General features: G+C 67.8%; 49 protein-coding genes (1 of these 49 running past the window's edge). 24 read left to right on the top strand and 25 right to left on the bottom strand.

Annotated features, from left to right (window positions below):
• Nucleotides 1-275 carry the 5' portion of a LysR family transcriptional regulator gene (locus U5809_RS33020; protein WP_322089634.1) on the bottom strand. It extends 673 nt beyond the left edge of the window, so 275 of the gene's 948 nt are visible here — the first part of the coding sequence; the start codon lies at nt 273-275; its stop codon lies beyond the left edge, outside the window.
• A 103-nt stretch (nt 276-378) separates the two neighbouring features.
• Here U5809_RS33020 and U5809_RS33015 point away from each other — a divergent pair, with 103 nt between their 5' ends.
• The gene (locus tag U5809_RS33015) at nt 379-1,116 is read left to right on the top strand and encodes an SDR family oxidoreductase (RefSeq protein WP_322089633.1); all 738 of its coding nucleotides are present in this window, start codon (nt 379-381) and stop codon (nt 1,114-1,116) included.
• Nucleotides 1,117-1,124: 8 nt separating this feature from the next.
• Here U5809_RS33015 and U5809_RS33010 read toward each other — a convergent pair whose 3' ends face one another.
• Nucleotides 1,125-2,108 (bottom strand): LysR family transcriptional regulator, encoded by a 984-nt coding sequence (locus tag U5809_RS33010; protein ID WP_322089632.1) that lies wholly within the window; start codon nt 2,106-2,108, stop codon nt 1,125-1,127.
• A gap of 132 nt (nt 2,109-2,240) precedes the next feature.
• On the opposite strand from U5809_RS33010, the gene U5809_RS33005 reads away from it, so the two are divergent.
• The 8 genes from U5809_RS33005 (at nt 2,241) to U5809_RS32970 (ending at nt 11,555) form a co-directional block, all read left to right on the top strand.
• Nucleotides 2,241-2,957, top strand: coding sequence for an SDR family oxidoreductase (locus tag U5809_RS33005; protein ID WP_322089631.1), 717 nt, complete (start codon nt 2,241-2,243; stop codon nt 2,955-2,957).
• 240 nt (nt 2,958-3,197) lie between these two features.
• Nucleotides 3,198-4,661, top strand: a complete 1,464-nt coding sequence (locus tag U5809_RS33000; RefSeq protein WP_322089630.1) for an MFS transporter — start codon at nt 3,198-3,200, stop codon at nt 4,659-4,661.
• Complete coding sequence (locus U5809_RS32995; protein ID WP_322089629.1) at nt 4,658-6,199, top strand: FGGY family carbohydrate kinase; 1,542 nt, start codon at nt 4,658-4,660, stop codon at nt 6,197-6,199. Before U5809_RS33000 ends, U5809_RS32995 begins: the two co-directional genes overlap by 4 nt.
• Before the next feature lie 18 nt (nt 6,200-6,217).
• Nucleotides 6,218-7,897, top strand: a complete 1,680-nt coding sequence (locus tag U5809_RS32990; protein ID WP_322089628.1) for a glycerol-3-phosphate dehydrogenase/oxidase — start codon at nt 6,218-6,220, stop codon at nt 7,895-7,897.
• Nucleotides 7,894-9,456, top strand: coding sequence for an FAD-binding oxidoreductase (locus tag U5809_RS32985; protein ID WP_322089627.1), 1,563 nt, complete (start codon nt 7,894-7,896; stop codon nt 9,454-9,456). Before U5809_RS32990 ends, U5809_RS32985 begins: the two co-directional genes overlap by 4 nt.
• Nucleotides 9,457-9,461: 5 nt before the next feature.
• Entirely contained in the window at nt 9,462-10,037 is a 576-nt protein-coding gene (locus U5809_RS32980) for a glycerol-3-phosphate responsive antiterminator (protein ID WP_059237197.1), read from the top strand.
• A 28-nt stretch (nt 10,038-10,065) separates the two neighbouring features.
• On the top strand, nt 10,066-10,401 hold the full coding sequence (locus U5809_RS32975) for a putative quinol monooxygenase (protein WP_322089626.1): 336 nt from the start codon (nt 10,066-10,068) through the stop codon (nt 10,399-10,401).
• Nucleotides 10,398-11,555 carry an iron-containing alcohol dehydrogenase gene (locus U5809_RS32970; protein ID WP_322089625.1) on the top strand — a complete coding sequence of 386 codons (1,158 nt, stop codon included), beginning with the start codon at nt 10,398-10,400 and terminating at the stop codon, nt 11,553-11,555. The genes U5809_RS32975 and U5809_RS32970 overlap by 4 nt, the downstream gene beginning before the upstream one ends.
• Nucleotides 11,556-11,588: 33 nt before the next feature.
• Here U5809_RS32970 and U5809_RS32965 read toward each other — a convergent pair whose 3' ends face one another.
• Both U5809_RS32965 and U5809_RS32960 read right to left on the bottom strand, forming a co-directional pair.
• Nucleotides 11,589-12,752 carry an MFS transporter gene (locus U5809_RS32965; protein ID WP_322089624.1) on the bottom strand — a complete coding sequence of 388 codons (1,164 nt, stop codon included), beginning with the start codon at nt 12,750-12,752 and terminating at the stop codon, nt 11,589-11,591.
• Between the two features lie 217 nt (nt 12,753-12,969).
• The gene (locus U5809_RS32960; protein WP_322089623.1) at nt 12,970-15,147 is read right to left on the bottom strand and encodes an ornithine decarboxylase; all 2,178 of its coding nucleotides are present in this window, start codon (nt 15,145-15,147) and stop codon (nt 12,970-12,972) included.
• Nucleotides 15,148-15,655: 508 nt separating this feature from the next.
• Here U5809_RS32960 and U5809_RS32955 point away from each other — a divergent pair.
• Both U5809_RS32955 and potE read left to right on the top strand, forming a co-directional pair.
• On the top strand, nt 15,656-17,956 hold the full coding sequence (locus U5809_RS32955; RefSeq protein WP_322089622.1) for an Orn/Lys/Arg decarboxylase N-terminal domain-containing protein: 2,301 nt from the start codon (nt 15,656-15,658) through the stop codon (nt 17,954-17,956).
• Between the two features lie 61 nt (nt 17,957-18,017).
• Nucleotides 18,018-19,403, top strand: coding sequence for a putrescine-ornithine antiporter (gene potE, locus U5809_RS32950; RefSeq protein ID WP_322089621.1), 1,386 nt, complete (start codon nt 18,018-18,020; stop codon nt 19,401-19,403).
• A gap of 19 nt (nt 19,404-19,422) precedes the next feature.
• On the opposite strand, the gene U5809_RS32945 is transcribed toward potE, so the two are convergent.
• Nucleotides 19,423-20,331, bottom strand: a complete 909-nt coding sequence (locus tag U5809_RS32945; protein WP_322089620.1) for a LysR family transcriptional regulator — start codon at nt 20,329-20,331, stop codon at nt 19,423-19,425.
• Between the two features lie 510 nt (nt 20,332-20,841).
• Here U5809_RS32945 and U5809_RS32940 point away from each other — a divergent pair.
• From U5809_RS32940 to U5809_RS32930, 3 genes are all read left to right on the top strand, one after another.
• Nucleotides 20,842-25,938 carry a YadA-like family protein gene (locus U5809_RS32940; RefSeq protein ID WP_322089619.1) on the top strand — a complete coding sequence of 1,699 codons (5,097 nt, stop codon included), beginning with the start codon at nt 20,842-20,844 and terminating at the stop codon, nt 25,936-25,938.
• A 44-nt stretch (nt 25,939-25,982) separates the two neighbouring features.
• Nucleotides 25,983-26,408: an outer membrane protein assembly factor BamE gene (locus U5809_RS32935; RefSeq protein WP_322089618.1), complete on the top strand. Its 426-nt coding sequence runs from the start codon at nt 25,983-25,985 to the stop codon at nt 26,406-26,408.
• Nucleotides 26,409-26,508: 100 nt separating this feature from the next.
• Nucleotides 26,509-27,090 carry a putative glycolipid-binding domain-containing protein gene (locus U5809_RS32930; RefSeq protein ID WP_322089617.1) on the top strand — a complete coding sequence of 194 codons (582 nt, stop codon included), beginning with the start codon at nt 26,509-26,511 and terminating at the stop codon, nt 27,088-27,090.
• A 4-nt stretch (nt 27,091-27,094) separates the two neighbouring features.
• Here the strand turns inward: U5809_RS32930 and U5809_RS32925 are convergent, their stop codons facing one another.
• Together U5809_RS32925 and U5809_RS32920 are read right to left on the bottom strand one after the other, a co-directional pair.
• Entirely contained in the window at nt 27,095-28,087 is a 993-nt protein-coding gene (locus tag U5809_RS32925; protein ID WP_322089616.1) for a sulfonate ABC transporter substrate-binding protein, read from the bottom strand.
• A gap of 182 nt (nt 28,088-28,269) precedes the next feature.
• Nucleotides 28,270-28,677, bottom strand: a complete 408-nt coding sequence (locus U5809_RS32920; protein WP_282510741.1) for a DUF427 domain-containing protein — start codon at nt 28,675-28,677, stop codon at nt 28,270-28,272.
• A gap of 299 nt (nt 28,678-28,976) precedes the next feature.
• Between U5809_RS32920 and U5809_RS32915 the strand changes: the two genes are divergently transcribed.
• Nucleotides 28,977-30,638 (top strand): ABC transporter substrate-binding protein, encoded by a 1,662-nt coding sequence (locus tag U5809_RS32915; RefSeq protein ID WP_322089615.1) that lies wholly within the window; start codon nt 28,977-28,979, stop codon nt 30,636-30,638.
• Between the two features lie 63 nt (nt 30,639-30,701).
• Here the strand turns inward: U5809_RS32915 and U5809_RS32910 are convergent, their stop codons facing one another.
• The 6 genes from U5809_RS32910 to U5809_RS32885 all read right to left on the bottom strand — a co-directional run bounded on the left by U5809_RS32910 (nt 30,702) and on the right by U5809_RS32885 (nt 36,561).
• Complete coding sequence (locus tag U5809_RS32910) at nt 30,702-31,649, bottom strand: TauD/TfdA dioxygenase family protein (protein WP_322089614.1); 948 nt, start codon at nt 31,647-31,649, stop codon at nt 30,702-30,704.
• A gap of 150 nt (nt 31,650-31,799) precedes the next feature.
• The gene (locus U5809_RS32905) at nt 31,800-32,753 is read right to left on the bottom strand and encodes a TauD/TfdA family dioxygenase (protein WP_322089613.1); all 954 of its coding nucleotides are present in this window, start codon (nt 32,751-32,753) and stop codon (nt 31,800-31,802) included.
• Between the two features lie 143 nt (nt 32,754-32,896).
• On the bottom strand, nt 32,897-33,742 hold the full coding sequence (locus U5809_RS32900; protein WP_322089612.1) for an ABC transporter ATP-binding protein: 846 nt from the start codon (nt 33,740-33,742) through the stop codon (nt 32,897-32,899).
• Between the two features lie 40 nt (nt 33,743-33,782).
• The gene (locus tag U5809_RS32895; RefSeq protein WP_322089611.1) at nt 33,783-34,604 is read right to left on the bottom strand and encodes an ABC transporter permease; all 822 of its coding nucleotides are present in this window, start codon (nt 34,602-34,604) and stop codon (nt 33,783-33,785) included.
• Nucleotides 34,605-34,635: 31 nt separating this feature from the next.
• Nucleotides 34,636-35,478, bottom strand: coding sequence for an ABC transporter permease (locus U5809_RS32890; protein WP_322089610.1), 843 nt, complete (start codon nt 35,476-35,478; stop codon nt 34,636-34,638).
• Between the two features lie 15 nt (nt 35,479-35,493).
• Nucleotides 35,494-36,561, bottom strand: coding sequence for an ABC transporter substrate-binding protein (locus U5809_RS32885; protein WP_322089609.1), 1,068 nt, complete (start codon nt 36,559-36,561; stop codon nt 35,494-35,496).
• 217 nt (nt 36,562-36,778) lie between these two features.
• Between U5809_RS32885 and U5809_RS32880 the strand changes: the two genes are divergently transcribed.
• Complete coding sequence (locus U5809_RS32880; RefSeq protein WP_322089608.1) at nt 36,779-37,153, top strand: phage protein NinX family protein; 375 nt, start codon at nt 36,779-36,781, stop codon at nt 37,151-37,153.
• A 22-nt stretch (nt 37,154-37,175) separates the two neighbouring features.
• On the opposite strand, the gene U5809_RS32875 is transcribed toward U5809_RS32880, so the two are convergent.
• Together U5809_RS32875 and U5809_RS32870 are read right to left on the bottom strand one after the other, a co-directional pair.
• Nucleotides 37,176-38,162: an ABC transporter substrate-binding protein gene (locus U5809_RS32875; protein ID WP_322089607.1), complete on the bottom strand. Its 987-nt coding sequence runs from the start codon at nt 38,160-38,162 to the stop codon at nt 37,176-37,178.
• A gap of 153 nt (nt 38,163-38,315) precedes the next feature.
• The gene (locus U5809_RS32870) at nt 38,316-39,206 is read right to left on the bottom strand and encodes a LysR family transcriptional regulator (protein ID WP_322089606.1); all 891 of its coding nucleotides are present in this window, start codon (nt 39,204-39,206) and stop codon (nt 38,316-38,318) included.
• Nucleotides 39,207-39,305: 99 nt separating this feature from the next.
• On the opposite strand from U5809_RS32870, the gene U5809_RS32865 reads away from it, so the two are divergent.
• A complete protein-coding gene (locus tag U5809_RS32865) occupies nt 39,306-40,877 on the top strand; it encodes an MFS transporter (protein WP_322089605.1) in 1,572 nt (523 codons plus the stop codon).
• Between the two features lie 86 nt (nt 40,878-40,963).
• On the top strand, nt 40,964-41,905 hold the full coding sequence (locus U5809_RS32860; protein ID WP_322089604.1) for an AEC family transporter: 942 nt from the start codon (nt 40,964-40,966) through the stop codon (nt 41,903-41,905).
• Between the two features lie 198 nt (nt 41,906-42,103).
• Here U5809_RS32860 and U5809_RS32855 read toward each other — a convergent pair whose 3' ends face one another.
• The 3 genes from U5809_RS32855 to U5809_RS32845 form a co-directional block, all read right to left on the bottom strand.
• Entirely contained in the window at nt 42,104-43,285 is a 1,182-nt protein-coding gene (locus U5809_RS32855; RefSeq protein ID WP_322089603.1) for a LysR family transcriptional regulator, read from the bottom strand.
• Nucleotides 43,286-43,349: 64 nt separating this feature from the next.
• Entirely contained in the window at nt 43,350-44,078 is a 729-nt protein-coding gene (locus U5809_RS32850; protein WP_042978255.1) for an aspartate/glutamate racemase family protein, read from the bottom strand.
• A gap of 23 nt (nt 44,079-44,101) precedes the next feature.
• Nucleotides 44,102-45,652 carry an NCS1 family nucleobase:cation symporter-1 gene (locus U5809_RS32845; protein WP_322089602.1) on the bottom strand — a complete coding sequence of 517 codons (1,551 nt, stop codon included), beginning with the start codon at nt 45,650-45,652 and terminating at the stop codon, nt 44,102-44,104.
• Nucleotides 45,653-45,884: 232 nt separating this feature from the next.
• On the opposite strand from U5809_RS32845, the gene U5809_RS32840 reads away from it, so the two are divergent.
• Nucleotides 45,885-46,154 (top strand): hypothetical protein, encoded by a 270-nt coding sequence (locus tag U5809_RS32840; protein ID WP_322089601.1) that lies wholly within the window; start codon nt 45,885-45,887, stop codon nt 46,152-46,154.
• A gap of 200 nt (nt 46,155-46,354) precedes the next feature.
• Entirely contained in the window at nt 46,355-46,903 is a 549-nt protein-coding gene (locus U5809_RS32835; RefSeq protein ID WP_322089600.1) for a DUF3005 domain-containing protein, read from the top strand.
• 64 nt (nt 46,904-46,967) lie between these two features.
• Here the strand turns inward: U5809_RS32835 and U5809_RS32830 are convergent, their stop codons facing one another.
• The gene (locus U5809_RS32830; protein WP_322089599.1) at nt 46,968-47,732 is read right to left on the bottom strand and encodes a DUF4397 domain-containing protein; all 765 of its coding nucleotides are present in this window, start codon (nt 47,730-47,732) and stop codon (nt 46,968-46,970) included.
• A 502-nt stretch (nt 47,733-48,234) separates the two neighbouring features.
• On the opposite strand from U5809_RS32830, the gene U5809_RS32825 reads away from it, so the two are divergent.
• Nucleotides 48,235-48,567 carry a hypothetical protein gene (locus U5809_RS32825; RefSeq protein WP_322089598.1) on the top strand — a complete coding sequence of 111 codons (333 nt, stop codon included), beginning with the start codon at nt 48,235-48,237 and terminating at the stop codon, nt 48,565-48,567.
• A gap of 120 nt (nt 48,568-48,687) precedes the next feature.
• Here the strand turns inward: U5809_RS32825 and mmsB are convergent, their stop codons facing one another.
• The 3 genes from mmsB to U5809_RS32810 form a co-directional block, all read right to left on the bottom strand.
• The gene (mmsB, locus tag U5809_RS32820; protein WP_322089597.1) at nt 48,688-49,578 is read right to left on the bottom strand and encodes a 3-hydroxyisobutyrate dehydrogenase; all 891 of its coding nucleotides are present in this window, start codon (nt 49,576-49,578) and stop codon (nt 48,688-48,690) included.
• A gap of 211 nt (nt 49,579-49,789) precedes the next feature.
• Complete coding sequence (locus U5809_RS32815) at nt 49,790-51,316, bottom strand: CoA-acylating methylmalonate-semialdehyde dehydrogenase (RefSeq protein ID WP_322089596.1); 1,527 nt, start codon at nt 51,314-51,316, stop codon at nt 49,790-49,792.
• Between the two features lie 115 nt (nt 51,317-51,431).
• Nucleotides 51,432-52,751: an MFS transporter gene (locus tag U5809_RS32810; protein WP_176045820.1), complete on the bottom strand. Its 1,320-nt coding sequence runs from the start codon at nt 52,749-52,751 to the stop codon at nt 51,432-51,434.
• Between the two features lie 157 nt (nt 52,752-52,908).
• Between U5809_RS32810 and U5809_RS32805 the strand changes: the two genes are divergently transcribed.
• The 3 genes from U5809_RS32805 (at nt 52,909) to U5809_RS32795 (ending at nt 55,312) form a co-directional block, all read left to right on the top strand.
• Entirely contained in the window at nt 52,909-53,868 is a 960-nt protein-coding gene (locus U5809_RS32805) for a LysR family transcriptional regulator (RefSeq protein WP_322089595.1), read from the top strand.
• A 95-nt stretch (nt 53,869-53,963) separates the two neighbouring features.
• Entirely contained in the window at nt 53,964-54,755 is a 792-nt protein-coding gene (locus U5809_RS32800) for a uracil permease (RefSeq protein WP_322089594.1), read from the top strand.
• Nucleotides 54,756-54,814: 59 nt separating this feature from the next.
• Nucleotides 54,815-55,312: an SRPBCC family protein gene (locus U5809_RS32795; protein WP_322089593.1), complete on the top strand. Its 498-nt coding sequence runs from the start codon at nt 54,815-54,817 to the stop codon at nt 55,310-55,312.
• A 25-nt stretch (nt 55,313-55,337) separates the two neighbouring features.
• Here U5809_RS32795 and U5809_RS32790 read toward each other — a convergent pair whose 3' ends face one another.
• The 3 genes from U5809_RS32790 to U5809_RS32780 form a co-directional block, all read right to left on the bottom strand.
• On the bottom strand, nt 55,338-55,883 hold the full coding sequence (locus tag U5809_RS32790) for a KUP/HAK/KT family potassium transporter (RefSeq protein ID WP_322089592.1): 546 nt from the start codon (nt 55,881-55,883) through the stop codon (nt 55,338-55,340).
• Between the two features lie 274 nt (nt 55,884-56,157).
• A complete protein-coding gene (locus U5809_RS32785; RefSeq protein ID WP_322089591.1) occupies nt 56,158-56,616 on the bottom strand; it encodes a TraR/DksA family transcriptional regulator in 459 nt (152 codons plus the stop codon).
• Nucleotides 56,617-56,744: 128 nt separating this feature from the next.
• Nucleotides 56,745-57,467 carry a haloacid dehalogenase type II gene (locus U5809_RS32780; RefSeq protein WP_282510685.1) on the bottom strand — a complete coding sequence of 241 codons (723 nt, stop codon included), beginning with the start codon at nt 57,465-57,467 and terminating at the stop codon, nt 56,745-56,747.
• Nucleotides 57,468-57,671: the final 204 nt, after the last annotated feature.

The raw sequence follows: 57,671 nt of genomic DNA, 5'->3' as shown, positions 1-57,671 counted from the left end.
CCGGCCGGGCGCAACGTTTGCCCGCGCACCTCGGCCACCGCGCTTTCGTATTCATCGAGCACGCGCTTGCAGCGGTCGTAGAACCGGCGGCCTTCGTCGGTCGGCGCGAGGCTCGTCGTCGAGCGTTCGAGCAGGCGCACGCCCAGTTCCTGTTCGAACGCGGCGACGATCTTGCTGATCGTCGGCTGGCCGGTGCCTTCCTCGCGCGCGACCGCCGAGAAATTGCCCAGCTCGATTGCGCGGACGAACACGCGCATGGAGCGCAATGCATCCATCTCATTCCTTTATGGCATGAACCCTATGCAAGTCTCCCACGTTCCGGTGCAATCGAGAATGACCTAACGTTCGCGAACCTTCAATCCTTGATGAGGAGTCGACATGAACGAGGCAACGCAATTTTCGACACTGGGTGGCGCACACGTCGTGATTTTCGGCGGGAGCTCCGGAATCGGTCTCTCGGCGGCGAGCGCCGCGAAGGCGCGGGGCGCCAGCGTCACGCTGGTCGGGCGGACCCGTGCAAGGCTCGAGGCCGCTGCGCAAGCGATCGGCGGCGCAGGCATCGCCGTGGCCGACATCGCGGACCGGCACGCGGTGCAGGCCGTATTCGACGCGATGACGCGCGTGGATCACCTGGTCGTCACGGCCGGTCAGTTCATTGCCGGCAAGCTGAACGAGACCGATCCCGATCATCTGCTTGCCGCGCTGCACGAGCGCATCGCCGGGCCGGTGTATGCGATCCGGGCCGCGTTGCCGCTGCTGCCCGCGACCGGCTCGATCGTGCTGACCGGCGGACAACTGTCGGATCGGCCGGCCGCGCATGGCACGTCCGTCATTGCCGCCGCCGTGCGCGGCGTCGAGGCGCTGGCGCAGTCGCTCGCACTGGAGCTGAAGCCGATTCGCGTGAACGTCGTCGCGCCCGGTTTCGTCGAGACGCCGCTTTACGACGCGTTCGGTCCTGAAGCGCGCGACACGATCCTCGCGGGGGCCGCATCGGCGTTGCCGGGCGGGCGCGTCGGCCGCGCGGACGAGGTGGGCGAGGCGATCGCGTTCCTGCTGGGCAACGGCTTCATGAATGGCGAAATCCTGCACATCGACGGCGGCGGACGGCTGGTCTGAGCCGCGCGTCAGCCGGCCTTGCGTGTGCCGGTGCCGGTGCCGCGCGCCGTTGCGCGCGGCGGGCGGGAATCCGGATACGCACGCTGGCAGACCGCAATGACCGCGTCGCGCAGACGGCGATGCACCGGGTCGCCGTGCATGCGCGGATGCCACAGCGCGGACACGAGAATCGCCGGCAGGCGAACCGGGATGTCGAAGCTGCGCAGCCCGAGGGTTTCCGTGAGCCCGGGCGAGAAAGCGTTGCCGAGGCTCGAGCGCGGCACCAGCGCGATCAGGTCGGTGCTGGCCGCAACGCGCATCGCGTCGGGGTAGCCGGGGACCACGACGTGCACGGGCCGGCCCGAGCCAGGTCGATCGGTCGAATCGTCGGCCGGCCCGCTGAAATCGCCGAGCTGGGCCGAGATGACGTGACGGCAGGCAGCGTAGCGTGCCGGCGTGATCCTGGCCGACGCGAACAGCGGGTGCCCGGCGCGTGCCACCGCGACGTGCCAGTCGTGAAAGAGCATGCGCGTGTGCAGCTCGGGCGCGTCGTCGCCGCGTTTGCCGATTTCCAGGTCGACCGTGCCGTCGCGCAGTGCTTGCGGATCGCGGTCGAGCTTCGGTACGAAGCGGATACGCACGTGCGGCGCGACTTCGCCGAGTGCGGCGACCACGGGGCCGGACAGCATTTCCATGAACGACGCAGCCGCACGAATGGTGAACGTCGCTGCGAGCGTCGCCAGGTCGACGTCGGCCGTCGCCGGCCGCAGCACGGCGCGTGCGTCGCTTGCGATCGCATGCACGCGATCGCGCAACGCGGCCGCGTGCGGGGTCGGCACGAGCTTGCGCCCGGCGCGTACGAGCAGTTGATCGCCGGTGGCGCGCCGCAGCCGCGTGAGCGTGCGGCTCATCGCGGACGTGCTCAGGCCGAGCCGGCGCGCGGCGCCGGTCACGCTGCTTTCCGACAGCAGCGCATCGAGCGCCGTGACGAGGTTCAGGTCGATGTCTTCCATGAGGACAGAATACGCTTTTGCGCGACTAATATGGCGTTTGATGCAACTATGGGTTGCATCCGGTGCGTCTGGCGCCTGTTGTGATGGATGCCTATAGTGGGCCCATGACGCAACTCGGCAAAGGCTGACACCATGCAATCGACTGAATCGAATCGAAACGCACCCACGATCCTGCTCGTCGCGGCCTCGCGCGGCCTTGGGCTCGCGATGGCGGAGGCATTCCTGGAAAAGGGCTGGAATGTAATGGGTACCGTGCGCGAAGGATCGGGGCGCACGAAGCTGCACGACCTCGCGAGCCGGTACGACGGCCGGCTCGAGATCGAGACGCTCGACATCTGCGAGCCCGCGCAACTGGCCGCGTTGCGCGAGCGACTGTCGGGCAGGTGCTTCGACATGCTGTTCGTGAATGCGGGGACGACCAACGATCCGAATGAAACGATCGGCGAAGTGACGACCGACGAATTCGTGCGCGTGATGATCACGAATGCACTGGCACCGATGCGCGTGATCGAGACACTGCAGGATCTCGTGACCGCGGACGGCCTCATCGGCGCGATGTCGTCGGGGCAGGGCAGCGTCGCGAACAACGTCAGCGGGATGCGCGAGGTGTATCGCGGCAGCAAGGCTGCGCTGAACCAGTTCATGCGCAGCTTCGCGGCGCGTCAGGCCGATACGCGGCGTGCGCTGGCGCTGATGGCGCCCGGCTGGGTGCGCACCGAGCTCGGCGGGCCCGATGCGCGCCTGACCATCGACGAGAGCGTGCCGAGCCTCGTCGGCGTGCTGCTCGCGAAACGGGCTCGGCCAGGGCTCGAATACCTCGACTATCTGGGGCGGACCGTGCCGTGGTAAACGCGTGGTTCGCGGTGCGTCGCCCGCTTGTGAACGACGTTGCTGACACAACTATCTAGCGGTGCGACGATGCGCCGCTCGCTGCAACGCACAACCGACCGCGCTTGACACAGGCGCGCTGCCCGCCGTAAATTGCGCTGGCAGATCTAGATAAGAGACTATCTGTAAGATGGTCTCTCCATGCGTCGATCGCATCTGCAATGTCGAGCCTCTTACAGAAAAAATATACGGAGGCCGATTGTGCAAACGATCGCTGTCAAGCTTCATGGCATTGAAGACGTCATCTCCTTTCTCGACGCGCGCCCCGGTATTGCGGGCCGGGCGGGACTCGTCTGGTGGTTGTCGCTCGGCGGGCTGTTTCTCGACGCATTTTCCAACTCGGCATTGAGCGCCGGCCTCGGGCCGATGACGCACGAATTGCATCTGTCGGCCGCGCAGGTCGCATGGATGACGTCGTTCGCATCGTGGGTCGCGATCGCGTTCAACCCGATCGGCGGCTGGATGGCCGACCGGTGGGGCCGCGTGCGACCCTTGATCGCCGCGAAGCTGCTGTCGGTGATCGGCGCGCTGCTGGTGGTGTTCGCACCGGATTTCAACGCGATTCTCGCCGGCCGCTTCTTCGTCGGGATGGCGTATGGAATCGACTTTGCGATCGCGATGGCGATGCTCGCGGAGTTCACGCCGGGGCGCCTGAAGAGCCGGCTCAATACCTGGCAGGGCATGTGGTACACGGCCGTCTGCCTGAACCTGCTGCTCGCGCTGGTGTTCCATGCGTGGCAGGTCGGCGATTCGATCTGGCGTTACTCGGTGGCGGCCACCGCGGTATTCGGCGTCGCCATCCTCGCGCTGCAATGCGCATTCCTCGTCGAAAGCCCGATCTGGCTCGCGCGCAAGGAAAGGCTCGACGACGCGGCGCGCGCAATGACGCGCATCTACGGGCAGGCCTTCGTCGCCGCGCCCGCGCATGAACGCACGCCCGTCGTCAATCCGGCCACGCGCGGCCTCGCGAACGTGCTGCTGATCTTCCGCGGTGTCTATCTGCCGCGCACGATCCTCGCCGCGACCGTGCAGATCGGCCAGTCGATTGAATATTTCGCGATCGGCTGGTATCTGCCGCTGATCAGCGCGGCGCTGTTCGGCAAGGACTTCGTCTACGCGACGCTCGGCGCGCTCGTGTTCAACCTGTTCGGAATCGTCGGCGGTTTCTCGTCGTCGTCGGTCGGCCGCCGAGTCGGCCTGCGACGCGCGTCGGCGATCGGCTTCGCGGCGGTTTGCGCGATGCTGGTCGTGCTCGGGCTGTTCCATGCGCGCATGCCGCTGTGGCTGTCGGTGGTCGTGCCGTCGCTGTTCATCCTGTTCCACTCGGCCGGCCCCGGTGCGAACGGCAAGAGCCTGTCGTCGCTGTCGTTTCGCGGCGAACTGCGCGCGGGCGCGAACGGCATCGTCGGTGCGCTCGGCTCGATCGGCGCGGCGCTCGGCCTGCTGGTCTTTCCGCTGTTTCGCGCGCGCTACGGACTCGAACATACGTTCCTGATCCTGGCGATCGTGCCGTGCATCGCAAGCGCGATCTGCTTTGCGATCCGCTGGGACCCGACGCGTACGACGATCAATCCCGACAACGAACCCGACGCGCCGCACTTCGGCGACGACGCGCGCAGCGCGTCGGCCTTCCTGAAACCCGCCATCGAGAAAACGCAGCGATGACCGAAACCCGAAACGCCATTCTCGCGATCGACGAAGGCACGTCCGGCACGCGCGCCGCGCTCGTTGACGCGAGCGGGCACGTATCGTGCCTTGAATACCTGCCGCTGTCGGTCGAGAGCCCGCGGCCCGGTGTCGTCGAACAGGACGCGAACACGATTCTCGACAAGACGCAGGCAGTCTGCCGCGCGACGCTCGCCCATGCGCATGAGCAGGGTGTGCGCATCGTCGCGCTGGCGCTCGCGACGCAGCGTGCGACCGCCGTGCTGTGGGACACGCGGACCGGGCGCGCGCTCGTGCCGGCGATGGTCTGGCAGGACACGCGTCATGCGGCCGAGCTCGATTGCCTCGCGGCCGACTGGGACCGCGTGCTCGTGCCGCAGGTCGGCCGGCCGGCGGGCGTGCGCTCGCCGTATCTGTGGGCCGTGCATCAAATGCGTACGTCGCAGGCGGTGGCCGACGCACATCGCGCGGGCCGGCTCGCGTTCGGCACGATCGATACGTGGCTGATGTGGCATCTGTCGGATGCGCGCGAGTGCGTGACGACGCCGACCAATGCGACCTCCGCCAGTGCCTACCTGCTCGGCGAACATCGCTATTTCGACCCGTGGCTCGACACGCTGGGCTTTCCACGCGAATTGCTGCCCGCGCTGCGCGAAGACGCCGACACGTTCGGCCGCACGCGCGAGGACGTGCTCGGTATCGACGTCCCGATCCTGGCGTGCGCGGGCGACCAGTTCGCGGGCGCAGTCGGCCTCGGCTGCGTCGAGCGCGGCCAGGCGATGTGCGTGCATGGCACCGGCAGCTTCGTCGACCTGCTGACGGGGACGGTGCGCCCCGACGCAGGATCGCACGCGCAACCCGGTCATGCGCACGACGGCACGCTGGCGATGACCGCGCGGCGGCACGGCGGCGTGTCGCATTACTCGCTGGAGACCTTCGTCGCGACGACGGGATCGGCGTTGCGCTGGGTCTGCGAAAAGCTGCGCTGGTTCGACGATCCCGCGCAGATCAGCGCACTGGCGGGCACCGTGCAGTCGGCACGCGGCGTGACGTTCGTGCCGGCGCTCACCGGCCTGCGCGTGCCGAGGATGGAGCCGAACGCGCGCGCGTTGCTGTCGGGCATCTCGATCGCGACGACGCAGGCCGAGGTCGCGTATGCGGTGCTCGAAGGCATCGCGCATTCGGTCGCGTCGTGCATGGAGGCCAACCAGGCCGTCGCGCGGGCCGATGTGTCCGAGCTGATCGTCGGTGGCGGCCTCGCGGGCAGCGACACGCTGCTGCAGATCCAGGCCGACGTAAGCGGCGTGCCCGTGCGCAGGATGCGCGAAGGCGACCGGGCGAGCCTGCGCGGCGCGGCCTTCCTCGCGGGTGCATCGGGGCTGCTGTGGGATTCGCTCGACGCAGCCCGCGCGACGCTCGTCACCGACGCCGTATTCGAACCCTCGATCGATGCGGACAGCCGGCAGCGCCGGCGCGCGGCCTGGCATGCGCGGATCGCGTCCGAGCTCGCGCACGCGGCCGATTTTGCTCACGCGTAAGCACGGAGAACGACCAGCATGATGTTTTTGCCATCCAGAAAACCACCGACGGACCGCGCCGGCATGACGGGTACCGAGCCGCTGCGCGTGAACCGCGACGAGCATCTGGCGCGACTCGAAGCGGATACGTTCGATGTGCTGATCGTCGGCGGCGGCGTGACGGGCGCTTACGCGGCGTTCGATGCGAGCCTGCGCGGGCTGCGCGTCGCGCTCGTCGAGAAGAGCGACTTCGCGTCTGGCACGTCGTCGAAATCGTCGAAGATGGTGCACGGCGGGCTGCGCTATATCGAGCAGGGCAATCTCGGGCTCGTGCGCCATTCGCTGCTCGAGCGGCAGCGATTGCGGCGCAACGCGCGCCATCTCGTGCAGCGCTTACCGTTCCTGTTCCCGGTGATGGAGCGCGAAGGCGTGTTCGACAAGCGCCTCGCGAAAGCCTTCGAAAGCCTGCTGTGGACCTACGACATCGCCGGAGGCTGGCGCGAGGGGATCCTGCATCAGAAGCTGACGAAGGCCGAAGTGCTGTCGCATTGCCCGACCTTCAACGAAACCTACCTGACGGGCGGCTTCCTGTATTTCGATGCGCGCGTCGACGATGCCCGCCTGACGCTGAACCTCGTGCGCACGGCCGCGTTTCATGGCGCGACGGTCGCAAACCACGCGCGCGTGGTCGAGCTGACGCGCGACGGCCACGGCAAGGTCGACGGCGCGATCGTGCATGCCGACGGCCGCGAGCGGCGCGTGCGGGCGCGCGTGGTCGTGATGGCGACCGGTGTATGGCTGCGCGACTGGACCGGCGCGCGCAAGGGCGATACGGCCGCGTTGCAGGTACGGCCCGCGAAGGGCGTGCATGTCGCGATCCCTTGGCTGAAGATCCGCAACGACTGCACGGTGACGATCCCCGTGCCGGGCCGCAACCGCCGCGCGACGATTACGCGCTGGGGCAATGTGTCGTATCTCGGCACGACCGACGAGGACTACGACGGCAATCTCGACGACGTGCATTGCACGCGGCAGGAACTCGATTTCCTGCTGGAAGGCGCGCGGTCCGCGTTGAAGGTCGACCTGAGCGCGGCCGACGTGGTCGGCAGCATCGCCGGATGCCGGCCGCTGGTCGGCCCGCCCGGCGGAAAGACGATCGAGATGAAGCGCAATCACGAGATTCATGTCGCACCCGACGGGCTCGTGACGATCGTCGGCGGCAAGCTGACGACGTCGCGGCACATGGCCGAGCAGACCATCGATACAGTCGGCAAGCTGCTCGGCCGCCGCACGCGCTGCCGCACGAAATCGGCGTACCTGCTCGGCGCGGCCGGCTACGACCCGCAGGCGATCGTCGCATCGGGCGGGCTCGCCGCGCATCTCGGCGAACGCTACGGCACCGAGGCGCGCTTCGTCGGCGATCTCGCCGATGCGACACCGTCACTGCTCGCGCCGATCGTCGAAGGGCTGCCGTACAGCGAAGCGGAAGTGCTCTATGCGGTGCGCCACGAATTCGCGCGCAGCGTCGACGACGTATTGTCGCGCCGCACCCGCGCGCGGTTGATGGCGCGCGATGCGTCCGCACGCGCGGCGCCGCGCGTCGGCGCGATTCTTCAGGCGGAGCTCGGCTTGTCCGATGCAGCCGTCGCCAGCCAGGTGCGTGACTACGTCGCCGCCGTCGCACTCGAAAAAGCCATCCTCATGGGAGAAAACGGATGATCAGCAAGGAAGCCATCAAGCGCGGCTACAACCGCGGCAACTACGTCGTCGGCGCGCATACGCCGCCCCCATACTCGCTGAACTTGCCCGCGGCAGGCGGCGCACCGGTCGCGGCCGGCATGCAGCGCGCGCCGGTCGCGGTGTCGCCGCAGCAGGTCGAGGCGCTGCGCGCGGTGGCCGACGAGGTGCTCGCGCAGCCGGCAGACGTCGTCGCGTGGACGCGCGACTGGTGGGCCGCGTCGATGGTCGCGGAAACCGCCGGCCGGCCCGCGACGCCGGATGCGGTCGTCGTGCGCGTGTCGACGGTCGAGCAGGTGCAGGCCGTGATGCGCATCGCGCACGCGGCGACGATTCCGGTGACGGCGTCCGCCGGCCGCAGCAACGTGACGGGCGCGGCGCTGCCGGTGCGCGGTGGCATCGTCCTCGACGTATGCGGGCTGAATCGGTTGATCGGTGTCGATACCGAGAGCCAGATCGTCGACGTCGAAGCCGGGATGTTCGGCGACGTGTTCGAGGAAACGCTGCAGCGCGAGCACGGGCTGACGATGGGGCACTGGCCGTCGTCGTTCGGGATCAGCACGGTGGGTGGCTGGATCGCGTGCCGCGGCGCGGGGCAACTGTCGACGCGCTACGGCAAGATCGAGGACATGGTGTTCGGGATGGACGTGGTGCTTGCGGACGGCAGTCTCGTCACGCTGGGCGGCTATTCGCGCGCGGCAGTCGGCCCCGATCTGCAGCAATTGTTCATCGGCAGCGAAGGGACGCTCGGCATCATCGTGCGTGCGCGCCTGAAGCTGCATCGGCTGCCCGATTACGGCCGCGCGATCGCGTACGGTTTCGACACGTTCGCGGCCGGCCTCGACGCGTGCCGTGAAATCCTGCAGCGCGGCGCGAACCCGGCGGCGCTGCGGCTCTACGACGAACTCGAAAGCGGCGTGCAGTTCGGTCTGCCCGATACGAACGTGCTGCTGATCGCCGACGAAGGCGCACGCGAGATGGTCGACGCGGTGATGGCGATCAGTGCACGCGTCGGCGAGGAAGGCGGGCGCAAGCTCGACGGCGACGCGATCTTCGAGAAGTGGCTCGACACGCGCTACCTCACCGGCAAGAGCGCGGAAGGCTTCAAGCGCAGCCCGGGCTTCGTCGCCGACACGCTGGAGATGTGCGGCCGCTGGCGCGATCTCGCGGCGATCTATCGCGACGTGGTGGCCGCGCTGCGGGCCGTGCCGGGCACGCTGGCCGGATCCGCGCACCAGTCGCATGCGTATGCCGACGGCGCGTGCCTGTATTTCTCGCTGCGCGGCGACGTCGCGGTGGCCGAGCGGGCCGCATGGTACCGTGCCGCATGGGACGCGGCAAACGCGGTGCTGATCCAATACAATGCGGCGTTGAGTCATCACCACGGCGTCGGGCTGCTGCGTTCGCCGTACATGCGCGATTCGCTGGGCACGGCATTCCCGGTGCTGCAGACGGTGAAGCGCGCGCTCGATCCGAAGCACATCCTCAACCCCGGCAAGCTCGGTCTCGGCGACGAGACCGGCCCGCAGGTCGACCGGTAAACGTCATGGACAAGTCGCTGGGCGCGCGTCTCGCCCGTCATCCCGTCATCGCCACGCTGTATGGCGTCGAGCAGGCCGACAGCTTCATCGACAGCGAGGCCGAGGTCGGCATCGTCGCGAACGTCGACCTGCGCCGGTTGCAGGCGGTGGTCGCGGCGCTCGCCCGGGCCGGCAAGTTCGTGATCGTCAACATCGACAGTTGCGACGGGCTGTCCCAGGACAAGGGCGGCGTCGAGTATCTGGCCGATATCGGCGTCGCGAGCCTCGTGTCGACGCGCGTCGCGACGATCCAGCGCGCGAACCGCGCGGGGCTGATCACGATGCAGAAGGTGTTCGTGACCGATCGCTCGACGTGGCCGCGCAGCGTGAAGGCGATCGAGCAGAGCGATCCGAACCTCGTGCAGCTGATGCCGGCGCCGATGCTTGCGCACCTGAGCGAGGCGGACCGGCAGGCGCTGCCGCCGATCGTCGCGTCGGGCTTCGTCGGCAACGCGGACGACGTCCGCAGTGCGCGGCGGCACGGGGCGGTTGCGGTGTCGACGAGCGACAGCGCATGGTGGAATTTCGACCCGTCGGCGTGACGGGTTTGCGTCGAACATGGAGCGCATCATGAACGAACCTTACCTGCAGGTCATCGCGCATTACTTCGCAGCGCCCGGCAACGGCGACCGCGTGATCGAGCTGCTCGCGGAACTCGCGCCGGCGACGCGCGCCGAGCCGAAGAATCTCGACTATGCGTATTTCCGCTCGCCGGAGAACCCCGACCATATCGTGATTCTCGAGCGCTACCGCGACGCGGACGGCCTCGACGCGCATCGGGAAACGCCGCATTTCCAGCGGATCGGGATCGGCGCGATCATTCCGTTGCTCAATCGCCGCGACGTGTCGCGCTACATGGTGCAGCCGGACACCGGCACGGCGACGCCACCGGGAGGCACCCGATGAACCCGTTTCAATTCCGTACCGTTCCGACGCAGATCGTCGAATTCGGCGCCGCGCGTCGGCTCGGCGCGTTGTTGCGCGAGCGCTTTCCGGCGCTCGTGCGCTTGTGCGTCGTCACCGATGCGTTCCTGCATCGCAGCGGCGTGCTCGCGCCCGCGCTGGAGAGCCTAGCCGCGCACGGCTGGCAGGTGACCGTGATCGACGACGTGATCGCCGATCCGCCCGAGCACGTGGTGCTGGAGGCAACCGAGCGCGCCGTCGCGGCCGATGCCGAGATCGTGCTTGGCCTGGGCGGCGGGTCGTCGATGGACGTCGCGAAGCTGATCGCGGTGCTCGCGCCGCGACAGCAGGCGCTGGCCGACATGTACGGCGTCGACAAGGTCACGAGCGCGCGGCTGCCGCTCGTGCAGATGCCGACGACGGCCGGCACGGGTTCCGAGGTGACGGCCGTGTCGATCGTGACGGTCGGCGAGGCGCGCAAGATGGGCGTCGTGTCGCCGCACCTGTTCGCGGACGTCGCCATCCTCGACGCGGAACTCACGCTCGGCCTGCCGCGTGCGGCGACGGCCGCGACGGGCGTCGACGCGATGGTGCATGCGATCGAGGCGTATACGTCCGCGCGGCTGAAGAATCCGGTGTCCGACATGCTGGCGACACACGCGCTCACGCTGCTGTCTCGCAACCTGCTGGCAGCGTGTGACGACGGCCGGAACCGGCATGCGCGCGAGGCGATGCTCGTCGGCGCGATGTTCGCGGGGCAGGCGTTCGCGAATGCGCCGGTCGCGGCCGTGCATGCGCTGGCCTATCCGGTCGGCGGCATTTTCCACGTGCCGCACGGGCTGTCGAATGCGCTGGTGCTGCCGCACGTGCTGCGCTTCAACGCGCCGGCCGCCGCGCCGCTGTATGCGGAACTCGCGGCGATCGTCGCGCCGTCGGCGACGGGCAGCGACGAAGCGCGCACGCACGCGCTGATCGCCGAAATCGACCGGCTGATCGTCGCGACGGGTATTCCGCGCACACTGCGCGAAGTCGGCATTGGCGAAAGCGACCTGGCGCGGATGGCATCGGATGCAATGTTGCAGACGCGCCTGCTCGTGAACAATCCGCGCGAGGTGACGCAGGCCGATGCGCTGGAGATTTACCGGCAGGCGTGGTGATGCGGCGCGGCGCGTTGCGCCGCCTGTCATGATTCAAGCGGTCGGCACGGCCCGTCGAGCAGGCCACGCCGCGACGCATGCGCAGGCCAGCGCGACGGTCACGAGCATGTATCCGGCCCACGGCGTGACGAGCAATGCGTCGCGCCCGACGAGCACACCGCCGAGCGCCGACCCGAGTGCGACACCCGCATGCATGGCCGACACGTTGATGCCGACGCTTGCATCGGCCAGCGACGGCGCGGCCTGGATCAGGTAGTTCTGCACGATCGGCGAGATCGACCAGCTGATGCCGCCCCACAGCATCATCGCGGGCACGAACGCGAGCGGCGATGCTCCGGCCGCCGGCAGCACGGCCATCGCGACGAGAAACACGGCAGGGCATGCGCACAGCGCGCGTGACGCGCCGAGCCGGTCCGAGAACAGTCCGCCGAGCCACGCCCCGGTCACGCCGGCGATCCCGAACGCGACGTACAGCCCTTCGAGCGCAGCCGCGCCGGGCGTCAGCACGGCCTGCAGATACGGCGTGAGATACGCGAACAGCGTGAAATGCCCGCCGATCATCGCGATCGACACGAGTTGCGCGGCCAGCAGCCGCGGCCGTGACAGCACGGCACGATACGAAGGCACGGCCGGCATGCCGGCCGATGCCGGCGCCATGCGCGGCAGCCGGCGGGCGAGCCAGATCCCGAGCGGCAGGGCAGGCACGGCGATCGACACGAACACCGCACGCCAGCCGGCCCATTCGGCGATCCGCATCCCGATCGGCACGCCGAGCACGAGCGACGCGCTGATCCCCATGAACACGATACCGATCGCCCGGCCGCGTTGCGACGCGGGTGCGAGTTCGGCCGCGAACCGTGTCGCGACGAGGATCAGCGTCGCGCAGCTCGCGGCCATCAGCACGCGCGCGGCGAACAGGCTCGCATAACCAGGGCTCGCGGCGGCAATCAGGTTCGCGGCCGCGAACGCGCCGAGTGCCGCGAGCAGCGCGGTGCGCCGCTCGACGCGCGCGACGCAGGCGGCCGCAACGAGCGCGGCCAGTGCGAATACGGCGGAGAAGATCGTGGTGAGCTGGCCGGCGGCCGCAAGCGACACGTGAAGGCCGGCAGAGATCGCCGGCAGGATGCCGACGCAGATGTTTTCGGCGACGCCGGCCAGGAACACGGCGGCGGCCAGCAGGTACACGCGAACGTCCATCGCAAACCCCTCCTGTACGGCCGACACGACAGCGCCGGGCAGGGGCGGGGCCGCATCGGATCGAATCGACGGATGGGTTTCGAGGCGAGGCTTCGGTTATCCCGGAAAGCAGGACGGTACCGCACGGTCAGGCGGGGCGCAAGTGTCGATGCCTGGCGCCCGCGCCCGCGCCGTGCGGCAGTCGCGAAGAAGGGCGGCGCGCGGTCGCCCGGCAGGTTCAGCGCGATGCGTCGACGCCGGCCGCCACCACATACGCCGACGCCTGCTTCGTGCCGTCCGGTTTCGTTTCCAGGTACACGCCCTGGATCTCCGGTTCGAAGCCCGGCAGCGCGTTGATCCCGGCCTCCAGCGCACGGAAATAGTCGAGCGCTGGGCCGCCCCACGCTTCGCCGGGCACCACGCAGAAGATGCCGGGCGGATAGGGGAGCGCGCCTTCGGTCGCGATCCGGCCTTCGATGCGCTCGAGCGTGACGAGCTCGACGTTGTTGCGGATCAGCTCGGCATTCGCGGCCTGCGGCTGCATCACCTGCTTCGGGAACTGCGCGCGCCGGAACATCTGCTTTTGCAGGTGCTTCATGTCGTGGCTGCGGTAGAAGTCGTGCATGCGCTGGCACAGCTGCCGCAGGCGCATGGTGCCGTACAGCTCCGGATAGGCTTCGCACAGCGACGGAATCGCTTCGCGCAGGGGCGTGTCCTGATCGAGATGGCGCTCGAACTGCGCGAGATGCGCGACCAGATGCTGCAGCTTGCCGAAACTTTCCGACGGTGTGAGCAGGAACAGGATCGTGTACAGGTCGGCCTTCTCGGGCACGACGCCGTGTTCACGCAGGTAGCGCGCGAGGATCGGCGCCGGCGCGCCGAACGGCGCGTACTCGTGCGTGTCGCGATCGATGCCGGGCGTCGTCAGCAGCAGCTTGCACGGGTCGACGAAATACTGGTCGTTCGCATAGCCTTCGAAGCCGTGCCAGGTGTCGGCCGGGTGGAAGCGGAAGAAGCGCAGGTCGTCGACGATCTGCTCGGTCGGGTAGTCGGCCCACGGGCGGCCGTCGATCTGCTGCGGAACGAACGGGCGGATCTGGCGGCAGGTCTTCATCAGCAGCTTGCGCGCATCGACGCCATGCGCGACGCAGTCGCGCCACAGCCGCTTGCCGGCCGGGCCCGCGTGCATCTGCGCGTTGACGTCGAGCGCCGCGAACATCGGGTAGAAAGGGCTCGTCGACGCATGGATCATGTACGCGTTGTTGAAGCGCCGGTGATCGCAGAAGCGCTTCTGGCCTTCGATGTGGCTGTCCTTCTTGTGGATCTGCGATGTTTGCGAGAAGCCGGCCTGCTGCTTGTGCACCGACTGCGTGACGAAGATGCCGGGATCGTCGGGGCCGAGCGTCAGCATCAGCGGCGAGCAGTCCTGCATCATCGGGATGAACTGCTCGTAGCCGACCCACGCCGAATCGAACAGGATGTAGTCGCACAGATGCCCGATCCGGTCGACGATCTCGCGTGCGTTGTAGATCGTGCCGTCGTAGGTGCCGAGCTGGATCACCGCGAGCCGGAACGGGCGCGGCAGGTCGGCGCGCTCGGGTGCGACGTCGCGGATCGCGTCGCGAATGCGTGCTTCGTCGAGCGCCGCGCTGTCGACGCCGCCGATCAGGCCCCACGCGTTGCGTGCGGTTTCGAGGTAGACCGGCCGTGCGCCCGACAGCACCAGTGCGCCGAGGTGCACCGACTTGTGGTTGTTGCGGTCGAACAGCACGAGATCGTCGGGCGCGAGCAGCGCGCTCGTGACGACCTTGTTCGACGTCGATGTGCCGTTCAGCACGAAGTAGGTCTTGTCCGCGTTGTAGATCCGCGCGGCGTTGCGCTGCGCTTCCAGCGCGGGGCCTTCGTGGATCAGCAGGTCGCCGAGCCGGACGTCCGCGTTGCAGAGGTCGGCGCGAAAGATGGTTTCGCCGAAGAAGTCGAAGAACATCCGGCCGAGCGGGTGATTCGAGAAGAACTGGCCGCCCTGGTGGCCCGGGCAGTCGAACTCGACGTAGCCGCGCTGCACGTATTCGCGCATGACCTTGAAGAACGGCGGCAGCAGGTTCTCGCTGTAGATGTCGGCGGCGGCGGAAATCTGCCGGCCGTAGTAGTGGCGGCCGCCGTGGCGGAGCTGGATCACGCCGTTCGCACTCGGCAGGATCGACGGCGGCACTTCCTGGTCGGGTTCCACCGCGACGAAGAACGGAATCGCGAAACCGGTTCTTTCAACGGTTTTCAGCACCTTTTGTGCTGATTCGATTCCGACGACGATTGCCGCGATATTCGTGAAATCGGTCTGGAATACGTCGACCTGTTCGTGCGTGGTGAGGAAGGCGCCAATCAGCGCCGGCTCGACTGCGATTTTCAACAGGCTCACGCGAACTCTCCCGTAAATGTGCGCAAGCGGGAGCGCTATTCGCACCGGCGCGTCGTCCTGATCCGACATGCGCCGTAGCCGATTGAAACGCTCCCGCGAATACTGAATGCCGAATGCGCGCTGCTCGACTTGGCCTTGCTTGGCGCGGCACATCCGCGTTCGGACAGTGCCCGGCGCAGCCGATCGTAGCAACAAAAGCAAGCGAATTCAATCGACCGCAATCGACTATGTCATTACGAGATGAGCATGATCAAATAATCGGGAATTGGCATGCTGCAGTGCACATAAAAATGATCAAATTATGAAATCCGTTTTGAAAGGCGCCGATAGTTTCACCGAATCATCAGCTTTTCATCGAAAGGCATCTATGGCATAGTCGGCTCCGAATTGGATGGCGAATCAAACCGGAATTGCGAGCGTCTCACGCCGCGGACCGTAGCCTGCTGTCCGCGTGCTCGTGGGATGAACAACACAACAATCGAAGCATCGGAACCGCGAGGGCAACATCATGAATACTTCAGCCGGTGGCATTCGTCGTCTCGGCATGCGCGCACTGCTGGTCGATGACGAGATCACGCAGGAAACGGCGACCGGGCGTGCGGTCCGTACGCTGAGCGCGGAGCTCGTGCAACGCGACATCGACGTGCTCACGGCGACATCCGCCGACGATGCGATCATGCTGATCCGTTCCGATCCGTCGATCCAGTGCGTGCTGCTCGACTGGGATCTCGGCGTGGACGGCCACGGGCCGTCGGAGGCCGTGGTCGACGCGGTTCGGCAGCGCAACGCCAATGTGCCGATCTTCCTGCTGGCCGACCGCAGCGTCGCGTCGTCGGTGCCGTCCGCGGTGATGGGGCAGGTCGACGATTTCGTGTGGCTGCTCGAGGATACGGCCGACTTCATCGGCGGGCGCATCCACGCGGCGATCGAACGCTATCGCTCGACCGTGCTGCCGCCGATGTTCGGCGCGCTCGCGAAGTTCTCCCGCGTCTATGAATACTCGTGGCATACGCCCGGACATACCGGCGGCACGGGCTTCCTGAAATCGCCGGTCGGCCGCGCGTTCTTCGAATACTTCGGCGAATCGCTGTTCCGCTCGGACCTGTCGATCTCGGTCGGCGAACTCGGCTCGCTGCTCGATCACTCGGGCCCGATCGGCGAAAGCGAACGCTACGCGGCGCGCGTGTTCGGCGCGCATCGCACCTATCACGTGACGAACGGCTCGTCGACGTCGAACCGCATCATCCTGATGGCGAGCGTGAGCCGCGACCAGATCGCGCTGTGCGACCGCAACTGCCACAAGTCGGCCGAGCACGCGATGACGATGTCGGGCGCGATCCCGACCTACCTCGTGCCGACACGCAACCGCTACGGGATCATCGGGCCGATCGCCTCCGAGCGCCTCACGCAGACGGCGATTCGCGAAGCGATCTCGTCGAACCCGCTCGCGGCCGGGCTGGCCGATCGCCAGCCGAAGCACGCGATCATCACGAACTCGACGTACGACGGCCTCTGCTACAACGTCACGCGCGTGGAAGAGCTGCTCGGCGCGAGCGTCGACCGGCTGCACTTCGACGAAGCCTGGTACGGCTACGCGCGTTTCAATCCGATCTACCGCGACCGCCATGCGATGCACGGCGACCCGCGCGACCATCACAAGGATCGCCCCACGGTGTTCGCGACGCAGTCGACGCACAAGCTGCTGACCGCGCTGTCGCAGGCATCGTACATCCACGTGCGCGACGGCCGCAGCCCGATTCCGCATGGTCAGTTTAACGAAACGTTCATGATGCACGCATCGACGTCGCCGAACTACGCGATCATCGCGTCGAACGACGTTGCCGCGGCGATGATGGACGGCCCCGGTGGCGCCGCGCTGACGCACGAGTCGATCGAGGAGGCCGTCGCGTTCCGCCAGATGATCGCGCGGATGAACAGCGAATTCGGCGCGAAGGGCGACTGGTTCTTCGAATGCTGGCAACCCGACACCGTGCTCGAGGCGCGCACGGGCCGCACGTTGCCGTTCCACGATGCGCCGCCCGAGCTGCTCGCGAGCGACCCCGCATGCTGGGTGCTGCGCCCCGGCGCGCAATGGCACGGCTTCGGCAACATCGAGGACGGCTACTGCATGCTCGATCCGATCAAGGTGTCGATCGTCACGCCGGGCGTCGCACCGGCCGGCGGCCTGATGCCGGTCGGCATCCCGGCGAGCGTCGTGACCGCGTATCTCGATGCGCGCGGGATCGTCGTCGAGAAGACGACCGACTTCACGATCCTGTTCCTGTTCTCGATCGGCATCACGAAGGGCAAGTGGGGCTCGCTCGTCAGCGCGCTGTGCGACTTCAAGCGCGACTACGATGCGAACCTGCCGCTCGACCTGGCGATTCCGTCGCTCGCGAAGGAGCATGGTTCACGGTATGCGGGCATGGGGCTGAAGGACCTGGCCGACACGATGTTCGCGGCGATGGAGCAACTCGGCACGACGCGGCTGATGTCGGAGGCGTTCTCGATCCTGCCGACGCCGGAGATGAGCCCGGTGCGCGCGTACGAGCATCTCGTGCAGGGCCGCGTCGAGCAGGTCACGCTCGAAGAACTGGCCGGGCGCACGGTCGCCACCGGCGTCGTGCCGTATCCGCCGGGCATTCCGCTGTTGATGCCGGGCGAGAACGCGGGGCCGGCCGGCGGCCCGGTGCTCGGCTATCTGAAGGCGCTCGAAGCGTACGACCGGCGTTTCCCGGGCTTTGCGCACGACACGCACGGCGTGGAAGTCGAGGACGGCACGTATCGCGTGTACTGCCTGACGGCGTGAGCGCCTGAACGGACGAACGAGCGACCGGCCGCGCGCGGCCTCACATCGAAGGATCGACATCATGGAAAACGCAGCGCGCATGACCGACGCGGCCCCGGCGGCCGCGTCGAAGAACCGGATGAATGTCTGGCAGCTGACCATCCTCACGGCGGTCAACATGATGGGCTCCGGCATCATCCTGCTGCCGTCGAAGCTCGCGCAGGTCGGCACGATCTCGCTGCTGTCGTGGATCGTCACGGCCGGCGGCTCGCTCGCGCTGGCCTACGCGTTCGCGCGCTGCGGGATGCTGAGCCGCAAGCCGGGCGGGATGGGCGGCTACGCGGAATACGCGTTCGGCAAGGCCGGCAACTACATGGCGAACTATACGTACGGGCTGTCGCTCGTGATCGCCAACGTCGCAATTGGCGTCACGGCGGTCGGCTACGGCACCGTGCTGTTCGACGCGACGCTGTCGCCGCTGCAGACGGGGCTGTGGACGATCTTCCTGCTCGTGCTCACGACGGTCGCGAACTTCGGCGGCTCGCGCATCACTGGCCGGATCGGCGCGGTGACCGTGTGGGGCGTGATCGTCCCGGTCGTCGTCGTGTCGCTGATCGGCTGGTTCTGGTTCAGCGGCGCGACCTGGGGCGCGGCATGGAACCCGAACAACATGCCGTTCGGGCCGGCCGTCGGCAGCTCGATCGCGGTGACGTTGTGGGCGTTCCTTGGGCTCGAATCGGCATGCGCGAACTCGGATGCCGTCGAAAATCCCGAGCGCAACGTGCCGATCGCCGTGCTCGGCGGCACGATCGCATCGGCGATCTTCTACATCGTGTCGACCAACGTAATCGCGGGCATCGTGCCCAATGCGATCCTCGCGAAGTCGAACGCGCCGTTCGGCATCGCATTCGCGACGATGTTCACGCCGACCGTCGGCACGATCGTCACCGCGCTGATGGTGATCGCGTGCATCGGCTCGCTGCTGGGCTGGCAGTTCACGGTCGCGCAGGTGTTCAAGAGTTCGGCGGATGTCGGCTACTTCCTGCCGGTGTTCGCGAAAGCGACGCGCACCGGCACGCCGATCGTCGGCATGGTGATCCTGCTCGTCGCGCAGGTCGCGCTGGCGCTGATGACGATCAGCCCGGAACTGAGTAGCCAGTTCCAGAAGATCGTCGATCTGGCGGTCGTCACGAACCTCGTGCCCTACGTGATGTCGATGGCCGCGCTGATCACGATCCAGAAGGTCGCGAAGGTGCCGCCCGGCAAGGCACTGGTAACGAACGTGATCGCGATGGTCGCCACCGCGTACAGCTTCTATGCGCTATTCAGCTCGGGCGAGCAGGCGCTGATGCTCGGCGGCCTGTGCGTGTTCCTGGGCTGGACGCTGTTCGGCTTCGTCAGCGCTCGCTTCTACCAGATGGAAGTCGACGCGCACGTGAAGGAGCCGGGCAAGTCGCTGCAGGCGTGACGGTGGTGGCCGGTGACGGCTACCGGCGACGCTTCGTCAGCAGCAGCGGGACCTCCTTCTTCAGCAGGTCGACGACTGCGCGCACGCGTGGCGGCAGCGGCCGTTGCGCCTGCACGAGCGCATTGAGCGCGAAGTCGGGGATTGTGTAGCGCGGCAGGATCTCGACGAGCTTCCCCTGCTGGAATGCGGTGATGCAGGCCGGCAACTGGACCACGCCGATGCCGCCGCCGGCCACGATCGTGTCGTACATCGGGCGCCAGTGGCTCGTCGTCATCACCGTCTGGATCCGCGCGTATTCGACGGTCTTGTCTTCATCCTGCAGCGGCAGCTGCTCGTTCGCGAAGATGCCTTTCACGCGGATGAACGGATGGCTCGCGAGGTCGGTCTTCGTTTCGATCGGGCCGAACCGGTCGAGATACGACGGCGCGGCCACGAGCACACGGCCGACTTCGCCGATCGGATGCGCGACGAACCCGCCGTCGCCGAGCTGGCCGAGACGCATCGAAATGTCGACGCCTTCCGTGACCGGATCGACGATGTTGTCGTTCAGCACCAGGTCGATGTGCAGCCGTGGGTAGGCCGTGCGGATCTGCATCAGCGCATGCGGCATCACGACCTCGCCGAAGCATTGCGGCGCCGCGAGCCGGATCGTGCCGACGAGCGTGTTTTCCGTTTTCGATACCGCGGCAATCGTGTCTTCCGCCGCTTCGAGCAGCTCCTTGCTGCGCGCGTAGAAGATGCGGCCTTCCTCCGTGCAGTTGAGCGTGCGCGCGCTGCGCATCAGCAGCCGGGTGCCGAGAAATTTCTCGAGCTTGTCGATGCGCTCGCTGACGGCCGGCTGGCCCATGTCGAGATCCCGGGCCGCGCCGGACATCGTCCCGCGCTCTACGACCCTGACGTAGATCCGCATCGTCGCCAACAAATCCATGAAATCGCGCCTCTTGTCTGATTAGAATCGGCTTATAATCCACACCGAAATTCCATGATTCATTCCCGGATGGCGTGTAATGTGCGCCGCATGCGAAGAATATTCCGGTAAATACAACGTATTCACAACCAGCCGGAAAATATTTCGCATGTCGATCCGTTTTTCAATCGAAAGATGGTACTAAAGCGCCATTCCGCGAGGGATGTGCATCGAGCCGATATTGGATATCGGCTCGACAACCTACCGCCAAACCCTGACGCGCCGTAACCTTCGCCGCGATCTGTCCGTTTCGACAGGTCCTGGTTGATGCACGGCATGGCTCGTTGCATCCCCATCGATCTCACTTCTCCTGACCGGATCGTCCGGCGTTGTCACCTGTTCCGGTGATATCGCGTCGAACGCCCGGTCCGTCAGTCTGCTTCGGTTTCTCCCGGCTTCCTGCTTTTCGCGTCTGCAACAGCAGGTTGATCTGCACTACTGATCGGTTGTACTGAAAACTATAAAACCGCTATGAACAAGATATACAAAACGATCTGGAATGAATCGGTCCGCGCGTGGATCGCGGTTCACGAGAACGCCGCCGCGAGCGGCAAGCCGGCGCGCAGCGCGCGTAGGCACGTATCGCGCGGGTTGCTCGCGCTGGGCGTGGCCGCAACCGGTTTCGCGGCGATGACGCCGGGTGCGTTTGCGCAGACCGTCGTATCGGGCGGGGCCAACAACGCATCGTCGGGCAAGACGGCGTCGGTCGACTCGGGTTGCGGCCAGAATTTCGTCGACCGGAAAAATCCGGGCAACACGTCGTCGGGCGGCGCCACGTACATGCTGACCAACGGCTGTTCGACGGCGGTCGGCAACAATGCGTCCGCGCAGTCAGCCGGTGTGGCGCTCGGCGATCGCGCGAGTGCCGCGCAGGGCGGCGTGGCGCTGGGCGTCGGCGCGGCAGCGGTACAGGGCAACTCGGGCGTGGCGATCGGGCCGGTTGCGCTGTCGGGGGGCAACACGAGTATCGCGATCGGCCGGCAATCGGCGGCCACCGGCGATTATTCGATGGCGCTCGGCAACGTCGCGTATGCGAAGGGCGAGAGCGGTATCGCGATGGGGCACTCGGCGCTGGCGGACGGCTACCGGTCGATCGCGATCGGCGCATCGGATTCGCGTGCGGCCGGCAACGACGGCGTGTCGAATGGCGCGAACTACAACCCGGCCACTCAAACGCGAGCGAGCGGGACGAACTCGGTGTCGCTCGGTGCGGGGGCCGTGACGAGCGTCGATGACAGCGTGGCGCTCGGCTCGAACAGCGTCGGCGCGGCGAATGCGGCAGGCCCCGCGAAGTTCAGCGGCGATGCGATTGCGTCGACCGGCGCCGTGTCGATCGGCAGCGCGGGCAGCGAACGTCAGATCAAGAACGTCGCCGGTGGTACGGCCGCGACCGATGCGGTCAACGTGAACCAGTTGACCGCGGTGTCGGACCGTGCGGTCAAATACGACACGAACCCGGACGGGTCGGTCAACTACGGCAGCGTGACGCTGAACCCGGGCGGCGTGCCGTCGAAGCTCGGCAACGTGGCGGCGGGCGATGTGTCGTCGACCAGCACCGATGCGGTGAACGGTGCGCAACTGAACCAGACGAACCAGACCGTCAACAACCTGGGCGGCAGCACGGCATCGGCAATCGGTGGCGGTGCGTCGTACGACCCGGCGACGGGCAAGGTGACGAGCCCGACGTACAACATCGCGGGCGGCCAGCAGACGACGATCAGCGACGCGATCAACGCACTGAACGAAGGCTGGAACGTGACGACGAGCGGCAACGCGAGCGGCACGTCGGTGGCGGCAATCAAGCCGGGCACGACGATGACGGTCGACGGCGGCAAGAACATCGCGCTAACGCAGAACGGTTCGACGATTTCGATTGCGACGAGCGACACGCCGACGTTCACGAGCGTGGGGATCGACAACGGCGGCCCGGTGCTGTCGGGGTCGGGGCTGAACATGGCCGGCCAGAAGATCACGAACGTCGCGGCCGGTGACGTGTCGTCGACCAGCACCGATGCGGTGAACGGTGCGCAACTGAACCAGACGAACCAGACCGTCAACAACCTGGGCGGTAGCACGGCATCGGCAATCGGTGGAGGCGCATCGTACGACCCGGCGACGGGCAAGGTGACGGGGCCGACGTACAACATCGCGGGCGGCCAGCAGACGACGATCAGCGACGCGATCAACGCACTGAACGAAGGCTGGAACGTGACGACGAGCGGCAACGCGAGGGGCACGTCGGTGGCGGCAATCAAGCCGGGCGCGACGATGACGGTCGACGGCGGCAAGAACATCGCGCTGACGCAAAACGGTTCGACGATTTCGATCGCGACGAGTGACACGCCGACGTTCACGAGTGTGGGGATCGACAACGGCGGCCCGGTGCTGTCGGGATCGGGGCTGAACATGGCCGGCCAGAAGATCACGAACGTCGCGGCCGGGGACGTGTCGTCGACGAGCACCGATGCGGTCAACGGTGCGCAACTGAATCAGACGAACCAGACCGTCAACAACCTGGGCGGCAGCACGGCATCGGCAATCGGTGGCGGTGCGTCGTACGACCCGGCGACGGGCAAGGTGACGGGTCCGACGTACAACATCGCGGGCGGCCAGCAGACGACGATCAGCGATGCGATCAACGCACTGAACGAAGGCTGGAACGTGACGACGAGCGGCAACGCGAGCGGCACGTCGGTAGCGGCGATCAAGCCGGGCGCGACGATGACGGTCGACGGCGGCAAGAACATCGCGCTGACGCAGAACGGTTCGACGATTACGATCGCGACGAGCGACACGCCGACGTTCACGAGCGTGGGGATCGACAACGGCGGCCCGGTGTTGTCGGGGGCGGGGCTGAACATGGCCGGCCAGAAGATCACGAGCGTCGCACCCGGCGACGTGTCGTCGACCAGCACCGATGCGGTGAACGGCGCGCAGCTGAACGACGCGAATCAGAAGATTCGGCAGGCGAGCGACCAGGCGGTGAAGTACGACACGAACCGCGACGGTTCGATCAACTACAACAGCGTGACGATGAACCCGGGCGGCACGCCGACGAAGGTCACGAACGTGGCGGCGGGCGACGTGTCGGCGACGAGCACGGATGCGGTGAACGGTTCGCAGCTTAACGAAACGAACGGAAACGTGACGAAGCTGGGCGATACGCTGAACCATATCGCCGGCGATACGAGCCAGTCGTACACGGACCAGAACGGAACGGGCATCCGTTACGCGCGCACGAACGAAGCGGGCCTCGCGCAGACGGATGCATTCGCACAGGCGCCCGGCAGCACGGCCGTCGGTTACGCGGCGACCGCCAGTGCGGACGACGCGCTGGCGCTGGGTCGCCAGGCGACGGCCTCGCATGCCGGCAGTGTCGCACTGGGCGCACATTCGATCGCGAACGGCAGCACGCTCGGGAACGCGGCATACAACCCGGGCACCGGCCCGCTCGCGGGGACGAGCCCGGTTGGCGAAGTGAGCATCGGCAGCGGCGGCGCGGAACGCCGGATTACGAACGTCGCGGCCGGTTCGGCCGATACGGACGCCGTGAACGTGAGCCAGCTGAAGTCGGTGGAAACGAGCGTCGGCGATGTAAGCGACCGCGCGGTGAAGTACGACGGCAACCCGGGCGATCCGAAGACGCGGATCACGCTCGACGGCCCGGCTTCGACGGACGGCGGCAAGACCGGCGGCACGAAGATCACGAATGTCGCGCAGGGCGACGTGTCGGCGAACAGCACCGACGCCGTCAACGGCTCGCAGCTCAACGAAACGAACGGAAACGTGACGAAGCTGGGCGACACGCTGAACCACATCGCCGGCGATACGAGCCAGTCGTACACCGACCAGAACGGGACGGGGATCCGTTATGCACGCACGAACGAAGCGGGCCTCGCGCAGACTGACGCATTTGCACAGGCACCCGGCAGCACGGCCGTCGGTTACGCGGCAACCGCCAGCGCCGACGACGCACTGGCGCTGGGCCGTCAGGCGACGGCGAGCCATGCCGGCAGTGTCGCGCTGGGTGCCGATGCGATCGCGGACGGCACGACCCTCGGCAATGCGGCGTACAACCCGGGCACGGGCGCGCTGGCCGGCACGAGCCCGGCCGGCGAAGTGAGTATCGGCAGCAGCGGCGCGGAGCGCCGGATCACGAACGTCGCGGCCGGCTCCGGCGACACCGATGCCGTGAACGTCAGCCAGTTGAAGTCGTTGCAGGCGGGCGTCGTCGACCTGAGCGCCGGCGCGGTGAAGTACGACCGGAATCCGGACGGCACGATCGACTACACGCACGTGACGATGAACCCGGGCGGCGCGCCGACGACGATCACGAACGTCGCGGCCGGCGAACTGTCGGCGACCAGCACGGACGCGGTCAACGGTTCGCAACTGTACGAGACGAACCGGAACGTGACGCGGCTCGGCGACCAGGTCGACAACATCGCGAACGGTGGCGGCATCAAGTATTTCCACGCGAACGGCGGCACGGCGCCGCTGCCCGACTCGCAGGCGAACGGCGTGGGCAGCGCGGCGATGGGGCCGGCGGCGAACGCCAACGGCGTCAACTCGGTCGCGGTCGGCAACGGCGCGGTCGCGAACAAGGACGGCGATGTCGCACTGGGCGCGGGCTCGGTCGCCGATCGCGGCGCGGAGCAGTACACCGGGAAATACTCCGGTGCACAGAACAGCACGGCCGGCACGGTGTCGGTCGGCGCGCCGGGCGCCGAGCGCACGATCAGCAACGTGGCCGACGGCCGCGAAGCGACGGACGCCGTGAACGTGCGCCAGCTCGATGGCGCGGTCAAGGAGGCGAAGGACTACACCGATCAGCAGGTGCAGAAGGTGGCCGGCGATGTCGTGAACGTTGGCGACGACGTGCGCAAGCTCGGCGACCGGATGACGAATGTCGAAGGCGACGTGACCAGCGTGAAGAACGGCTCGGGCGGCATGTTCCAGGTCAGCCAGGACCGGACACCGGTCGCGCCTGCCGCGAGCGGCAGCAATGCCGTTGCCGGCGGCGCGGGTGCCGTCGCGTCGGGTGCGAACAGCACGGCGCTCGGCAACCAGGCGAGCGCGACGGGCAGCAATTCGACGGCGGTCGGTAACGGTGCGAAGGCGTCGGGCAGCAATTCGGTCGCGCTGGGTGCGGGGTCCGACGGCAGCCGCGACAACGCGGTGTCGATGGGCGCGGCCGGCCGCGAACGCCAGGTTGTCAACGTGGCGCCGGGCACGGCCGGCACCGATGCGGTCAACGTCAACCAGTTGCGCGCGATGGAACACGGCCTCGGGAGCCAGATCGCGGGCGTGCGCAGCGACATGCAGAGCCTGGATCACCGGCTGACCGCGGGCGTTGCCGCGGCGATGGCGATGGCCGGCTTGCCGCAGGCGTACCTGCCGGGCAAGAGCATGATCGCGCTCGGCGGCGGCGCGTGGCGCGGCGAGAGCGGTGTCGCGCTCGGCCTGTCGACCGTGTCCGACAACGGCAACTGGGTGCTGAAGGGCTCCGCGAGCAGCACGTCGCGCGGCGATCTCGGTGCGTCGGTTGGCGTCGGCTACCAGTGGTGAGCGCACGCCTCATGAACATCCATCACAGCGGAATCCAGCGATCCATGCAAAACCAGCGCATTCGCGTATCGATCCAGGCCGCGCGCGCGGCGGCGGCCGTCTGTCTCGCCGCCGTCGTCGCGGGCTGCGGCAATCTCAGCATCGTCACACCGGAAGGCACGACCGACCGGCCCGTGATTCCGGACGTGAGCCACGCCGGCGTGAACGACGGTGCATGGCCGAACCTCGACAACCTGCGCAGCGTGCGTGCCGGAATGAACAAGACGCAGCTCTATGCGCTGCTCGGCACGCCGCACTTCTCGGAAGGGTTGATGGGCGTGCGCGAATGGGACTACCTGTTCCATCTGCCGTCGAAGAGCGGGCCGGTTCAGTGCCAGTACAAGGTGCTGTTCGATCAGGACCGCGTGGCGCGTACGTTCCTGTGGAAACCCGAAAGCTGCGCGGAGGTGGCCGGCGCGCCAGCCGGCTGAGTCTCGTCGGCGTTCTTCCGGAACAGCGGTCGGCGAAGCCGCGTGTGTTCATCGGCACGATGAGCGACAATCGGCTTCCGCGCGACCGACAGGAGACGACATGACGCAGCAGGACGAGGCCGTGCGCACGCACTGTGTCGCATGGAAGATCGTGCAGACGTGGCAGGCGTGCGAATGGTGCCGGCTCGTCGAATCGCACTCGGGCATCGACCTGTCGGGCTCGGTGTCGGGTGCGATCGACGGCGCGCCGTTTCGCGTCGACTACGCAATTGAATGCGGCGCCGACTGGCTCACGCGCTCGGCACGCGTGACACGTTGGATCGGCACGACGCAGCAGCCGTGGGACATCGCCTGCGATGCAGGCCAATGGACGATCGACGGCGTCGATGCGCCGGCGCTCGCGGGCGCGACCGATATCGACCTCGGTTTCAGCCCGTCGACCAATACGCTGCCGATCCGGCGGCTCGCGCTCGCCGTCGGCGAATCGGCCGCGATCCGCACCGCGTGGCTGCGTTTTCCGGATTTCGACTTCGTGCGCGGCGAACAGCGCTATACACGCACGGCGCCGCATCGCTATCGCTACGAGAGCGGCACGTATGCGGCCGATATCGAGATCGACGGCGCGGGCCTCGTCACCGACTACGACGAATGGCGGCGCATCGGCGCCGCGCCCGCACGGTAACGCGTCAGCGCGCGCTGGCGACCGACAGCTTGCCCGGAATCAGCTTCAGCGTGCTGAACGTGTCGGCGATGTTCTGCTGATACGCGACCGTCGCATCGGTGATGGGCTGCACGCCGTAGCCGGCACGCTTGAGTGCGACTTCGAGCGTCGGCGCGTCGAGGCCGACGAGCGGCGACAGTTGCGTGGCGACCTCGGGAACGTGATCGCGCGCCCAGCGGTCGACCGCGTCGACTTCGTCGAGCAGCGTGCGCAGCACCTGCGGGTGGGCAGCCGCATACTTGCGCGCGGCGAGATAGTACTGCGTGTTGCGCACGAGCCCGTCGCCGTTCGCGACCACGCGCGCGCCGAGCTGCCGCTCGGCGGCGGCGAAATACGGATCCCAGATCACCCACGCATCGATACTGCGCTGCACGAACGCGGCGCGCGCGTCGGCGGGCGTCAGGTAGATCGGCTGGATGTCCGCATACGTCAGGCCCGCGCGTTCGAGCGCCTTCACGAGCAGGAAGTGGACGTTCGAGCCCTTGTTGAACGCAACCTTCTTGCCGCGCAGTTGCGCGACGGTGCGGATCGGCGAATCGGGCAGTACGATGATCGCCTCGCCTTGCGGCGCGGGCGGCTCGTTGCCGATATAGACGAAATCGACGCCGCCGGCCTGCGCGAAGATCGGCGGCGTTTCGCCGACCGTGCCGACGTCGATCGCGCCGGCGTTCAGCCCTTCGAGCAGTTGGGGGCCGGCCGGGAATTCGAGCCATTGGACGGTGACGCCCTGGCTCGCGAGGCGCTTCTCGAGCGTGCCGCGTGCCTTGAGCACGACGAAGTTGCCGTACTTCTGGAAGCCGATGCGCAGCCGCGTGCCCGTGTCGTCGGCCCGGGCGGGGCCGGCCGCGAGCGGCCCGAGCGCGAGCCCGGCCAGACCGGCGGCCGCACCATGCAGCCATTGGCGGCGGCGCGGGTTTGCCGGTGTCGTTTCAGCGTCTGCGTGCGGTGTGTCGGTCATCGGGTCATCCTGCGTGCGGGTTCACGGGCCGCGCGCGGGGACGGCGCGGCCGGCGCAAGGCAGGGCCGGATGCGGGCGATGCACGCAACCGGCCGGCCCGCGCCGGATTCAGGACGATACGGCCGCGCCGGCCGGTGGCCAACCAACGATTGCGTATATGCAAATCAGCGGCACGGCGGTGCTCAATCGGTGCCGGCCGCGCTTTCCTCGATCGAGTCGACGCGATCCGGATAAAACGCGAGGTGCCCGCGAATCGCTTCGACGGCCGGATACGGATGCTCGTAGGTCCATACCGCGTTGGTTGCGCGTTCGCCGCCGGCCGGGATCGAGTAGTACGCGCAGTCGCCCTTGTACGGGCAGTAGGTCGCGTGATCCGTGCGCTGCAGCAGCGACATGTCGGCGTCTTCGCGCGGCAGGTAAAGCACGGCCGGATAGCTGGCCTCGCGCAGCGCCAGCGCATGGCGCGTATCGGCGACGACCTTGCCGGCCACCTTCACGACCACGCGCCGCGGATGCGGTTCGATCGTGATCGGATGATCGGGGCCCGGCGATTTCACGGGGCGAGAGGGCGCATCGGGACTGATCGACATCGTGGGTCCTCCATGACTCGACGGCGTAGCGGCGCCGGGCGGATCCCGGCGCGCCGGTGCCGGCGTTTGCCAGCCGATACGATGCGCCGATTCCGGAAAGTCTGCAGGGGGCCGGAAGGCGGCGGCGCGAAAGGCTGCCGGATCGTGCGCCGGCGCTCGCGTGGACGTTTTCATGCACGGGCAGCGGGATGCATCGGCGACGATAAGCAACGCCGAATTAATTGGTAAGCGATCGGCGGGATGCGCGCGAAGATCGGCCGTCGTCATTCGCATGACAGCCATCCTTTCTCTCCGCCACCATGAAGAACGCTTACGTTTCGTCAGCCACGCGTCGTACGCGTGGTGTACCGCATGCCGCCGTCGCGCTTCGCTGCATCGCCGCGTCGCTGCTGTTCGCCGGCGCGGCGACACAGGCGCTTGCCGCGCCGACCGGCAAGACGCTCGTGTACTGCACCGAAGGCAGCCCGGCCGGTTTCGATCCGGGCCAGCACACGACGAGCACGGATTTCGATGCGAGCACGTACACGGTCTACAACGGGCTCGTGCAGTTCAAGCGCGGCACGCTCGATCTCGAACCGTCGCTCGCGACGAGCTGGGACGTATCGCCCGACCAGCGCACGATCACGTTTCATTTGCGGCGTGGCGTGAAATTCCAGACGACCGCCTGGTTCAAGCCGACGCGGCCGTTCCAGGCCGACGACGTCGTGTTCACGTTCCGCCGCATGCTCGATCCGGACGATCCGTTCCGCAAGGCCTACCCGGTCAGCTTCCCGTATTTCAGCGACCTCGGTTTCGACCGCAACGTCGAGCGTATCGACAAAGTAGACGACTACACGGTGCGCTTCGTGCTGAAGACGCCCGACGTCGTGTTCGTGCGCAACCTCGCGATGGCGTTCGCGTCGGTGCTGTCGGCCGAATATGCGTCGCAGCTTGCCGCGCGGCATCGCGAGTCCGACATCAACCAGTTCCCGGTCGGCACCGGGCCGTTCCTGCTGCGCACGTACCAGAAGGATGCGCTGATCCGCTACGAGGCGAATCCCGACTACTGGAAGCCGGACGACGTGAAGCTCGCACGCCTCGTGTTCGCGATCACGCCCGATCCGGCCGCGCGCCTGCAGAAGCTGGTGGCCGGCGAGTGCCAGGTGTCGGTGTTTCCGCGCCCGGCCGATCTCGAGACGGTGCGGCGCGACCCGAAGCTGTCGCTGTTCTCGGGGATGGGGTTCAATGTCGGCTTCGTCGCGTACAACACGCAGCATGCGCCGCTCGATCGCGTCGACGTGCGGCGCGCGCTCGACATCGCAATCGACAAGACGGCGATCGTGAAGACCGTGTTCAACGGCGACGCGAAGATCGCGACCAACCCGATGCCGCCCACGCAATGGTCGTACAACCCGCGCCTGAAGGATGCGCCGCGCGATCCGGCCGCTGCGAAGGCGCTGCTCGCGCAGGCCGGGTTCCCGAACGGCTTCGACCTGACGCTGTGGGCGATGCCGGTGCAGCGTCCGTACAACCCGAACGCGCAGTTGATGGCGCAGCTGATCCAGCAGGACTGGGCGAAGATCGGCGTGCGCGCGAAGATCGTCAGCTACGAGTGGGGCGAATACAACCGCCGCGCGAAGCACGACGGCCAGCATGACGCGATCCTGTACGGCTGGTCGGGCGACAACGGCGACCCCGACAACTGGCTCGGCACGCTGCTCGGCTGCGACGCGGTGCACGGCAGCAACCTCGCGAAGTGGTGCAATCAGGATTTCGAACGACTTGTCAGCGCGGCGCGCTCGAACGCGGATGTTGCCAAGCGCACGTCGCTGTACGAGCAGGCGCAGGTCGTGTTCAAGGATCAGGTGCCGTTCACGCCGATCGCGACGTCGATCGTGTCGCTGCCGATCTCCAGGCGTGTTCACGGTCTGACGTTCTCGCCGCTCGGCGGGCACCGGTTCGACGGCGTGTGGCTCGATTGATCGGAAAGCGGCCGGCGCGCGCGTGCGCGCCGGTGTCGGCAGTAGTCGGTTGAATCGGTCGAGTCAGTTCAGCGCGACGGCCGCGGCCGCTTCGACCGGCGAGCCTTCGAGCGCAACCGACGGCCGGCCGTCGGGGCCGACCGGCACGTCGCCGGTCAGCGTCGTGCGGTAGAGCTGGCGGTCGAAGTCGAGATCGAAGATGTCGACCGGTGCAAGATGCGCGGTCGCGCGGTTGTCCCAGAACGCGATGCTGCGCGGTTCCCACTTGAAGCGGATCGTGAATTCCGGCCGCGTCACGTGCTCCCACAGCAGTTCGAGCAGCGCCTGGCTCTCGCGCGGCGCCAGGCCGACGATCGATTTCAGGAAGCTCGGGCTCACATACAGCGCGCGTTCGCCCGTCTCCGGATGCACGCGCACGAGCGGATGCTCGGTCACGAGCGGGCGGCGTTCGACGGCCTCGTCGAACGCGCCGGTCGCGCGCGCACCGGCCGGCGGCGTGAAGCGGTGGATGCCGCGCAAGCCGTCGATGAAGCCACGCAGCGGCGCGGACAGCGTCTCGTAGGCCCGCACGAGATTCGTCCAGTGCGTGTCGCCGCCGTACGGCGGGATCGTCACGCCGCGTAGAATCGACGCCCACGGCGGATTCACGGCGGCCGTCACGTCGGTGTGCCAGCCGGTCCACGGCCGGCGCACCGGTTCGCCCTCGAAGCGGGTCGCCTTGCGATGCTTCGCGATCGAGTAGACGGCCGGATGACCGTCGACATGTCCGAACACCGGGTGGCCGACCGTCGGTTCGCCGAACTGCGCGGAGAACGCGACGTGCTGCTCGTGCGTGAGGAACTGTTCGCGGAAGAAGATGACGCGCCATCTCAGCAGCGCGGCGCGGATCGCCGCGATCTGCGGCGTGGTCAGCGGTTGCGTGAGGTCGACGCCGCGGATTTCCGCACCGATATGGGCGGACAGCGGAATCACGTCGACCGGCTGGGCGGCGGGTTCGAGTAGGGCGCTCATGCGACGCTCCTGGCGGAAGTGAACGGGGCGAAGGGCCGACATCGTTGTGCGTGCAGGTGTCGGTGCGGTGACGGGACGCTCATGATCGGATCCTGGGTGCGGGGTGGCGCGGCGGCGCACAAGACATGACACCACCGCGCGAGACGGACGTTACTGCAGCGTTGCGCCCGGCCCTTTCAGCACGACGCTCTGGCGGCCATCGATGCCGACCGGCACGTCGCCGTGAACGGTCGCGCGGCGCACGACGCGGCGCGCATCGCCGTAGTCGTTGATCGCGTAGTGCTGCGTCGCGCGGTTGTCCCAGATCGCGACGTCGCCTTCCTGCCAGTTCCAGCGCACGGTGTTCTCGAGACGCGTCACATGTTCGTGGAAGACCTGCAGCAGATGCGCGGAATCCTGCGACGACAGCCCCTTGAGCCGTTGCACGAAGTGGCCGAGCACGAGCGTACGCTCGCCGGTTTCCGGATGCACGCGCACGACCGGATGCTCGGTTTCATAGACGGTCGACGTGAACACCTCGCGGTAGCGCTTCAGTTGCGTGTCGTCGGCATGCACATGCGTCGACGCGTAGTCGTAGGCGTTGGTGTGAAGCGCCCACAGCGAGTCGGCGAGTGCGCGCAACGGATCGGGGAGATGCGCGTAGGCGGCGGCCGTATTGGCCCACACGGTATCGCCGCCGAACGGCGGAATCACGACCGCGCGCAGGATCGAGATCTTCGGGTACGCATCGACGAACGTCACGTCGGTGTGCCACGAATTGGCGCGCGCGCCGTGCGCGGAATCGAGTTCGAGCAGATGGGCGCTGCCGTCGACGGACGGCACGGTCGGGTGGGCGACTGTCTCGCCGAAGCGGCGAGCGAACGCTTCCTGCGCGGTGTCGTCGAGATGGTGCTGGCCACGGAAGAACAGCACCTTGTGGCGCAGCAGCGCGGCCTGGACCGCATCGAACGTCGCATCGTCGAGCGTGGCCGTCAGCCTGACGCCGGCGATTTCGGCGCCGATCCGGCCGGCGACCTGGCGAAGCTGAAGCGGAACGGCGGCCGTGCGCGGCGCGGCGTGCGAAGCATGCGAAGGCGATTGTGCGGCGTGCTGGACTTCGGACATCGTGAGTCTCCTGGAGTCGGATCGGTCGAGTCTCCATTCAAGCAGGGACTGCGCGGAACCGGAACCGATGAATCGTCACAACCTTAGCGTTCCCGCTGCGATAAACGATAGGTGATGCAGAACAATCCGGCCGCGTGACGCGGCTACCATGCGAGCCGCCATTCGCCGATCCGGTGCGGGCGCGGCGTGTCGACGCGCTTGCCGCCCGTGCCGCCGTTGCGGGGCGGTTCGCTGTCGTCGAAATCGGCGAGCACCGTGTCGCGCAATCGCGCGAATTCCGGCGCATCGCGCCGGCGCGGCCGCGGCAGCGCGACATCGACGATGCGCTCGATGCGGCCCGGGCGCGGCGCCATCGTGACGACGCGGTCGCCGAGATAGACGGCTTCGTCGACGTCGTGCGTGACGAGCATCATCGTGATGCGCTCCTGTTCCCAGATGCGCAGCAGTTCGTTCTGCATCCGCGCACGCGTCTGCGCGTCGAGCGCGCCGAACGGCTCGTCGAGCAGCAGCACGCGCGGGCGGTTCACGAGGCCGCGCGCGATCGCGACGCGCTGGGCCATCCCGCCCGACAACTGATTCGGAAACGCATGCTCGAAGCCGTTCAGTCCGACGAGCGCGATGTGATCCGCGACCGCACGTCGCTTCGCGGCCGTGTCGAGCGGTGCGTTGCGCAATGCGGCGGCGATGTTCTGTTCGACGGTGAGCCACGGGAACAGCCGATGATCCTGGAATACGATCCCGCGTTGCAGCGACGTATCGCGCACGCGTTCGTCGCCGGCGCGGATCTCGCCGGCATAGTCGGTGTCGAGCCCGGCAACCAGCCGCAGCAAGGTCGATTTGCCGCAGCCGCTCGCGCCGACGATCGTGACGAATTCGCCGGCGCGTACGTGCAGCGATACATCGTCGAGCACGGCAAGCGTCGCGCCGCGTTGTGCGTAGTGCTTGCTCACATGGAGGATGTCGAGCGAATCGGAGGCGAGCGTCGTCATGGCAGGGCGATGAAGGGTGCAGTGGATGAGGGGCGGACGATCAGCGCGGCAGGTCGCCACGACGGGCCAGCACCTTGCGCTCGATCGCACGCGCGATCGCGTTCAGGGCCCAGCCGGTAACACCGACGACGATGATCCCGAACAGCACGAGATCCATCCGGAATTGCTCGCTGCCGTCGATCAGCGTATTGCCGATGCCGCTGCCTGCGACCAGCAGGTATTCGGCGCCGAGCGTCGCGAGCCACGAATAGATCAGGCCGAGATACAGCCCGGTGAAGATCGACGGCAGCGCGGCCGGCAGGATCACGTGGCGAATGAGCTGGAGTCGCGTGTAGCGCAGCGCGCGCGCGACGTCGACATAGGTACGCGGCACGGCGTGAATGCCATCGCACGTGTGCGCGGCGACGGGCAGCAGCGCGGCGAGCGACAGGAACACGACCTTGGCGGCGTCGCCGAGGCCGAACCACACTGAAATCAGAGGAATCCATGCGAACAGCGAGATCTGCTTGAACGTGTCGAAGCTCGGGCCGACCATCCGCGCGGCGATGCGCGATAGCCCGAGCGCGGCGCCGAGCAGCAGCCCGCCCGCGGCACCGATCGCGAAGCCGCACGCTTCGCGCGCGAGCGACGCGGACAAGGCGCGGCCGAGCGCGCCGCTCGTGGCCTGCGCCCATGCGGTGCGCAGGACGTCGGACGGGCCGACGAGCAGCCCGCTTTTCACGAAATGCGCGGACGCGATCGCCCACCAGAGTGCGAACGCAACGACAGGCAGCACGAAACCGCGCCAGTCGGGTACGTGCAGGCGGCGGGCGGGCGTGGGCGGGCCTTCCGGCGTGAGTGCGGGGATGGCGGAATCCGGCACGGTTGACTCTCCTTCGATGGGGCGGCCCGGCTCAGCCGCGAAACGCGGACGGTACGCCGCGGCGCAGGCGTGCTTCGAGTGCATCGAGCAGCCGGTTGATCAGCAGGCCGACCGCGCCGACCACGACCACGGCCGCCATCACGAGGTCGAGCTGGAACAGTTGCCGCCCGTACACGATCAGGTAGCCGAGCCCTTCGGACGACGCGACGAGCTCGACGACGACGAGCGCGAGCCACGATTTCGTGAAGGCGAGCCGTACGCCGGTCGCAAGCGTCGGAATCGCGGCCGGCAGCACGACGCGGACGATGCGTTGCCGGCGCGTATAGCCGAACACGCGTGCAACTTCGTCGAGCGCGGGCGGCGTCTGGCGGAATCCCTGCAACGTGCTCAGCGTGACGGGGACGAGTGCCGCGTGCGCGATCAGCAGGTATTTCAGCGGTTCTCCGACGCCGACGAGCAGGAGCAGGAACGGCAGCCAGCCGAGCACCGGAATCTGCACGAGCGCGTTGAAGCTTGGTAGTACATAGGCCTCCAGCGTGCGCGACAGGCCGAGTGCGACGCCGATTGAAAATCCGAGCAGCGTGCCGGCCGCAAAGCCGACCAGCACGCGTTGCAGGCTGATCAGTGTGTGGCGTGCGAGATCGCCGCTTGTCGCGAGGTCCGCGAGCGATTCGTACACGCGTTCGGGCGGCGGCAGGATCTGCGGCGCGATCCAGCCGCGCGCGCTGCCGACCGTCCACAGCGCGAACAGCAATGCGGGCAGCACCCAGGGCGCGAGCCGCCACGCGAGCCGCGTTACGACTGCCGCGCGATGCGGCGGCGTGGCGAGTGCATGACGCTCGGACGACGGAATCGAAAACGCGGTGTCGCTCATCGGCGCGGGTCCGGATCAGGAGAGGGGCTTGCCGGCCGCGTCGTACCGCTGCCAGTAGTTTTCGAGCTTCAGCGTGCGCAGCGCGTTGTCGAGATACTTCGGCTCGAACCAGCCGTCCACGTCGACCGGCTGCCGGATCAGCTTCAGGTTCAGCGCATCTTGCGCGACGGCCTTGTAGCGTGCGATGACGAACGGGTCGATCAGCGGCGACAGCCGGTCCTTCAGGCGCTGGTTCGCATAGTCGGCCTGCCACGATGCATACGGCACGCCGCTCTTCGCCCACAGCTTGAACAGCGCATCGCGGTTCGCCTCGTCGGAAGACCATTGCGCGCCTTTCACGTACGCGGTGACGACGCGCTGCACGATGTCCGGGTGCGCGCGCTCGAAATCGTCGAGTACGAGCAGGTGGGTCTGCCGCGTCAACTGCGGGCCGTCGTTCTGCGATTCGTAGATGATCCTGGCGAGCCCCGCGTCGCGCAGCTTGTACAGCTGGTAGTCGCCGACCGACGCATCGATGCCTTTCGACGCGAGCGCGGCGAGCGAGCTGGCGGAGTCGAGGTTGATCACGCGCAGGTCGCGTTCGCCGAGGCCGTTCTTCGCGAGCGCATTGTCGGCGACGAGTTGCAGGTTGGTCCCGCGAAAGATCGACACGCGGCGCTCTTTCAGGTCCTTGATCGAACGGATCGTCGAGTCGGGCGGCACCGCGATCTTGATCCCCGAGCGCACGCTGGCGGCAAGCAGCAGGCGCGTCTTGATCCCGTTCGAACGGGCGAGCACGGCAGGCAGGTCCCCCTGGTACGCGAAGTCGAGCGCCTTGTTGGCGATCGCCTCGTTGACGGCCGGCCCCGCACCCTTGAAGAACAGCCACTGCACCTTGATGCCGTCGGCGGCGAATTCCTTTTCAACCAGCTGCTGCAACTGCACGGTGGCGGCGCTCGATCCGCCGAAGGTCGGCGGATCGCCGGCGCCTTGCTGGGCGACGCCGATGCGGATGGTGGCGGGCTTGTCGGCATGCGCGGCGGCGGCCGGCAACACAATGAGGGACGCGATCAGCAGCGATCGCAGCAGGCGCAGTGGAAGCATGAATCGATCGGTCAGGAGTACGTTGGAGGGGCGGCGACGGATGTCGGTCCGTCGAATCATTCTCGATGACGCGGTTGAGGTGGACAAGAAACGATTTGAACTATGCTTATCGCAGGGCGGCGCGAGACGAAACCCTGCGCGCATGGGATACGGCCGCGGCGGCTGGGCGTGCGACGGGCACGATGCCGACCGACACGACGGTCATACGGAGACGGTCATGCAAGTCCAGGACCTGACAGGCGCGCCACTCGATTACTGGGTGGCGATGGCGTTAGACCTCGGCGCGCCACGCGTCGACGCATCGGGATGCTGCGTGATCCGCGAACGCGATGGCGCGCCGGTGCCGTTCGCGCCGTCGTCGTCGTGGGCTGACGGCGGCCCGATCGTCGAGCGGCTGTCGTTTGCCGCGTTCGAGCGCGACGGCGGGCGCGGCGAATGGCGCGCCGTGCTGCACCGGGCCGTGCCGGCTGCCGGCGAGCGCTGCACGTTCAACCAGTCGGGGCCGACGCTGCTGATCGCCGCGATGCGCACGCTCGTGGCATCGACGTTCGGCGATGACGTGCCGGATCTCGATATGGTGCGGCCACGCTGAACGCAGCTACGCGCGTCATCGCTCAGGCAGACACGTTCCGGATCGCGATCGACGCGACGTCGACGCGACGCGGCAGGATCGCATCCGCCGCTGCACGGTCGGCGACACGCTGCAGCACGTCGATGTCGGCGCCGCTGAGGCTGCGCTGCGCGAGCGCGGCCCGGTGCGCGATGTCGGTCGCCGCATCGGGCGGCAGGCGCGTGAGTGACGCATAGACGTTCGCGTAGTCGGCCGGGTGCGCCAGCGCCCATTGTCCCGCGCGGGCGAGCCGCGCAAGGACGTCCGCGAGCGCCGCGCGTTTCGCGCCGTCGTTCAGTGTCTCGATCGGCGACGTGAGGAACGCGAGCCCCGAATTGATCCCGCTGCCGTCCCGGACGATGCGCGCGCCGCGTCGCACCGCATGCCCGTAGTACGGGTCGAACGTCGCCCAGATGGCGATCCGTTTCGCTTCGAACGCGGCGAACGCGTCGACGGGCAGCACGAAACGCACGTCGACGTCGCGCGGTGCAAGGCCGTGCTCGCGCAGCGCGCCGTACAGCTGGTATTGCGAGATGCTGCCGCGCGCGGACGACACGACGACGGTTTGCCCTTTCAGGTCGGCGACGGTGCGGACCGGCGAATCGGGCTGCACGACGATGCCGAGCGACGCCGGCGAGCCGACGCGCGTCGCGACGATCCGCAGCGACGGATCGCCGAGCGCGGCCGTCAGCACGGGCAGGTCGCCGGCCGGCGCGAGATCGATCGCGCCCGCGCGCTGGGCTTCGAACAGCGGCGCGGCGCCCTGGAAATTGGCCCAGCGGAACCGGTAGGGCGTGCCGTCGAGCACGCGCGCGGCTTCGGCCAGCGCGCGCAGGCCGCCGGCCTGGTCGCCGAGCACGAGCGTGACGTCCGACAGGTCGGCGCCGGCCGCTTGGGCGGGCAATGCGGCGCCGCCGGCGAGCGGTGCGGCGGCAAGGGCGGCAAGGCGCTGCAGCACGCGGCGGCGCGCTGCGGTGGAAGAAGCATTCATCGACGGCATGTTCCGGGTGACCCGCGCCCGTGCGGCGCGGCTGCCGGGCAGGTTACGGAATCGGTTTCCGGCCGGCAAACATCGAATCGTGCAATGCATATTCGCGCGATGACGGCCGGACGAGCCGACCTCGACGCGCCGCGGCTGCCGTGCTCAGGCGGTGCTTGCCGCGGCCGGCACGACCGTACGCAGGAACGCGCGTACGGCCGGCGCCCGTTCGAAGCGCCGGTGTGCGAGCGCCAGTTCCGACACGATCGGCTTGCCGGCGATCGGCCGGTAGACGACGCCCGGCAGCGACACGCAACCGGCGAGCGCATCGGGAATCACCGCGACCCAGCCGTTCACGGACACGCACGCGAGCACCGCGAGCAAGCCGCCCGGCCGTGCGGCGATCAGCGGCGCGAAACGGCCGCGGCGCGCGACTTCGAGCGTGCCGCGCTCCTGTTCTGGCACCACGAAGCGCGCGTCGGCGAGGTCGGCCGCGCGCAGGGTTGCCGTTTCCGCGTAGCGCGAATCGGCCGGCACGGCCGCGACGAACACGTCGCGCTGCAGCGTGACGATCCGCAGGCCGCCGGGCAGCGGCAGGGGCGGGCGCACGTACGCGAGGTCGAGCCGGCCCGCGTCGAGCTGGTTCGCGACGTCGTCCATCGGCACTTCGCGCAGGTTCAACTCGATGCGCGGGTGCGCGGCACGGAACGCGCCGACCGTGCGCTGTAGCGTGCCCGAATAGACGGCGGACGATACGTAGCCGATCTCGATCCGGCCGAGTTCGCCGCGCTCGGCCAGCGCGGCGAGTTCGCGGCCGCGCTGCAGGTGCTCGAAAGCGGCGCTTGCTTCGGCGAGATAGGCCTCGCCGGCCGCGCTCAGCGCGACCGCGCGGCGCGAACGGTGAAACAGCCGCACGCCGAGCACGCGTTCGGCTTCCTGGATCTGTCGCGTGAGCGCCGGCGGTGCCATGTCTAGTGCTTCGGCCGCGCGGGCGAAATGCAGGTGCTGCGCGACACTCAGGAACGCGCGCACGTGACGGAATTCGAGCCGGTCCATGATTGCATTTTTCGTTAATGAAACAGCACGGGAGTAGCAATGACAGGCAATACAGGCAAGCCTAGCATACGGCTTGTCCATCCTGTTCCGGAGTTGCCGATGTCCCAGTCTTCACCGGCGTCGCGCGCGGCCGCGGCCGACGCCTCGCGTGCGGGCGCGCGCCTGCCGGCCGCCGCGACGCTTGCGGTCGCATCCGCGACCTGTTCGCTGATCGTGCTCGACACGAACGTCGTCGCGGTATCGCTGCCGAGCATCGCGCGCAGCTTTCACGCGAGTTTCGCCGACATCGAATGGGTCGTGAGCGCATACATGACCGCGTTCGCCGCGTGCCTGCTGCCGGCCGGCGGGCTCGCCGATCGCTTCGGGCGCAAGCGGATGCTGTTCGCGGGGCTCGCGCTCTTCTTTCTGGCGTCGCTCGGCTGCGGCGTCGCGCCGTCGGCCGGCTGGCTGATCGCCGCGCGCGCGGTGAAGGGCGGCGGCGCCGCGCTGCTGTTGACGGCTGCGCTCGCGGTGATCGCGAACCGTTTTCCGGAAGGGCGCGACCGGGCGCGCGCATGGGCGATCTGGGGCATGTGCATGGGCGTCGCGACGGCGATCGCGCCACTCGTCGGCGGCGCGATCACGCAATGGATCGGGTGGCGCTGGGTGTTCCTGCTGAACCTGCCGGTGTGCGTGCTGCTGGCGGCTGGTGCGCGCGTCGCGATCGACGAGTCGAGGGATCCGCATGCGAAACGCGTGGATGCGGCCGGCAGCCTGCTGTTCGGCGCGGCGCTCGCGTGTGCGATCGCGGCGCTGATCGGCGCGCCGGCGCATGGCTGGCTGTCGGTCGCGACGCTTGGCCGGCTCGCGCTTGCCGCTGCGCTGTTGGTTGCGTTCATCGGCGCGGAGCGCTGGCAGGCGCGGCCGATGATCGATCTCGCGCTGTTCCGCCGGCCGCGCTTCGTCGGCGCGGTGCTCGCGATGTTCGGCTATGCGGCGTGCGCGCAGGTGATGATGACGTTCCTGCCGCTGTACCTGCAGAACGCGTTCGGGATGTCGGCCGTCGACGCAGGGCTCGGCATGCTGCCGTTCGCGTTCGCGATGATCGCCGGCCCGTCGCTCGGCGCGGCGCTCGCGGCGCGTGTGTCGTCGGGCGGCGTGCTGGCGGGCGGACTCGCGCTGATCGGCGCGGGCAACCTCGTCACCGCGGCGCTGACGGCCAGCGGCGATTACCGGCTCGTCGCAATCGGCATGTTCGTGACGGGGTGCGGCGCCGGCATCATGAACGGCGACACGCAGAAGGCGATCATGGCGTGCGTCCCGCCGGACCGCACGGGCATGGCGTCGGGCATCAGCACGACGACGCGCTTCTCGGCGATCGTGACGGCCGTCGGCGTGCTAGGCGCGGTGCTGGCGGCGAGTACGCACGCGCGGCTCGACGCGCTGTTGTCCGCCACGCCCGGCCTGCGCGCGTTCGCCGATGCGCCGTTCATGTCGAGCCTGCTGGCTGGCGATCTGGCGCAGGCGCTCGGCCGCGTGCCGCCGTCGGCCGCCGGCGTACTCGCACAGGCGGCGCCTGTCGCATTCGCGAGCGGGTTCGCCGACGCACTGACCGTGAGCGGCGTGCTGGCGCTCGGCGCGGCCGTCGTTGCATACAAGTTGCTTACGCAACCGATGCGTGACGGCGCGTGACGAATGGGGCACATGCGCAGCGTATTGGACGCGCGCACACGGAACCATTAAGCTGGCGCGTTCCGGTTTCACGCAGCGTATTCAAGATGTCATCGACGATCGAGATTCTGTTGCCCGTGTTCGGGCTGATCGCGGCAGGATTCCTGTGCCGCCGGCGCGGCGTACTCGGGCCGGCGGCCGCGTCGGAACTCAACCGCTTCGTCGTGTGGCTCGCGCTGCCCGCGCTGCTGTTCCAGATCATGGCGCACGCATCGTGGCACCAGCTGTACCAGCCGGCCTTCGTGGCGACGTTCGCGCTGACCTGCGCGCTCGTGTTCGCCGGCGTGCTCGCGTGGCGCCTGTTCGCGGGGCGCGGGCTCGCCGATGCGAGTATCGACGCGATCGCCGCGTCGTATCCGAACACCGGTTATCTCGGCTTTCCGCTGGGCCTGCTCGCATTCGGTACCGACAGCCTCACGCCGACCACGATCGCGACCATCCTCGTCGCGTGCGTGCTGTTCGCCGGTGCGATCGTGCTGATCGAGATCGGGCTGCAGCGCGACCGCGCGCCGCTGAAGCTGATGTGGAAGGTGGCCGGTGCGCTGCTGCGCAACCCGCTGATCGTCGCGCCGCTGGCCGGGGTCTGCGTGTCGGCTGCGCAGGTGTCGCTCGCCGCGCCGGTCGAAACGTTCCTGAAGCTGCTCGGCGCGGCCGCGAGCCCGTGTGCGCTCGTCAGCCTCGGGCTGTTTCTCGCGGAGAAGCGCGAGGCGGGCGGCGAGGCGCCGCGCGGCAGCGTCGCGCTGACGGCGGTCAAGCTGTTCGTGCAGCCGGCGCTCGCGTGGTGGCTCGGCGTGCGCGTGTTCGCGATGCCGCCCGTGCTCGCGCAGATCGCGGTCGTGCTCGCCGCGCTGCCGACCGGCACCGGGCCGTACATGCTGGCGGAATTCTATGGACGCGAAGCGCAGGTGACGTCGCGCACGATCCTGCTGTCGACGCTCGGGTCGATCGTGTCGTTGTCGGTGCTGCTCGCGCTCGCGCGGCATGTTTGATGCCGCAAGCCGCCTCAGTGTCTTGGCGTCGCGATCGATCTGTTCGTCGTGAAGGCCGCGCGTCGCTTTGCGCAGTCCCGATTGCAGACGAATGCGCCGGTGCTCGCGAGCAGCGTGATCGGAACGGCCAGCGCGATGTGTGCCATCTTCATGCATGCGGCAATCGCGCACATCGTGCCGGCACCGGCCTGGAACCGGTCAATGCGGCTTTGTCGCGATACGGTGGATGCGCGCCGCATGCGCGACACGAGCAGGGGGCGATGCGCGGCAATGCGTCGCCTGCTTGCGGCGCGTGCGGCGGGTGGGTTCAGGCGTATCGGAGACGGCCGGCGCGGTCGTCAGCGCGTCCGTATCCGTGCCGACAGCGATCGCGGCGACAGCAGCGACCGCCGGCAGCGTCGCCTCGGCATCGAGCCACGCACGTGTCGCCTCCGCGATCAAGCCGCGCAGCCAGCGCACGCCTTCGACACACGCTCCCGATTCGTTCCACGTCATCCGGTACACGATGTCCGGCGGTTCGATCGGCAGCGCGATCGCGGCGAGCGGCAGCAGCTTCGCATAGTGCCGCGCGAGCCGGTACGTGGTCGTGAGGATCATGTCGGTGCGCACGAGCGCATGTGCGGCGAGTTCGAAGTGCGGCAGCGTGACGACGATGTGCCGCTGCAGGCCCACGCGTTCGAGCTGCCGGTCGATCGCGCCGGACGCTTCGAGCCACGACGGCGTTGGGCACAGCTGCGGCACTGCCGCGAAATCGGCGGCCGTCATCGCGCCGCGCCGCGCGAGCGGATGCGTCGCGCGCATCAGGCACACGACGCGGTCGTCGAACAGGTCGTCCTGCCGGAAGCGCGACTGGCGTGCGGGACGGTTGTCGATCACGACGTCGAGCTCGCCGTCGGCCAGCGCGCGCTCGTCGTCGAAACCGTCGCCGAGCGGATGGAACACGAGCTGCGCATTCGGCGCGCGTTCTCGGAACAGTGCGACGAGCTTCGGCACGAACAGCACGTTCAGGTAGTCGGGGCAGCCGATCCGGTAAGTACGCACCGACGTGCGCGCGTCGAACGTCGGCTGTTGCATGCGGATGAAATCGATCACGCGCAGCGCGTTGCGCAGCGGTTCGATCAGCCGCGCGCCGAACTCGGTCGGCACCATCCCGTAGCGGCTGCGCACCAGCAGCGGATCGCCGAGCAGCGTGCGCAGCCGCTTGAGCGCGGCGCTCGTCGCCGGCTGCGACATGTTCAGGCGCACGGCCGCACGCGACACGGTGCGCTCGGTCAGCAGCACGAGCAGGATGCGCATCAGCCGCGCATCGAGCACGTCGAGCGCGCCCGTGGCGTCGGCCGCGTCGCGCGGCAGGGCGGTCGGGTCTAGCGGGTCCCGCATGCCGATACGCCTCCCGGCGACACCGTGGCCGAGCGCAACGCGGCTGCCGGCCGGCGGCGCGTCGTCATTTTGCGAAGGTTCCCGGCCAGCCGACGATCCGCTTTGGGCGCGGTGGGGCGTACGTGCGGACCTTCGACGTCTTCAGCTTCAGGCGCACCAGCGACTCGGCGAGCGCGACCGCGGCCGACACGCCGTCGACGACCGGTACGCCCGTGCATTCCTCGATCTGCCGGTCGAGGCCGGCCATCCCGCCGCAGCCGAGGCAGATCACTTCCGCGTGATCGTCCTTCACCGCGCGCTGCGCCTGGCCGACGATCGACTCGATCGCGCGGGCCGGGTTCTCTTCGAGCTCGAGCACCGCGAGGCCGCTGGCACGCACCGACGCGCAGCGCGCATCGAGCCCGGCGAGCTTCAGGCGATCCTCGATCAGCGGCACCGTCCGGTCGAGCGTCGTGACGACCGAGTAGCGATGGCCGAGCAGCATCGCGATGCTCGCGGCTGCTTCGGTGATGTCGACGACGGGCACCGTCAGCAGTTCCTGCAGCCCTTCACGGCCGTGTTCGCCGTAGCCGGCCTGGATCACCGCGTCGTAGGGTTCGTCGTAGCTCAACACGCGATCCATCACGGCGATCGCCGCGAGATAGCTCTCGAAGTTGCCTTCGACCGACTCCGCACCGAAGCGCGGCGTCAGCCCGACGATCTCCGTGCCCGGCGACGCGGCGGCCTGCGCCTGCGCGGCGATCGCGTCGGTGATCGACTCGGTCGTGTTGACGTTGACTACCAGGATCCTCATCGGTGACTCCGTATGCGTGTGTGTCAGTGTTGCGCGCAGGCGACCGCGATGTGTTCGCCCGAGCGCTCTTCGTATTGCCGTTTGCGATCGGCCAGCAGCCAGTACACGCTGCCCGCGATGGCCGCGCCGAGCAGCCAGGAGAACGGCGTCATCGCGCTGAAGGCCGGCACGACGGCGAGCGTGATCGAGATCAGCGCGGACGGCACGAGCGCCGCGAGCGCCTTGCGGTTCACGCCGCGCGTGTAGAAGTAGGCGCCGGTCGGCGCTTCGGTATAGAGATCGGGCACGTTCACGCGCTGCTTGCGCACGAGCCAGTAGTCGACCGTGATGATCCCGTACAGCGGGCCGAGCAGCGCGCCGAGGCCGGACAGGAAGTAGACGATCACGATCGGGCTGTTGTACAGGTTCCATGGCAGGATCAGCACGGCGATCGTCGCGCTGATCAGGCCCGCGCGTCGGAACGACAGGCGCTGCGGCGCGAGGCTCGTCAGCACGAAGGCCGGTGCGACGAAGTTCGCCATGATGTTCACGGCGACCGTCACGATCAGGAAGGCGAGGCAGCCGAGCACGAGGAACGGCTTGTTCGGCACCGTCGCGATGATTTCCGTCGGGCTGTGGATGATGTGGCCGTTCAGCTTGAACTGCGCGCCCGCGAGTACGAAGCTGATCGTCGCGAACACGAGGATGTTGACCGGCAGGCCCCAGAAGTTGCCGACGCGCACCGTCTTCGCGCTCGGCGACGAACGGGCGAAATCGCAGAAGTTGAGCACCAGCGTGCCGTAGATCGCGAGCCACAGCGAGCCGCCCGCGAAGATCTCCGTCCACATCTTCAGGCCCGTCATCGGCTTGCCGATCGACATCGCGAGATGGCCGCCCGTGCGGCTATACATCCACGCGGCGAGCGACAGCGTCGTGACGAGGATCACCGGGCCGGCGAGCCCCTCGTACTTGCGGACCATCTCCATCCCGTACGTGAGGATGCCGATCTGCACGAGCCAGATCGCGATGAACGTGATCCACCCGAGCGTCGACAGCCCGAAGATCGCATTCTGGTCGAACGCGGCGAGACCGGGCCAGATCGCCGTGAGCAGCACGCGCAGCACGACGGAGGCGAGATAGGTCTGGATGCCGAACCATGCGATCGCGATTACCGCGCGGATCATCGCGGGCAGCAGCGCGCCGTAGATGCCGAAGCTCATCCGGCTGATCACCGGGAACGGCACGCCGGTCTTCTGGCCCATGTAGCCGGTGAGGTTCATGAAGCAGTACACGAGCACCGCGCCGATCGCGAGCGATGCGAGCATCTGCCAGCCCGACAGGCCGAGCGCGAACAGCCCGATCGCGAACGAGTAGTTCGCGATGTTGTGCACGTCGTTGGTCCACAGCGCAAAGATGCTGTAGCGGCCCCAGGTCCGGCCCTCGGCCTTGGTCGGCGCGAGATCGGGATTGTGCAGCCGCGGGCTCAGCGCGGGGTCGCGCGTGGCCGAATCGGTTCGATGCGATGCGTCGGCCGCGCCGAGCATGATGCCCGCGCGGTGGGTGGCTTCCAGTTGCACGCCGTTGTCTCCTTCCATGTGCGGGGCGCGAAACCGGCAGCGTGGTCACGCTGCGACGGCCCGGCCGCCGTGGACGTTATGTCTCGGATTTGTTCGCGAGTATGGGTGGCGGCCGTGACGATGGGAAATTAAATATTCGGCTGGGCGTCATTTGAAAAATGAATGGAAGGTGCCCACCAGCCGCACGCGGGCGCGGCACGCAAATTGCTCGCTTGCGGGCTCCATCCACATCGACATCAGCGGAGGTGTCATGCAGCGATATTCCTTTCGTCATGTATCGCGAGCCGTCTTCGCCGGCATCCTGATTGCGGGGCTGGCGGCAGGCGCGGGCTGCCAGAAGAAGAGCAACGACAGCGCTGGCGGGGCGAGTTCCGATTCGAGCGCGACGGGCGGCATGTCGGCCGCGCCGTCCACCGCACCATCGGGCACGCCGAGCAGTGGCGCGGCAGGCAGCAGCGGCGACAGCGGCGCGAGCATGCCGGGCGCGGCCTCCGCGCCGGGCGGCGCCAGCGGCGGCTGACGGGCGCTTTACCGGACGGGCGGCGTGCCGGCTGCGTGCGGGTGTGCCGTCCGCTTTTTTCGTGTGCCGTGCCGGGCAGGCGCGTTTGGTGGCGTGTGTGCTCGCAGCCGTGTGCATGAAAGATTTGCAAGAGCCGTTGTAGCGATTCACGGACCGGCGACGGCGCGAACCGGCGCAAGCTGGCCGGACAAGGAGGTGCGATGCAGAACGCGAAATCGAACCCTACCCCGGAACAGCAGCGGGAACAGATCGAGAAGAGCCCGGTGAAAACACCGGCGGCAGGCGACATGCCGGATGCCGCGACCCAGGCGGCACAGGTGGCACGGCATCCGATGACGCCGGAGGCGATCGCCGGGAAAATGCCGACCGGCCTGCCGCCGGTCGAACGCGGCACGCAGGCGGGCGACAGTCGCGACCCCGTGCGGCGCGCGGCCGCCCGGATCGCGACGCTCGACAACGCGAACATGGCGATGACCGACAACACCGTCGACGTCGACGGCAAGGGCATGGAGGCGGCGGCCGGCGCGTCGAAGTGGCACGACAACGTGATTTACTCGAACGCGTCGCTCGACGAAGCGGTCGAGACACCCGACGAAGGGCTCGGCGGAATCGAGAGCCGGCCGTCCGGCAACCTGCCGCAGATCGCGACGCGGCCGGGCTGGCGCGTGTGCCACGTCGGCGACGTCGATATCGAACACGGCGACGGTACGCGCGCCGAGCACGTGATCCGACTCGAGCGAGTCGACTGATACCGGTGTGCGGGGTCGCGGCGGCCGGCGCAACCGTACCAGCCGCCACGACCGTTGGCGGTCCTTACTGCGGGCCGAGTTCCTGCGCGGACGTATCGGCGTCGTTGCCTTGCGCGACGAGCACGTGAACGTCGTTCGGCGTCACGTCGCCGACCCCGCCCGACGGAATCGTCAGCAGCAGCCAGTCGGCGTTGTTGTTGATGGTGACCGGCGCGGTCTTGAGGATCGGTGTCTTGCTGCCGGCCGTCGTGACGATCACCTGGTAGCTGCCGCCGTTCAGGTAGATCGAATCCTGCGTCGTGGCCGGCACCGCGTTCTGGTAGGCCGCACCTGCCATCGTCGGGCTTTGCGTCGTGATGTCGGTGCCCGGCGGGACGACGTACACGTCGACGTTCTGTGCGTTCGGCGACGCATTGAAGCTGCGCACGCGCGCCTTGTCCGACAGCAGGCCCTTGTCGTACGGATCGTCGATCACGGAGATCAGCGACGTCGTGCTCGGCAGGGCGATCGTCGTGTAGTGGTGGCCGTTCGCCGCGCCGAACGATTGCGCGGCGACGGTCGTCGTCGTGCCCGACACGTCGTAGCTCGCGTTCTGCGTGCCGGAGTCGACGTCGTGATAGCGCGTCACGCCCTTGTAGGCGACGCCCGCCTGGTCGATCTTCGCATTCAGGTAGTAGTCGAGGTTCGGTCCGGCCGGCACGGCGTTGATAAAGCGCGCCTGCGGCTTCGAGATGCCGAGTTCGGTGCCGACGTCGTTGCCGTCGCCGCCACACGCCGCGAGCACGGAAACGACCGAGCACAGGGCCACCAGCGTTCGTATTGATTTCATGTTGTCCTCTCGTTCAGGGAACCTGCTGACGATGCGGGACCGCCGCACGATGGGTCGCGCGGTGCGCAGCGCCGGTTGAGGGAAGGATGTCGACCGCCGGGGAGGCGGGCGTGGGGATGGCGCAAGCGATATGCCTGTGCGGCGATATGGCGCAGCGCGCTTGCGTATGGCGCACCGAGAGGCGCGCGAGATGGTCGCACGGGTTGAAAAAAGTCGGCGGCGTGGCGGCCGGCCCGGCGAAAGCGTCGGCGGGGATCAGGCAGGACGTCGCGCGTCGACCGTCGGACGGCCATGAGCGGCTGAAACAACGGGCCGGCAGGGCAAAACTACCCGGCACGTGAAAACGGTTGCCGGCGACGGCTGTAAATCTTGCCTGAACCGGCCATCGTTTAACCATTCGAAACAATGTGTTCACTGAAAGGGGCATGATCTCCGGCGATCGAGCAGGCATACTGTCGCCTATGTTGCTCAATGCACGTCGAACGGCGTGCGCTTGCCCCCCATGTCCAATCCAGTCTCTTATCGATCCCTGCGATGGTTGACCGTCGCGGCTGCTGCATGCTTGCTCGCCGCGTGTTCGACCGCTTCCGACGTGACCGCGACGTCGAACCCGAACGTGTACACCGTGACGACGCGCACGGTCGGCGTGTCGACGACGTGGGCCGACGCTCATACGAAGGCCATCGACGAAGCCACCAACTACTGCACGCAGCGCGGCATGCGCGCGAGCATGAAGACGGAATCGTTGACCGGCGGCAGCCGTGTCGACGCGCGCGCCGAACTCGCGTTCGAGTGCCATCCGACCTTCGAGACGGCATCGAACCCGCGCGGTTGAACGATCGGCGGCGTTGACGCGCCGTCGCCATCCGCGTTTTCCTTCCCCCGATGCAAACCGACCCGCGATGCCGTTCAGGCACATCGCGGGTCGGCGCACGTCCGGCGTCGGCGGTTCGGGTCAGGCCGACTGCGCCTCGTACAGCTTCACGCACGCGGAGAAGTCGAGCGTGCCGAGCCCCTGCTGGCTCATCGACTGATAGAGCTGCTGCGCGAGTGCGCCCATCCACACCGGCTGGTGCGCGCTGCGTGCCGCTTCGGTCGCGAGCCCGAGATCCTTCAGCATCAGGTTCGCCGCGAAGCCGCCCGCATAGCCGCGCGCGGCTGGTGCCGTGTCGCTCACGCCCGGATACGGGTTGTACGTGTCCGAGCTCCAGCAGCGGCCGGTCGAGGTGTTGATGATGCCGGCCAGCACGGCCGGATCGATGCCGAGCGCCGCGCCGAGCGCCATTGCTTCCGACACGCCCATCATCGAGATTCCGAGCAGCAGGTTGTTGCAGATCTTTGCGATTTGCCCGGTGCCCGTGCCGCCGCAATGCACGACGTTTTTCCCCATGTCGAGCAGCACGGGGCGGATGTGCTCGAACAGCGCGGCGTCCGCGCCGACCATGAAGGTCAGCGTGCCGGCTTGCGCGCCGCCGGTGCCGCCCGACACGGGCGCGTCGGCGAGCGGGAAGCCGCGTTGTGCTGCCGCGTCGGCCACCGCGCGCACGGTGCCGGGATCGATCGTGCTGCAGTCGATCAGTGTCGCGTCTGCCTGCACGCCGGCCAGCACGCCGTCGTCGCCGAGGTAGACGGCGCGCACGTGCTGAGCGGCCGGCAGCATCGTGATCACGACCGCGCCGCGTGCAGCGGCTTCGCGCGGCGAGCTGGCCGCTGTCGCGCCTGCGCGCACTGCGGCGTCGACTGCATGTGTGTCGAGGTCGAACACCGTCAGTGCGTGGCCGGCTTTGAGCAGGTTGGCGGCCATGGGGCCGCCCATGTTGCCGAGTCCGATGAATGCAATTTCCATGTGTAGTCTCGTGTGTCGACCGGACTTGGCGCTTTAGCGCTTAGTCCGGTCCCATGCAAGGCGGTCGACCGGACTTGGCGCTTTAGCGCTTAGTCCGGTCCCATGCAAGGCGGTCGACCGGACTTGGCGCTTTAGCGCTTGGTCCGGTCCCATGCAAGGCGGTCGACCGGACTTGGCGCTTTAGCGCTTGGTCCGGTCCCGTGCTTCGCACTCAGCGCAGCGCGATCGTCGTGTTCACGCCACCGGCCGTCGCGTCGTCGTCGAACCAGCGTGCGGTGACCGTTTTCGTCTGCGTGTAGAACTGCACGACCTGCTTGCCGTACGGGCCGAGATCGCCGAGCTTCGAGCCGCGCGAGCCCGTGAAGCTGAAGTAGGGCACCGGCACCGGAATCGGGATGTTGATGCCGACCTGGCCGATGTCGATCTCGCTCTGGAACTTGCGCGCGGCCGCGCCGCTTTGCGTGAACAGGCCCACGCCGTTGCCCATCGGGTTGCGGTTGACGAGCGCGATCGCGTCGTCGAGCGTGTCGGCTTCGAGCACGACCACCACCGGCCCGAAGATTTCTTCGGTATAGATCGACATGTCGGTCGTCACGCCCGAGAAGATCGTCGGGCCGACGAAGTTGCCATGTTCGTAGCCGGGCACCTTCACGCCGCGGCCGTCGAGTTCGAGCTTCGCGCCGGCCTTCACGCCTTCGTCGATCAGCGCGGTGATGCGCGCATGCGCGGCCTTCGACACGACCGGGCCGACATCGGTGCCCGGCTCGTGGCCCGCGTTGATCTTCAGTGCCTTCGCCTTCTCGACGAGCTCGGGCAGCCAGTCGCGCGCCTTGCCGACCAGCACGACGACCGAGGTCGCCATGCAGCGCTGGCCGGCCGCGCCGAAGCCCGCGCCGACGAGCGCGTTGATCGACTGCTCGCGGTGCGCATCGGGCAGGACGACCGCGTGGTTCTTCGCGCCCATCATCGACTGCACGCGCTTGCCGTGCTGGCTGCCGAGGTTGTACACGTGCGTGCCGACGCGCGTCGAGCCGACGAACGAGATCGCCTTGATGTCCGGATGCGTGCACAGGCGGTCGACCACCGTCTTGCCGCCATGCACGACGTTCAGCACGCCTTGCGGCACACCGGCCTCGATCGCTAGCTCGACCAGTTGCATCGTCGACAGCGGATCCTGCTCCGACGGCTTCAGCACGAACGTGTTGCCGCAGACGATCGCCATCGGGAACATCCACAGCGGAATCATGCCGGGGAAGTTGAACGGTGTGATGCCCGCGCATACGCCGATCGGCTGGCGCAGCGTGTAGGTATCGACGCCGCCCGCGACGTTCTCCGCGAATTCGCCTTGCTGCAGCGTGCCGATCGAGCATGCGTGCTCGACCACTTCGAGACCGCGGAAGATGTCGCCCTGCGCGTCGGGCAACGTCTTGCCTTGCTCGGCCGTCAGCGTGTGCGCGATCCGTTCGAGATTGCGGCGCACGAGATCCTGGAACTTCAGCATGATGCGCAGCCGTGCGCCGATCGGCGTCGTCTTCCAGGTCTGGAACGCGCGCTGCGCGGATGCGATCGCGGCGTCGACCTCGTCGAGCGTCGCGTACGGCACGCGGCCGATCGTTTCCTGCGTCGCGGGGTTGACGATGTCGCCCCATTCGGCGCTTTGCGATTCGACGAACGCGCCGTCGATCAGCAGCTTGGCGGTGGGCAGGGCGAGGGTGGTCTGGGGAACTGCGGCGTTCATGGAACTCTCCGGAAAACGATATGACGACAAAAAAGGGGCACCGTATCCGCCGCCGCGCATGCGTGCACGGCGAGCAGCAGGACGAACTGAAATCGATCGGATGCCGGCGGCGTGCTCACGCGCGCGCCGGCCGCATCAGTGCGGTACACACGAGCGCGAACACGCCGAAGCCGACGAGGTACGCGATCACGTAATGCGGTTGTCCGCCGCCGGCCTTGAGCAGCGACGTCGCGATCATCGGCGCGAAGCCGCCGCCGATCACGCCGGCGAGTTGCACCGACAGCGAGATGCCGCTGTAGCGGATTTCCGCCGGGAACTGCTGCGCAAACAGCAGCGACTCGGGCGCATAGAGGATCGGGAACACGACGCCGAGGCCGAGCACGATCGCCCACCACGCGTACGACGTCTGCTGCGTGCCGAGCATCATGAAGAACGGCGCGGCGAATGCGCACATCAGCACGAGGCCGATGGCGAACATCCGGCGCTGGCCGATCTTGTCGCTCAGGTGGCCGCACAGCGGCATCGTGACGAGCGACAGTGCGGCGCCAGCCGTGATCGCGTGCAGCATCTCGGCTTTCGGCAGATGCAGTTGCTGCGTCGCATAGGCGAGCGCGAACGTGACGACCATGTAGAACCACGTGTTCTCGGCGGCGCGTGCGCCGACGATCGTCAGCACTTCACGCGGATGGCGGCGCAGCGCGGCCGTCACCGGCGATTTCTCGGCCTTGCCCTGGCGCTGCATCTTCTCGAAGTCGGGCGATTCGGGCACCTTCGCGCGGATGAACCAGCCGAGGCCGACGAGCGCGATGCTCGCGAGGAACGGCACGCGCCAGCCCCACGACAGCATGTCGGCTTCCGGCAGCGCGGCGACCGCGGCCATCGCGACCGACGACAGGATCAGGCCGAGCCCGACGCCCGTCTGCGGCAGGCTGCCGAACAGCCCCTTGCGGCCCTTTGGCGCGTGTTCGACGGCCATCAGCACCGCGCCGCCCCATTCGCCGCCGACGGCCATCCCTTGCAGGAAACGCATCGCGATCAGCAGCGCGGCGGCCCAGTAGCCGATGCTGTCGTACGACGGGATCAGCCCGATGATCATGCTCGGCACGCCCATCAGCAGCAGCGTGATCATCAGCATCGACTTGCGGCCGATCCGGTCGCCGAAGTGGCCGAACACGATGCCGCCCATCGGCCGCCCGATGAAGCCGACCGCGAACGTGCCGAACGCGGCGAGCGTGCCGACGACGGGGTCCAGCGACGGGAAGAAGATGCGGTTGAACACGAGCGCGGCGGCCGTGCCGTAGAGGAAGAAGTCGTACCACTCGATCGTGGTGCCGGCCATGCTGGCCCAGCCGGCCAGCAGGTGGTGCTTCGCGGTGCGCTCGGGCGCCGGCGCCGCGACTGTCGCATGCTCATCGAGGGTGGATCGCGTCTGCATGGTGTCTCCGTGGTGGTGCCGCGGCTCGTGGTCCGCAGGTCACGGTCGAGTATAGTTATGCGCAGATTCATCATGTACCGATAAAGAAACCGGTTGGATGTGCATTTATGCATATCGACGGCCGGCCCGGAGACTCCAGCCCCTATTTCCCTCGCCGATGCGACATGCCACCGAGCCGGTTTCCGGCAACCTGAACTGGGACGACCTGCGCTTTTTCCTCGAAGTCGCGCGCACGCAGCGCGCGAGCGGCGCCGCGAAGCGGCTGGGCGTCGACTACACGACCGTCGCGCGCCGCATCCGCGCGCTCGAGGCCGCGATGGGCACGCTGCTGTTCGACAAGTCGCGCTCCGGCGGCTTCACGCTGACGGCCGAGGGGCAGCGGCTCGTGGCCTATGCGGATGCGATGGAGACGACCGTACAGTCCGCGTGCGACCAGGTCGCGAACACGGGCGCGGCGCTGTCGGGCCATGTGCGGATCGGGTCGACGGAGGGGTTCGGCTGCTTTTTCCTCGCGCCGCAGCTCGCGCAGTTTCGCGCCGAGCATCCGCACGTGACGGTCGACCTGCTGCCGGTGCCGCATTTCGTCAACCTGCCGAAGCGCGAAGCCGACCTCGCGATCACGCTCGAGCGGCCCGAGCGCGGGCCTTACGTGGTCACGAAGCTGTGCGATTACCAGTTGCGGCTCTACGCGACGCGCGACTATCTCGCGCGCCACGCGCCGATCACATGCACGGACGATCTCGCGCAGCACACGTTCATCAGCTACGTCGACGATCTCGCGTTCAGCAACGAGCTGCTGTACCTGGACCGGGCGGTGCCCGGCGCGACGGCCGGGTTGCGCACGACGAGCGTGATCGCGCAGTATTTCGCGGCGCTGCAGGGCGGCGGGCTCGCGATCCTGCCGTGCTTCATGGCGGCGACGCAGCCGGCGCTGGTGCCCGTGCTGCCGAACGATGTCGTCGTCACGCGGTGTTTCTGGCTGACGTGCCGCGAGGATCTGCGCAAGCTGCGGCGCGTGACCGCGCTGTGGGATTACCTGCGCGCGGCGGCGGACGCGAATCGCGCGCTGCTGTCGGGCGAATCGGGGACGCTGCGGTTCGTCGGCGAGCCGGAATAGCGGGCGAGCGGGGCGGCCGAAGTGGCGACGATGTCGTCGACCTGAATTGAAACAACGGCCAGCGACGGTCCGGCCGGTTATCGGGGGAAACGCAGATGGCTTTGACGCATGCGGGCAAGGTTTTCGTGGTCTGTGTGGCCGTATTCGGCGTAGCCGCGTACTGGCTCGCGTCGCGCATGGTGCGCCGTCAGACCGGCGGCAAGGGCAGGACTGGCGGCGCGGTCGCATTCTGGTGGCTCGTGTGCTTTTGTCTCGTATCGCTGTTTTTCCCGTTCGCGTACTGGATCGGCGACGAATTCTACGAGCTGGCGGTGTCGCCGAAATACGAGGCGACCGTCGTGTCCTACCGGTCCGAATGGGACACCTGCGAGCGGAGCGACAGCAGCGGGCGCACCGAGCGCTACCAGTGCATCAAGTACACGTCGATCCTGGAAGTCGTGATGCCGGATGGCGAGCGAGTCGTGCTGCCGGGCAACATTCGATCCGGCGGCGTGCCGGAGATCGGCGAGAAGATCGATGTCGTGTTGCCGGCCGGGGCCGCTCAGCTGCATGAACGCAGTGTGCGCAGTGTCGGGCTGCTGGCCGGTGGCGCGCTGATGGTCGCGATCGTCGGGTATTTCGTCTACCTGATCGCCGCGTACGGCGCGGGGAAGAACATCGACGGCGCGGCCCGCTTCGGCGTGGCCGCGGTGATGAACGGGCTCGTGCCGCTCGGCGCGCTGCTGATGGAAATCGGGTTCCTGAGCGTGCCTTACCGCTACTGGGCACGGGGGAATCCGGAACAGTGGCCGGTGTGGGTGCTGGCGCTCTGCCTGCTGTTCGCGCTGGGGCTGCTGCCGTTGCTGCTGATCTATGCGCGGACCGCATGGCGTGCGGTCGTGAAGTGACGGATGTGGCGGGGCGGTTGTGCCATCATCTCCGCATCGACAACCGCCAGGAGACGGTCGTGGAAATTCATTCGCAGTGGACGTTCGATTGCCGGCCCGAGCATGTCTGGCCGCACTTCCTCCATGCCCGGATGGACGACACGCGGCCGCTGCTGTTCCGCCTCGGCGTGCCGAAGCCGGTCAGTTGCCGCGTGCTCGAAGGCGTGCCCGCCGTCGGCAACACGCGGCAATGCACGACCGATCGCGGCACAATCGACCAGCGGATTCTCGTGCTCGACGAGAATCGCCGGCTGCGTTACCGGATGGTGGCGTCGACGGTGTGGTGTCGCGACTGGGTCGGCCAGCTGGAGGACGAATTCACGCTGACGCCGCTCGAAGGCGGCAGGACGCGCGTCGAACGGCGCACCGTGTTCAGTGCGCGCGGCTTCCTGAAACCGGTTCGTCAGATCGGCCTGTGGCTGGCGTTGCAGCAGGCCCACCGATATGCGGCGCGCAACTGGCGGCGTCTTGCGAGCGCGGCGAAGGGGCGTGCCGGCGCGCTGGAACCGGCGACCTGACTGGGGGCGCGAACGTCCCCGCGTGCTAAATCGAGACCTGCCGGCCCAGATCGACGACCTGATCGGCCGGCACGCGCAGATAATCCGTGACCCGCGTGCAGTTGCGCAGCATCAGCGCGAACGCCCGCGCGATCCAGCGCGGAACGCCTTGCCCGTCGTCCCTGCTGGTCACGCGCTCCATACCGATGAAATAGGTCAGCGCGGCCGGGTCGAGCGGGCAGCCGTGCCGGCTTGCGATCTGCGTCATCAGTGCCGGCAGATCGGCGCGTTCCATGAACCCGTAGGTCGCGGTCACCGTCCAGTAGCCGGGCATGGGCTCCGCGATCGCGATCCGGTTGGCGGCATCGACCCAGGGTGTCGACGCGATCTCGAGCGTCACGGCGAGCACGTTACGTTGCAGTGCCTGGCTGTGCCTGACGTACCAGAGCAGCACCGGCGGTACGCCGTCCTTCGCGCGGGTCAGGAAAATCGCGGTGTCGGGCACGCGTGCGAGGGTGTCGCCGGTCGAGCGCATGAATGCATCGACCGCGACCGGGTTCTCGGCGAGCCGGCCGGTGGCCGCGTACGGCATTCTGTGCCGTTGCGCCGGCCAGAGAGGCCGGACGGCAGCGCACTGTATTCTGCAATCCTTTGCATTCGTATGGCGACTTGCAAAGGATTTGTCAGGTGCCTGAAGGCAACGCGAGCGTGCCGCTCGACGTCGACGGAAGGTTTTCTTGAGGCGGGGCGAGCGGACGACCCGATGTCGTCCGCCGTATCAGGGATGCGCGCGGCGCGGGGCCATCCTGTCGGGTGCGAGCCGTGGTGGCCCGTTCAATGTTGCCGTGGCGATGGCCGAGATCCGGTCATTGTCCCGATTCGCGCCGGCTTTCTTCATCGACGGTGTAGATGGCCTCGGGAACGGCTTCGAGCCGCCCGATCGGAATGGGATCGCCGCTTTCGTCGGAGTATCCGTAGGTGCCGTCCGCGATCTTTTCCAGCGCGCGCTGGATGTCGGCGATCCGGTGGACGTTGACGTTTCGCAGCGCCTGGTTCGCGACGTCCTGCTCGAGCGTCTGCGCGTCGTCCTCGCGTTCCTCGGCTTCCGCGCCGGTCGTTTCCTGTTGTTGCCGTTCCTGCGCGATGGTGTTTTCCTCGCCGCCGAGCACTTGCCGCTGCAAGGCCTCGAGCCGCTGACGTTGCCTGGCGATAAACGCTTCGTTCAGGCCGTTGGGCTGTTCGTCCATGTTCGTTCTCCGGTGGGGGTTGCCAGAAATCGATGCCAACCGTCGGAACACGGCCGGCGACGCTGCATTCTCGATCATGTCGCGGCTGCGGACAAGCCGGCGCGCGGGAGGGCCGGACGCTACGCGTAATAGATATTCCCGATAGCCGTGTCGCGCGCCTGGCGCTTGCGTTCGGCGTCGTGCGGCGCGCCCGGCGCACGCATCGCTCAACCGGGGCAGCCCAGCCGGTCCGCGAGTTCGTTCAGGTCCCTGACATCGAAGTCCCATTGATCGTCGGCCTGCAGGTCGGTCGTCTGGCCGGGCCCGTGTTCGGTCGGCCTCAGCACGAACGCGGTCGACAGCCCTTGCCGGCGCGCGGCCGCGAGATCGCCGTTGTGCGCCGCGACCAGGCACAGCTCGGCCGGCGCGAGGCCGAGAATCTCGACGGTATCGCTGTACACCTGCGGGGACGGCTTGTACGCGCGGACGACTTCCGCGCCGAGAATCGCGTCCCACGGCAGCCCCGCGCGTTTCGCGACGTCGACCATCAGCCGGATGTTGCCGTTCGACAGCGGCGCGATGATGAAGCGCCGCTTCAGCCGGTGCAGCGCGGCGACCGCGTCGGGCCACGGGTCAAGGCTGTGCCATGCGAGGTTGAGCGTGTCGATGTCCGCGTCGGGCACGTCGTCGATGCCGAAACGGTCGAGCGTGCGGACGAGGTTTTCGCGATGCAGCACGTCGAGCCGCACGTAGCGGCGGCGTCCGCTGCGGATTTCTTCCATCGACGGCGTGTATTCGGCGCGCCACGCATCGGCGAATTCGAACGGGTCGATCGCAGGTGCGTGGCGGTCCAGGAACGCGGCGGCGCCGCGTGCGACACAGCTTCTCCAGTCGACGATCGTTCCGAAGACATCGAAAACGAGCGCCTTGATTTCGGCAGGGTTCGTCATGGTGATCCAGTGAAGGTCGTTCGATGAGGGCACACATCGCCGTGCCGCCGGATTGCGCGACGCCGGTTCGATCGACATTGAATCACGGATACGAAAACGCGGCCTGGCCGGCCGCGAGGTCGCCCCGGTCATGCCGGAACGAAGGAGAGGGGGCGGCGCGCGCCGATGGCCGGAAAACACCGGCCGCCGCGCGCGCCGCGCCGG

Origin of the sequence: Burkholderia sp. BCC1999 (assembly GCF_905339975.1) — a bacterium.
GTDB lineage: Bacteria > Pseudomonadota > Gammaproteobacteria > Burkholderiales > Burkholderiaceae > Burkholderia.
This window is presented reverse-complemented; position numbering and strand designations above follow the sequence as displayed.

Coding starts and splice junctions, on each gene's coding strand:
- U5809_RS33015 (WP_322089633.1), top strand. CDS start 379: ATGAACGAGGCAACGCAATTTTCGACACTGGGTGGCGCACACGTCGTG.
- U5809_RS33010 (WP_322089632.1), bottom strand. CDS start 2,108: ATGGAAGACATCGACCTGAACCTCGTCACGGCGCTCGATGCGCTGCTG.
- U5809_RS33005 (WP_322089631.1), top strand. CDS start 2,241: ATGCAATCGACTGAATCGAATCGAAACGCACCCACGATCCTGCTCGTC.
- U5809_RS32995 (WP_322089629.1), top strand. CDS start 4,658: ATGACCGAAACCCGAAACGCCATTCTCGCGATCGACGAAGGCACGTCC.
- U5809_RS32990 (WP_322089628.1), top strand. CDS start 6,218: ATGATGTTTTTGCCATCCAGAAAACCACCGACGGACCGCGCCGGCATG.
- U5809_RS32985 (WP_322089627.1), top strand. CDS start 7,894: ATGATCAGCAAGGAAGCCATCAAGCGCGGCTACAACCGCGGCAACTAC.
- U5809_RS32980 (WP_059237197.1), top strand. CDS start 9,462: ATGGACAAGTCGCTGGGCGCGCGTCTCGCCCGTCATCCCGTCATCGCC.
- U5809_RS32975 (WP_322089626.1), top strand. CDS start 10,066: ATGAACGAACCTTACCTGCAGGTCATCGCGCATTACTTCGCAGCGCCC.
- U5809_RS32970 (WP_322089625.1), top strand. CDS start 10,398: ATGAACCCGTTTCAATTCCGTACCGTTCCGACGCAGATCGTCGAATTC.
- U5809_RS32965 (WP_322089624.1), bottom strand. CDS start 12,752: ATGGACGTTCGCGTGTACCTGCTGGCCGCCGCCGTGTTCCTGGCCGGC.
- U5809_RS32955 (WP_322089622.1), top strand. CDS start 15,656: ATGAATACTTCAGCCGGTGGCATTCGTCGTCTCGGCATGCGCGCACTG.
- potE (WP_322089621.1), top strand. CDS start 18,018: ATGGAAAACGCAGCGCGCATGACCGACGCGGCCCCGGCGGCCGCGTCG.
- U5809_RS32945 (WP_322089620.1), bottom strand. CDS start 20,331: ATGGATTTGTTGGCGACGATGCGGATCTACGTCAGGGTCGTAGAGCGC.
- U5809_RS32940 (WP_322089619.1), top strand. CDS start 20,842: ATGAACAAGATATACAAAACGATCTGGAATGAATCGGTCCGCGCGTGG.
- U5809_RS32935 (WP_322089618.1), top strand. CDS start 25,983: ATGCAAAACCAGCGCATTCGCGTATCGATCCAGGCCGCGCGCGCGGCG.
- U5809_RS32930 (WP_322089617.1), top strand. CDS start 26,509: ATGACGCAGCAGGACGAGGCCGTGCGCACGCACTGTGTCGCATGGAAG.
- U5809_RS32925 (WP_322089616.1), bottom strand. CDS start 28,087: ATGACCGACACACCGCACGCAGACGCTGAAACGACACCGGCAAACCCG.
- U5809_RS32920 (WP_282510741.1), bottom strand. CDS start 28,677: ATGTCGATCAGTCCCGATGCGCCCTCTCGCCCCGTGAAATCGCCGGGC.
- U5809_RS32915 (WP_322089615.1), top strand. CDS start 28,977: ATGAAGAACGCTTACGTTTCGTCAGCCACGCGTCGTACGCGTGGTGTA.
- U5809_RS32910 (WP_322089614.1), bottom strand. CDS start 31,649: ATGAGCGCCCTACTCGAACCCGCCGCCCAGCCGGTCGACGTGATTCCG.
- U5809_RS32905 (WP_322089613.1), bottom strand. CDS start 32,753: ATGTCCGAAGTCCAGCACGCCGCACAATCGCCTTCGCATGCTTCGCAC.
- U5809_RS32900 (WP_322089612.1), bottom strand. CDS start 33,742: ATGACGACGCTCGCCTCCGATTCGCTCGACATCCTCCATGTGAGCAAG.
- U5809_RS32890 (WP_322089610.1), bottom strand. CDS start 35,478: ATGAGCGACACCGCGTTTTCGATTCCGTCGTCCGAGCGTCATGCACTC.
- U5809_RS32885 (WP_322089609.1), bottom strand. CDS start 36,561: ATGCTTCCACTGCGCCTGCTGCGATCGCTGCTGATCGCGTCCCTCATT.
- U5809_RS32880 (WP_322089608.1), top strand. CDS start 36,779: ATGCAAGTCCAGGACCTGACAGGCGCGCCACTCGATTACTGGGTGGCG.
- U5809_RS32875 (WP_322089607.1), bottom strand. CDS start 38,162: ATGAATGCTTCTTCCACCGCAGCGCGCCGCCGCGTGCTGCAGCGCCTT.
- U5809_RS32870 (WP_322089606.1), bottom strand. CDS start 39,206: ATGGACCGGCTCGAATTCCGTCACGTGCGCGCGTTCCTGAGTGTCGCG.
- U5809_RS32865 (WP_322089605.1), top strand. CDS start 39,306: ATGTCCCAGTCTTCACCGGCGTCGCGCGCGGCCGCGGCCGACGCCTCG.
- U5809_RS32860 (WP_322089604.1), top strand. CDS start 40,964: ATGTCATCGACGATCGAGATTCTGTTGCCCGTGTTCGGGCTGATCGCG.
- U5809_RS32855 (WP_322089603.1), bottom strand. CDS start 43,285: ATGCGGGACCCGCTAGACCCGACCGCCCTGCCGCGCGACGCGGCCGAC.
- U5809_RS32850 (WP_042978255.1), bottom strand. CDS start 44,078: ATGAGGATCCTGGTAGTCAACGTCAACACGACCGAGTCGATCACCGAC.
- U5809_RS32845 (WP_322089602.1), bottom strand. CDS start 45,652: ATGGAAGGAGACAACGGCGTGCAACTGGAAGCCACCCACCGCGCGGGC.
- U5809_RS32840 (WP_322089601.1), top strand. CDS start 45,885: ATGCAGCGATATTCCTTTCGTCATGTATCGCGAGCCGTCTTCGCCGGC.
- U5809_RS32835 (WP_322089600.1), top strand. CDS start 46,355: ATGCAGAACGCGAAATCGAACCCTACCCCGGAACAGCAGCGGGAACAG.
- U5809_RS32830 (WP_322089599.1), bottom strand. CDS start 47,732: ATGAAATCAATACGAACGCTGGTGGCCCTGTGCTCGGTCGTTTCCGTG.
- U5809_RS32825 (WP_322089598.1), top strand. CDS start 48,235: ATGTCCAATCCAGTCTCTTATCGATCCCTGCGATGGTTGACCGTCGCG.
- mmsB (WP_322089597.1), bottom strand. CDS start 49,578: ATGGAAATTGCATTCATCGGACTCGGCAACATGGGCGGCCCCATGGCC.
- U5809_RS32815 (WP_322089596.1), bottom strand. CDS start 51,316: ATGAACGCCGCAGTTCCCCAGACCACCCTCGCCCTGCCCACCGCCAAG.
- U5809_RS32810 (WP_176045820.1), bottom strand. CDS start 52,751: ATGCAGACGCGATCCACCCTCGATGAGCATGCGACAGTCGCGGCGCCG.
- U5809_RS32805 (WP_322089595.1), top strand. CDS start 52,909: ATGCGACATGCCACCGAGCCGGTTTCCGGCAACCTGAACTGGGACGAC.
- U5809_RS32800 (WP_322089594.1), top strand. CDS start 53,964: ATGGCTTTGACGCATGCGGGCAAGGTTTTCGTGGTCTGTGTGGCCGTA.
- U5809_RS32790 (WP_322089592.1), bottom strand. CDS start 55,883: ATGCCGTACGCGGCCACCGGCCGGCTCGCCGAGAACCCGGTCGCGGTC.
- U5809_RS32785 (WP_322089591.1), bottom strand. CDS start 56,616: ATGATCGAGAATGCAGCGTCGCCGGCCGTGTTCCGACGGTTGGCATCG.
- U5809_RS32780 (WP_282510685.1), bottom strand. CDS start 57,467: ATGACGAACCCTGCCGAAATCAAGGCGCTCGTTTTCGATGTCTTCGGA.